This is a genomic window from Bacillus ectoiniformans (assembly GCF_016908875.1).
GTDB lineage: Bacteria > Bacillota > Bacilli > Bacillales > Domibacillaceae > Bacillus_BX > Bacillus_BX ectoiniformans.
Genome location: NZ_JAFBES010000005.1, coordinates 173014 through 230684, shown reverse-complemented (window position 1 = coordinate 230684; position 57671 = coordinate 173014). Strand labels below are relative to the sequence as shown.

Below are 57671 nucleotides of genomic sequence, written 5' to 3'. Positions count from 1 at the left end.
TAGACTTTCTTCTGTTTCTATAGCAGTGGCTTCTTTCGTTTCGTTATTCAACGCAAGCTGCTGCTTCAGCTTTTCTGCAAGTGAGGTTTTCCTTGTTAAATCGTCTTTCCTTTCGACACCAAGCCGAAACGCATCCTCTTCCCCGCACAGAATGAGAAATTGCTTACTCCGGGTGATCGCTGTATACAGTAAATTTCTTCTCAGCATCCGGTAATAGCTTTTTACGACAGGCAATATCACAATCGGAAATTCGCTCCCCTGAGACTTATGAATCGAGCAGCAAAAGGCATGAGTGACCTGATTTAAGTCCTGTCTCGTATAGGTCACTTCATTTCCTTCATAGGAAACAATCAGCATATCCTGCTTTTCTGTATTTTCCTTTGCGTAAAAGATGGAAACAACTTCCCCGATGTCACCGTTGAACACATTCTGTTCCGGCTGATTCACCAGCTGCAGAACTTTGTCTCCAATTCGGTACTGCACATCGCCAAAAGCCAGCTGCTTTCTTGTTCCATCTGGATTAGGATTTAAGATCTCCTGAAGAATTTCATTTAACCGGTCAATTCCAGCAGGCCCTTTATACATCGGCGCAAGCACTTGGATATCTTTTGCCGTGAACCCTTTTTTAATCGCATTTTGAACGACTTTTTCCACCACTTCAGGAATTTGGTGAACCTTACATGGCAAAAACGACCGGTCTTTTTGCTGAGCGGTGAGGTTAGCCGGAAGCCTTCCGCTCTTCATGCTGTGGGCCAGATCAATAATAGAAGACCCCTCTTCCTGCCGGTATATATCCGTCAGACGCACCGTTGGAATGGTTTCTGCCGCAAGCAGATCCTTTAACACTTGACCAGGCCCGACAGACGGCAGCTGATCTTCATCTCCGACAACTACGACTTGGATGTTGTCCGGAAGAGCTTTAAACAGCTGATGGGCAAGCCACGTGTCGACCATTGACATTTCATCTATAATCAATAGTTTTCCTTCGACTTCTTTGCCTTCATCGCTTTCCATGCTTTCTTGGCTAAACCCGAGAAGCCGGTGGATGGTGACGGCAGGCAAACCTGTTGATTCTGACATCCGCTTCGCTGCCCGGCCGGTAGGTGCTGCCAGCTTGATAGGGAACGGCTCTTCTTTTTTATACGCATTCACATCCAAAGAGCAGCCATGCAGTTCGGCAAACAATTCTACAATTCCTTTGATCACCGTTGTCTTTCCTGTTCCGGGACCGCCTGTCAGAATCATCATTGGAGACATTAAAGCTTTCTGGATGCCTTCCTTTTGAGAAGGTGCGTATTGCACACCTGTCCGCTCTTCCAGTTCGCCAAGCGCAAGCAAGAATTCCGATTCCGGGAACTGATCTTCATATTCTGTCTGCGCCAATAAGCGTTCAATATTTTTAACAAGACCCTTTTCTGAATAATAAAGGGAAGGCAAAAACACTCGCTGATCTTCTCCGATTACTTTCTTCTCCTGCTCCAAAGCAATCAATTGATCGGCAATGCATTCAAAGTCAATTCGTTCCTTGCCGCCCTTCTCTAAGAGTTCTTTCACTTGCTTCAGTAAAAGTTCAGCTTCTAGGTAGCAGTGGCCTTCTTGCAAACATTGCTGTTCGACAGTGAAAAGTATACCTGCCTTTATCCGGTCCGGGTGCTGGCCGGAAAGTCCGACTTGAGCGCCAAGTTCATCCGCGCGGCCAAAACCAATTCCCTCGACATCTTCTACGAGTTTATAAGGATTCTTTTGGATGATTTCAATCGCCTGATCTTGGTAAGCTTGATAGATCTTCATCGATAGCTGGGGCCCAAAACCATATTGATTCAAAGCGACCATGACTTGTTCGAGCCCTTGATGTTCCATCAGCGTGTCATATAAGCTCTGTGCTTTCTCTTTCGGAAGCCTTGGCACTTCATCTAATAAAGACGGGTTTTCGATAATCTTTGCAATCGCTCGTTCACCAAGTGTCTCCACAATCGTTTCAGCTGTTTTTTTTCCGATTCCTTTAAAGAGATCACTTGATAGATAGGTGATGACTCCCTGTTTCGTTTGCGGAACTTCTTTTTGTGCATGTTTCGCATGAAATTGACGGCCAAATTTCGGATGATCCTTAAACTGTCCGTAAAATGTATAGACCTCTTGATCTTGAATTTGCGGGAAATAACCTGTGACGACAGCTTCCTTTTCAGGGTAATCATCATTCGTCTCGGTCACGCGAATTCGAAGAACCGTATACAGGTTGCTGTCATTGCGAAAAACAGTGACGAGATGCCGACCTTTTATATATTTTTCCCCATCAGCAAATAATTCCATTGTCCCCTGTTCCATGAAGCTCCCTCTCCTAACTAGCCTTCCGTTCTATTGTTCCTCGCGGCTTTTTTCCATCATTTTCTTTCCGTAGCCAGCCAGCATATGGTCAGGCTGAATCTCTAGGGCACGATTAAACATGTCAAGCGCGCGATCCGCATCCTCAAGATGCCCAGCATAAGCAACGCCCAAATTATACAATGCATCTGTATGCGCTGGATCTTCTTCAATTACTCTTTCAAGCTGTGAAATAGCCTCGTCATATGCTTCTGCTTTAGCTAAAGCTAAGCCAAACTGAAATCTGGCTTCGGTATCTTGTTCGTTTAATTCCGTTGCCCGCTGCAGGTAAGGCAGAGCAAATGTATACTGATCGAGCTGAATGAGCGTCATACCAAGCATAAAGAAAGCATCGCTCTCCTCTAAGCCTTTTTGTATCGCCTGCTCAAACTGCTTAACCGCCTCTTCTAGGTGATTTTGATTATAATAAGCCGTGCCTAGCGCATAATAAGCCGCTCCTGCCTCTGGATCCACTTCAATCGCTTTTTGATAAAACTTGATCGCTCTTTCATTCTCGCCCACAGATGATAATACATGGCCGAAATTAATATATGCGGTCGGGTCATTTGGAGCCGCTTCAATCTGTTCTGTAAACATCTTTAACGCTTCTTCAATTTTGCCTTCTTGCAATAACTCTATGCCTTTTAAGTTCTTGTCCATAACACACCTCTTAAGTTCATTTATATTGATAAAAAAAGTATAACATATGTAAGGAAAAAGAGCCGTGGCCATAAGCCGCCACGGCTCTCTGCAGTATCTAAATTGAATCCTTATCCGACGTACGTTAATCGTTGACCATCTTTAAATACTTCATCAATGGTACCGCCGCCAAGGCATTCTTCCCCGTCATAAAACACAACCGCTTGTCCTGGTGTAATCGCGCGAACCGGTTCACCAAAGACGACTTTCACTTTTCCGTCCTCTAATGGATACACTGTTACCGCTTGATCCTTTTGACGATAGCGGAATTTGGCCGTGCATTCAAAAGCATCCGTTCTTGGTGTGTTAGACACCCAGCTGATTTGATCGGCAGTCAATGATTCGGAGAAAAGCAGGTCATTGTGGAAGCCTTGTTCCACATATAAAACATTCTTTTCTAAGTCTTTTCCAACTACAAACCAAGGTTCCCCTGATCCGCCGATGCCAAGGCCATGGCGCTGACCGATCGTATAATACATCAGGCCGTCATGCTCGCCTTTCACTTCACCTGACATGGTTGTCATAAGTCCAGGCTGAGCCGGCAAATACCCGCTTAGGAATTCTTTAAAATTCCGTTCGCCGATAAAGCAAATACCTGTACTGTCTTTCTTCGTTGCAGTCGCAAGTCCAGCTTCCTTCGCTATTTCACGAACACGTTTTTTATCGATATTGCCAATCGGAAACATGACTTTCTCTAGTTGTTCCTGACCGAGCTGGTTCAAGAAGTAGGTTTGATCTTTATTATCATCAAGTCCGCGAAGCATTTTGACTTCTTCACCGCTTCGATCTACCTGTGCATAGTGACCCGTAGCCAAAAAATCGGCCCCGAGATTCATTGCATGCTCTAAAAAGGCTTTAAACTTGATTTCTTTATTGCACATCACGTCCGGATTCGGTGTCCGTCCCGCTTTGTATTCATCAAGGAAATAAGTAAACACCTTATCCCAATACTGTTTTTCAAAATTAACCGCATAATAAGGAATGCCGATTTGGTTGCAAACCCGGATCACATCTTCGTAGTCTTCCGTCGCTGTGCAGACACCGTTTTCGTCAGTATCGTCCCAGTTCTTCATGAAAATGCCGATCACATCGTACCCCTGCTCCTTAAGTAAAAGGGCAGCGACCGAAGAGTCCACACCGCCGGACATGCCGACCACCACACGGGTATCTTTTGGTGCTTTTTCCATACTGTTCACTCTCTTTCATTAAAAAAGGCGTCATTCCTTTTTTATTTGCCAGTTAAACGGGCTACAATGGCAGCCGTTTTTTCTCCTGCTGCATCTATTTGTTCTTTTGCATTCATTAATCCAAAGCTAAAGCGGATCGAATTGCGCAAACGATCGGATTCCTTGCCATGCATCGCAACCAGCACGTGAGAAGGCTCAATTGACCCTGCTGTACAAGCTGAGCCGCTAGAAGCAGCAATTCCTGCCAAATCTAAATTCACCAGCATCGCTTCGACATCTGTTTTTGGAAAACTTAAGTTTACCACATGGGGTAAACTGTCTTCAAGCGATCCGTTTAAACGAAACTGTATGTCATTTTGCTCAAGTGTCTGAATCAGCTGCTTTTTGAACGATTTATACCGCCCCCGCTTTTCATCCATGGTCTTCATAGCAATCTGAACAGCCCGCTCCAGTCCGGCAATCGATGGCACATTCTCCGTTCCAGCCCGGCGCTTTCTTTCCTGTTCACCGCCAAATTGGTTTGGTGAAAGCTTCACACCTTCTCTTGCATATAAAAAGCCAATTCCTTTCGGGCCGTTAATTTTATGCCCGGACACAGATAAAAGATCAATATTTAAATCATTGACATCAATTGGCACGATGCCATAGGCTTGTACTGCATCCGTGTGAAAAACTGCTTGATGGTCTTTTAAAAGTCTGCCAATTTCAGCGATCGGCTGAATAGCGCCTATCTCGTTATTACCGAACATCATCGTCACTAAAATGGTATCGTCTCTTAACGCCTGTTTCACATCATCTAAAGCGACGATTCCTTGCTCATTTACCGGCAGATAGGTTACGTCAAACCCTTGTTTCTCCAGCTGTTCACATGTATGAAGAACGGCATGATGTTCAATTTGAGATGTGATAATATGTGATCCTTTTTCTTTCATCGCTTGAACAGTGCCGAAGATGGCTAAATTATCTGCTTCGGTACCGCCGCTTGTAAAAATTATTTCATTAAATTTCGCCTGGATGCTCCGGGCAATCGTTGTTCTTGCACGGTCAACGACATGCCGGGCTTCTCTTCCGAACGAATGTATGCTCGACGGGTTGCCATAGACCTTAGACAGCTGTTCTGTCATCACTTCGATCACCTCTGGATGTACCGGTGATGTTGCCGCATGGTCTAAATAAATCCGCTCCATAGTTCCACTCCTTGATTATTAAAAAAATAAATCGCTTTTTTAGATATAAAACATATAAGCGTCAGAATCGCCGCTCTCCGTATGCTTCGCTAAATCATCAAGCGTTGTGTTCTCAAGCACATTTTTAATTGCATCACTAATGCGAATCCACAGTTCTCTTTTAGCCGGCTCTTCTTCTTCAATACCTTCTACTAGACTGATTGGGCCTTCTAGCACTCTGATAATATCGCCTGCTGTAATCGTTTCAGGCTCTTTTCCAAGCACATACCCCCCATACGCGCCGCGAATGCTGCGCACAAGACCGGAATTGCGAAGCGGAGCGATCAGCTGCTCTAAATAATGCTCTGACAAATTGTGCTCGGCAGCGATGACTCTTAAAGAAGTTGGCCCCTCTCCATGTCTTTTCGCTAACGCAATCATAATCGTTAATCCATATCTTCCTTTAGTTGAAATTCTCATATATTTACACCTCGGTTAGATTCATTTTTCCATTCATTGAATTTATTTATAATTATACCGGAAAACGTTTCGCATTGCGGCAGAGAAATCCCTACCACAGTCCCCATCAGAAAGCTGAATAAAATCGTGCCGAAATTAACGGGTCCGCCAATATACCAAGCGATGATCAGGACAATAAATTCCATTCCCCGCCTGATATTTGCTACCTTCCAGCCGGTTTTTTTCATCACAGCAAGCATAAAGCTGTCTCTCGGTCCTGCGCCAAGCTGTGCAGATAAATAAAAGGACATCCCATACGCCATGACCACAATGCCAATGACAAACATGATCAGTTTTCCGAAAGCGGTCTCCGGCGTTGTAATAATCGGCATAATTAAGTAGATGTCTACAAATACCCCGACTAAAAGCATATTTAAATACGCGCCGAATTGAGGCCATTCACGCAAGTAAACCGCTGCTGTTGCTAAGATTAAACATCCGACGAGCACTGTCCACGTTCCGACTGTTAATCCAAATTTATAATAAAGGCCCACATGCAGCGCATCCCATGGTGTCGCCCCAAGTTCTGCCCGGATGAGTAACACAATTCCGAGCGACATAAACAACAGGCCCACCGTAAAGATCACTAAACGAATCCCTATATTCCCTTTTTTCTTCATTTGCCAAAACCCCTGACCGCCTGCATATAAATATGTAATCCTATTACCCTTATCAACTTTTGCTATTATAGCATAGAACAGGAGTCAAAAAACATGACCAGCCGTATTTTGGCAGCAAGATGGAATTTTTGCATCTTGCCCCTTTCCCTATATAATAAGAGTAGATTGGAGGCATCGACATGAGTTTTGAACCTTTAGCCTATCGGATGAGACCCGCCAATATTGATGAAATTGTCGGACAAAAAGAAATTATCGGCAAACACACGAGTTTATATAAAATGATCAAAAACGGCTATGTGCCTTCCATGCTTTTATACGGGGAGCCTGGAATTGGTAAAACATCGATTGCCAACGCCATTGCAGGTACGACCAAGATCCCTTTTATCGCTTTAAACGCAACGACAGCCGGCAAAAAAGATGTAGAAGCTGTTGTGGATGAAACTCGCTTAACTGGACAAGTCATTTTGTTTTTAGACGAAATTCACCGTTTTAATAAAGCTCAGCAAGATTATCTCCTGCCTCACGTTGAACGCGGAGATATTATCTTAATCGGCGCAACAACTGAAAACCCTTATCACGATGTGAATCCCGCTATTCGGAGCCGGTGCGGACAAATTAAGCAGCTTCAGCGCTTGACGCCTGCTGACCTATTCGAACTTTTGCAAAGAGCGGTGAAAGACGAGAAAAAAGGGTTAGGGAAACTTTCCATTGAAATAACCGACAAGCAGCTTGAGACCATCGCTATAGGAGCGAACGGCGATGCTAGAAAGTCTCTCACTCTACTAGAGTCGATTGTAAAAGCTTCAAAAAATGAAGATGACCGTTATCAAATTGAAGATTCTATGATAGAAGATCTGATTGAACGAGCCGGTGTCTATGGCGATAAGAAAGGTTCTCACTTCTATAACCTTCTCTCAAGCCTGCAAAAAAGCATTAGAGGCAGTGACGTAAATGCCGCGCTTTATTATTTAGCCCACTTAATTGAAACCGGTGATTTAACGGCACTTAACCGGCGTTTGCTCGTCATTGCCTATGAAGATATCGGTTTAGCCAATACGTCGGTCGGAAACAATGTTTTATCTGCTGTAACAGCAAGCGAACGATTAGGATTACCGGAAGCCAGGATTCCTCTCTCAGTAGCTGTTGTAGAAATGTGCTTATCTTCTAAATCAAACTCAGCCTATTCAGCACTAAATCAAGCGATCGATGGTATTAAAAAAGGCAAAGTGGGTGAGATCCCGAAGCACTTAAGAGATGGTCATTATTCAGGAGCAAAAGCATTAGGCCACACCGGCTACAAATACCCGCATGATTACCCAATCGGCACGTTCGGCGGCTGGGTGAAACAAGATTACCTTCCAAAAGAGCTTTCGGGGACGGAGTACTATGTTCCAACAGAAGCTGGTGAAGAGAAACGTTTGGCAGGCATCTATAAAAAGCTGAAAGAATTTAAGGGAGAGTAATTTTGCTCTCCTTTTTTCTTATTGACACATTTTTCAAACTATTTTATATTATATATGAATACATGATCATATATATAAGGTGTGGTAAAAATGGAATACGATGTATTAATTATTGGCGGCGGGCAGGCCGGACTTGTCATGGGATATTATCTGTCACAAAGCCGTGTATCTTTTTTAATTGTAGATAAAGAGAAAGCCGTTGGGGAAACTTGGAGAAGCCGATATGACTCACTCATTCTGTTCACACCTCGAAGCTATAGCTCCTTGCCTGGCTTGAAGCTTCCAGGCCGCCAAAATGAATTTCCAACTAGAGATGACATGGTGCAGTATTTAGAAACCTATGCAACAACCTTTTCCCTCCCGATTCAGCATGAAACAGAAGTGTTGAGTCTGGTTAAAAAAGAGAAGCAATTCGAAGTGCAGACAAATAAAGGGACATTTCACGCGAAACAAGTCATTGTTGCCACCGGTCCATTCCAAAAGCCAAGCATCCCAGACATATCTAAACAAGCAGACAGTGCCATCATTCAGATGCATTCTTCACAATATAAACAGCCTGCGCAATTACAAGAAGGAGCCGTACTGGTCGTCGGTGGTGGCAATTCAGGCACACAAATTGCTGTTGAATTAGCAGAAAAGCATGACGTCTATTTATCAGTCGGACAAAAAATCCGCTTTCTGCCCATAACCATTGCTTCTAAAAGCATTTTTTGGCTGTTCGATCTGCTAGGACTTTTAAATGCAAGCCGCGAGTCATTCTTCGGCAAAAAGCTTCAGGCACAAGGTGATCCGATTTTCGGTTATGAGCTGAAGGAACAGCTGCAAAAAGGGACGATCAAGTTAAAACCAAGAACAAAAAACATTCAGAAGAATGAAGTGTTCTTTGAAGACAATCACTCAATAAAAGTCAGCAATATCATATGGGCAACCGGCTTTTTTTCAGACTATCAATGGATGGATATACCCGAACTATTCGATGAAAAAGGAAAACCGATTCATCAAAGAGGCATCACGCAGGTAGAAGGTTTGTACTTTTTAGGGCTCCCCTGGCAGCACCGGAGAGGTTCCTCTCTGCTTCTAGGTGTCGGAGAAGATGCCAAGTATTTATATCAGCATATTATGAAAAATTATTAAGGAGGCAGAATCATTATGGGACATGGACATAGCCATCATCATCACGGCCATGATCATTTTAAAGAAACAAGAGAAGGAAATAAAAGAGGGTTACTAATCGCTTTATTGATTACCGCAGGCATTATGCTGTTAGAATTCTTCGGAGGTCTATTGACCAATAGTTTAGCTTTATTATCAGATGCAGGTCATATGCTCAGCGATTCGAGTTCACTATTCTTAAGCTTGATTGCGATTTGGTTTGCATCTAAGTCCGCTTCCCCGACTAAATCATTTGGATTTTACCGTTTTGAAATCCTGGCCGCTTTATTCAATGGAGTCACTCTATTTATCATCGCTGGATTGATCATTTGGGAAGCATACGGACGCTTTTTCGACCCTCCTGCCGTTGCGAGCGGTTCAATGATCTTGATTGCATTCATAGGATTGGCTGCTAACTTAGTGAGTGCGTGGTTATTAATGAGAAAAGGCGATGTGAATGACAACGTCAATGTAAAAAGTGCGTATTTGCACATTCTAGGAGACGCTTTAGGCTCCGCCGGGGCAATCATCGCTGGAATCGTCATGATGATGACCTCCTGGTATGCAGCAGACCCTATCATTTCTGGCGTGGTCGCTCTCTTAATCTTAAAAAGCGCTTGGGCAGTTATTAAAGAGAGCCTGCACATCTTAATGGAAGGCTCACCCCATGCTGTTCACATACAAAAGGTCAAAGCAGCTTTGACCAGCATCGATGGAGTGAAAAATATACACGACTTGCATATATGGACCATTACATCTGGCTTTGATTCGTTAAGCTGCCACTTGTTAATTGAAGATGACAAAAGCAGCCAGCAAGTTCTGCAGGAAGCGATTAATCGAATCAAAGCAGAATTTCATATTGAACACACAACCATTCAAATTGAAAAATCTAAGCTTCAGCATAGTGAATGCCCAGCATGATTTAGATGATTGGACGAAAAAAAGAGTTTGCAGATTCATGTGCAAACTCTTTTTCTCTGTTTTAAGCGGCTACATCTTTTTTAGCAAACGTAAGAAATGCCAGCAAGTGAAACACGATAAAATAAACGGCTAGCACTGCCACAGAAAAGCCAATCGTCATTCCTTCTACCATGACTCGCCCTGTCTCAAACTGCAGCAGATTCGTATTGGCAAAGAGCGAATATTTTGCCCAATCGTACTTCATCGCTACCAGCATGGTTACATTCGGTCCGATAAAGAGCAGGAATAAGGAAAGGCCAATGGCCAGGGAACTGCTCTTGAATACAGTGGAGATCATGAAAGCCATTGTGGCAAGCAGCAGAACATCCACAGATTTAAATAAATAGACTTTTAATAGATACAGGAACTGGCTTTGCTCGACCACTTGACCGCCCTCAACTACCAGATGAATGTTTTCACCCGATCCTCCAAAAAGAATCGCCCCTGCTCCTGCCGATAGAATGAATAATGCACTCATCATGAACAGGCCAAACAGAAGCATAGCCATATATTTAGATAATAAAATTTTGGTCCGGGTCATCGGCCGGATCAACAGCAGCTTAATCGTTCCCCACGTGAATTCACTCGCAACCATCCCCGCTGCCACAATGATCACGAATAAGCCGATCAAGCTGATATTATCGCTGCTCGCTTCAATAAAACTCCAAATATTTTCTTTCGATTGAACAGGCAAGCCTTCCGCTAAGCGGTACTCGTTAATTTTCATCTGATCCTTGATATGGCTGCGGCTTGATTCAGATAGATCACCGCTCTTTAACTGTTCGGCATATCCGGCATTCTCCGCCGTTACTTCCTGTCTCCAGTTTCCTTGATCTTTCACTTTATTGTCTTCATGTTTCATGTAGGCCGCGAACACACCTGTCATCAGCACCAATAAGCCAATCATGACATACGTCCCCGGCCGTTTGAATATTTTCAGCCATTCGTTCTGTATTAGTTTCAACATTAGACCACCGCCCCCACTTTTTCAGTGATTTCCAAAAAGCGGTCTTCCAAAGTTTTCGTGACCCCTTTTACTTCATAAAGTTTAATCGATTCTTGCGTCAATAGCTGAATCATCTCTGGGACTTGCTCTCTTTCCATTTGTACAACTAAGGCTCGATCCACTATTTTAACCGCAAGTTCTGGCTTTGATACTTTGATGATTTTCGCTGCTGATTCCAGATCATCTACAGTAAACGAATACGTCTCTGATTGACTGTCCATCCATCCATGAACAGAATGCACGCCTACGAGTTTGCCTTTTTGGATAATGCTGATCCGGTCGCACATCATCTCCATTTCTGATAATAAATGACTGGATACAATTACCGCCATCTTTCGTTTAGCCGCAAGCTCCCGAATGTATTGACGGATCTCCCTAATTCCTGCAGGATCGAGGCCATTGGTCGGTTCATCCAATATCAATATTTTAGGGTCGTGCAGGAGTGACTGGGCAATCCCAAGCCGTTGGCGCATGCCTAGAGAATAGGTTTTGACTTTGTCATGAATTCTATCAGTCAATCCAACTAGTTCGACGGTTTCATCTATTTTCTCTTTCGTCACGCCGCCCTGCATACGGGCAAATTGCTGCAGGTTTTCATAGCCTGTTAGAAATTTGTACATTTCAGGATTCTCTACAATCGCTCCGATTTGCTGAATGGCTTTAGCGAAATCTTTTTCGATGCTATGACCGTTGATAAGAATGTCACCTTCAGACATTTTCATTAAACCAACGATCATGCGAATCGTGGTTGTTTTGCCCGCACCATTAGGCCCCAGAAACCCGAACACTTCCCCTTCATGAATGGAGAAGCTTAACGAGTCAATAATCTTTTTGCCTTTGATCACCTTCGATACATTTTTCAGTTCAACCAATGCGGTCATTTTTATCCCCCTTATAATTATTTTTCAACCACTGCAAAACGGAGATTCCATATTCTTCGCGCAAGGTTTCTACATTGCAGCTTGCCACGATCTTTCCAGCTTCTAGCATCAATGCTTCTTCCAAAATCGGTTCAATTTCTGTAATTTCATGGGTGGTAATAATCACTGTCTGTTCACCAAAATCGATATAGGATACCAGCCCTTTCACAATGGTGTCTCGCACCATCGGATCTAGGCCGATAAACGGTTCATCTAATAGCAGGACCTTGGCTTGACGGGAAAGCACGAGTAAAAGCTTCAATCTTCCCTGCTGCCCTTTCGATAGCTGAGAAATCTTTTGGGACGGATCTAAGTTTAAAAATTCAAGAAGTTCTTCCGCTTTTTGTTCAGAGAAATCAGGATACTGGGAAGCGAAGTACTGTATCATCTGTGCAATTTTAAAGCCAGGATACAGCATGCCTTCACTTGCTAAAAAGGCCACGTCTTTCGATGAATGCCTCCCTGCTTTTTCACCGTTAACGATCACTTCTCCGGAGGTCGGGAAAACGAGACCAGCCGCCATTTTCATCAGTGTCGATTTACCGCTGCCATTCGGCCCCAGAATCCCGTACACTTTCCCTTTTTCAAACGTCATCGTAACTTCGTCAAGCGCCGTCCGTTTTCCATAGTGTTTATCAACCTTTTGAAACCGAATCATACTTCGCTCCCCCTTCCTTTTAAGCATTGTTCCACCGCTTCTTTAATCTCGTCGTCATTAGCGCCAATCCCACGCATATTGGAAATGAACAGCTCAATCATCTCTCTTTGAATCTCGCGTCTAAGCTTTCTCTTCATGTCCGCCTGTTCCGTCATAAAGGTCCCCTGCCCCCTTTTTGTCTCCACTACTCCCATTCTTTCAAGCTCTGCGTATGTCCGTTGAATCGTATTCGGATTGACACCCGACTGAATCGCCATTTCCCTAACCGATGGAAGCTTCCCGCCTGGCTCAATTTCTCCGCGAACAAACTGGTGAATAATCCGGTCTGCGATTTGGCTGTATATTGGTTTGGATGTTTTAAATTCTTCTGTCATATGCTACACCTCTACTTTTCGATCAAGCATCCAGCTGGCTGCGAGAAACAAGAACGCTTGAAATACAATAGCTAAAAGCAGCGGCCACACTTGCAGCCCGCCATTTTCAATGGAAAAACTCAGGCCCGGTCCTCCGAAGCTTTGCGTACTTGCATCCCTTGCATCAACAATGTCAACCGTCCACGCAGCAAACCAATTTTGAAACAATGGCAGCTTAGTAAGCTGGCTCGCGATATAACTTACGGAAAAATAAATGGCGCCAATCAACAGCCAGCGAATCTTCTTTAATGCCGGCCGACCATTCAACGAATGATAAAATGCCCAGAAAAACAATCCCCACATCGTGAAATACAATGCCCCAATAAATATGGCGCCATTGAGAAAAAAACCTTCACTAAACGGCAGACGATTGCCGTTCATCAGCTCTTTCGGAAAAGAAATATTTGCAGAAATCAGCGCTAATACGTCCATTAATAAAAGCGAAACAAAAAATACTAGACAAGAAATGAGCAGCTTAGAAAGCAAAAGCTTCCAGCCATTCGCCGTTCCATGCAGCCAATATTGCCCTTTCTCTTCTGCCTTTAATAAAATCATTCCTGTAACCGGCAGCAAAATGGTGTGGAGGAAATACAGAAACAAGACAAACGGAAACATTACTTCCAGCACATCGTTATACATGATCAAGCTGATTCCGGCTGCATAAATAGCCAAAACCGCAGCGAGCCATCCCCACATATAGTTCTTTATTAATAAGTAATCTTTTATTAGCAGACCCTTAAACATCAAGCATCCCCTCCGCGTATTAGTGTACTATTTGAATAGTACACTAGGACATGAATACACGTCAAGGAGTTTTCCAAAATTTATCTTTCAGTGAGCGAGCAGTATATGGTCTGTAAAGATGAAGGTGAAGAAATGATCGGCGAAGGGTAATAAATGGCTGGTGACGGTTAATAAACGACATGTGAAGGCCAATAAACGGAGTGAAGGTCAATAAATGCTTGGTGTAGGTTAAAAAACCCCACGATAAGGTCATTAAACCTAAACTGAAAGATAATAACAGCACCAAAAGAGCGCAAACTTCAAGTGCATTCATCTAAAAACAAAAAAGCTTTCCTGAATCAACAGGAAAGCAAAGGTTAATATGATATTAGTCGTTTACTCGCTCTAGCTTAATGTCTTTTAATATTTCTCTCACGACATAACTGGCCATAATTAATCCGCACGTTGAAGGTACGAATGCGTTGGAAGATGGCGGCATTTTTGCTTTTCGGATCTGAGCTTCATCGTTTCCAACGACTTTTCTCACATCTTCACGAATGACAATCGGGCTTTCATCAGAGAAGACTACAGGAATGCCTTTGCGTATCCCTTCTTTACGAAGACGCGTGCGAACGACTTTGGCAATTGGGTCCGTATGCGTTTTAGAAATGTCTGTAATCTGAAAACGCGTAGGATCCATTTTATTCGCCGCACCCATACTAGAAATAATCGGGATATTTCGTGATAAACACTCTTTCATTAAATGAATCTTATATGAAATCGTATCAGACGCATCCACGACAAAATCTAACCCATAGCTAAAAAATTCTTCATACGTTTCTTCTGTATAGAACATCTTTAAAGCAATGACTTCACATTCCGGATTAATGTCGGCAATACGGGCTTTCATGACGTCAGCTTTCGGCTCGCCAACTGTTGATAATAGCGCAGGCAGCTGCCGGTTCACATTCGTAATATCGATGGTATCTTTATCAACAAGCAAAAGCCGTCCAACACCGGAACGCGCCAATGCTTCGGCAGAAAAAGAGCCAACTCCTCCGATTCCAAGCACAGCTACCGTGCTGTTTTTCAATAACTCTAACCCTTCTTTTCCAAACGCCAATTCATTGCGGGAAAATTGATGCAGCATGTATATTCACTCCATGTCTATTATTAATTAATTCCGATAGGATTTATCATACTTGAAAATCAGACACTCTTCAACATCGAAAAGCAAAATGGACTCGTTCAGGAGCTACGGGCAAATAGGCAAATAAATTAAATATCCGGAGCTGGTTACTGTCCAAGTTCCAAAGTTGCTGCCTATACGTCTGGCTGCAGTGAAAGAAAAAATTTCAGGACTCTTCCGAAACGAAAAAGGCACCCATGATTGCATCATGGTGACCCGTTCTTTTTTATCGACCGTGTGCAAACAAAGGCTGTCCTTTCTGGATGCCCTTTCAGAAGATTTAGAAGAATCCTATACGTTCAGTTGAGCTGGCTGCGCTAAAAAGCGTGGTCTATTCAGCTTGGTCTGAGTAATTACCACACGTGAAATCTTATCAATTATTTAAAAAATTATATATTTTCATCTGCAAGATATTGAATTTTATCTGTAGATAATACACGAACGCATGATTCTATATCCTCATGGTTCGGTTCGTTAGTAATCAACTCCCAAAATAACCCATCATATCCCACCCATATGTAAACAGAGGGATATTCAAAATTCAATAAGGGAAGCGCACTTCGATAACCATGGTTAGCTTCTAACCATGCTAAATGTTCTTCACTACTAAATAAATATAGGTTATTCCCAACCGCTTCTGCAAATGTTTGTTTTACAATTCTACAAAGTTCTATATCGTTATTGATTTTTAATTGATACAAACACATAAGAGGAACAGACTTCTGTTTATGTTTCGCATCATTGCTAGAAATAATTTTGTACGATATGTTATTCTCTGTTAACTCTCTCTCTAACCTCTTGCTAGATTCTATATATAAATAAACAGGAAAATTATCTCTTTTAATAATAAAGTCAAATATGCTTTCTTGGACTGCATCTAACGGGTGCCTCTCTTCACCAACTGGAAGAAGTGAATAAATTTTCACTTCGTCTTTAGAACAAAGATACTCCCTTTTCACTCCAGTTGAATAATCTTCAATCGACATTTTGTACATCGAATTTCCTCTTTTCCGGATCCAAAGCCCGTTCCATAACCTAGTCTCACACATATTTCCCCAAACATACAAAAACAGCCCCTGAATCATCAGAGGCTGCTGTTAATTTCGTTAGCAGACAAGTCCCAATTGTGCCGTCGTAAGGATCTATATGTTTTGAACCCGCTCTCCGCAGGTGGGTGCCCTGCATTAAACTTAGTAAGTCCTCTCGCAAGAGGCATGTACGCTGCTTAAAAACTCGGACTCCCGTAACATATATTGTTCGGTCAAAACAGATAGTGAATCAAACGAACACATCAGGACTCGCCTTCATTGAATTCATCTTAACATATACGTTTTTTGATTTCAACCGATAAGTTATCTAAAAATTCCAACTTTATTTTTTTGCTGTTGCGCGGATCGCTAAACTTAATTCCTCAAGCTGCGCTTCGCTGACTTCTCCAGGCGCATTTGTTAACAGGCAGCTTGCACTTGCTGTTTTAGGGAAGGCAATGGTGTCACGCAAGTTCGTGCGGCCAGTCAGCAGCATTACAATACGGTCTAGTCCTAGCGCAATTCCACCATGCGGCGGCGTGCCATATTCAAACGCTTCAAGCAAGAATCCGAATTGTTCCTTCGCTTGTTCAGGCGTAAAGCCAAGCAGTTCAAACATTTTCTCTTGAACTTCGCGCTCAAAAATACGGATGGATCCTCCGCCAAGCTCATAACCGTTCAATACGATGTCATAGGCTTGTGCATGTACTTTCGCCGGATCTTCATCGATCAATGACAATTCTTCCCGAACCGGCATCGTAAATGGATGGTGAGCCGCGTAATAGCGTTTTTCATTCTCATCATACTCAAGCAATGGCCAGTCAGTCACCCATAGGAAGTTGTACTTGTTTTCATCAATTAAGCCCAGTTCTTTTCCAAGGCGCAGACGAAGAGCACCTAGTGCATCAGCTACGACTGATTTTTTATCAGCAACGAATAATAATAGATCGCTTGTTTCCGCTTCTGCAGAAGCAATTAATTGAGCTTGTTCTTCTTCTGTAAAGAATTTGGCAATTGGTCCTTTCAATCCATCTTCTTCTACTTTCAGCCAAGCCAATCCTTTTGCTCCGTATACTGCAGTGAATTCAGTTAAGTGGTCAATATCTTTACGCGAATATGTTGTTCCTCCGCCTTTTACATTGATTAATTTCACTTGTCCGCCTGCTTCAACCGCTCCGGCAAACACTTTGAACCCAGAGTTTTGCACGATCTCAGATACATCTACAAGCTCCATGCCAAAACGTGTATCCGGTTTGTCTGAACCATAGCGGCTCATCGCTTCTTCATAAGACATTCTAGGGAAAGCTTCTGTGATGTCCACTGACTTCACATGCTTCATGACACGTTTCAGCATTTCTTCCGTCATGGACATAATGTCTTCCTGGCTCATGAAGCTCGCTTCGATGTCGATTTGTGTGAATTCCGGCTGGCGATCCGCACGAAGATCCTCATCACGGAAACAGCGGGCAATTTGATAGTAACGGTCAAAGCCTGAAACCATCAGCAGCTGCTTGAAAATTTGCGGAGATTGCGGCAACGCATAGAACTCTCCATCATGCACACGGCTTGGCACTAAATAGTCACGTGCTCCTTCTGGCGTGCTTTTCGTTAAGATTGGTGTTTCCACATCTAAAAATCCGTTTTCATCTAAATAGTCACGAATCGTCTTCGTAATGTCACTTCTCATTTTAAATGTTTCGTACATGACCGGACGGCGTAAATCTAAGTAACGGTATTTTAGACGGCTCTCTTCTGACACCTCTGTTTGGTCTTCTACCATAAATGGAGGATTTTTTGCTTCGCTTAAAATCGTTACTTCTGTCACGTGAACTTCGATTTTTCCAGTCGCGATATTTTCGTTCACTGTTCCCGGGTCACGCTCGATGACTGTTCCTTTAATGTCTAAAACATACTCATTACGGACTTTTTCTGCCACAGCTAATGCTTCTGTAGATTGTTCCGGGCTGAATACGATTTGAACGATGCCTGTCCGATCGCGGAAATCAATGAAAATTAATCCCCCAAGGTCTCTTCGGCGCTGCACCCATCCTTTTAACGTGACTTCTTCGCCTATTTGCTTTTCTGTGATCTGTCCACAGTAATATGATCTGCCAAACATTTATTTCGCCCCCATCTTTGTTTTTAATGTCTCTATGAATTGATCGAGCAGCACTTCTTCTTGTTCGCCGCTTTCCATATCCTTCACATTGATCTTGCCAGCGTTCAATTCGTCTTCTCCTAAAATAGCGACAAAACGAGCATTTAGACGGTCAGCGGATTTAAGCTGAGCCTTCATTTTTCGGTCCTGATAGTCTCTTTCTGCTCCAATACCCGCTTTTCTAAGCTGATGCAAAAGCTTGACCGTGTAATCTTTCGCCTCATCGCCAAGGGAAACGAGGTAACAGTCTAATTGCTGCTCAATCGGCAGCTGTACGCCTTCTGCTTCAATAGCCGAAAGAAGACGTTCAATACTGAAGGCAAAGCCAATGCCTGGCACGTCTGGCCCGCCCATTTGACTGACTAATCCGTTATAACGTCCGCCTCCGCATAATGTGGTGATGGCGCCGAACCCTTCTGCCTTGCTCATGACTTCAAATGCGGTGTGATTATAATAATCCAGTCCGCGGACAAGTGTAGGATCTACAGTAAATGGAATGTTTAAGTCCGTTAAATACTTCTGCACCTTTTCGAAATACGTGCGTGAGTAATCATTTAAGAAATCTAAAATCGAAGGCGCTGAACTCATTAGTTCATGCTCGCGGTCCTTTTTACAATCCAGAATGCGCAGTGGATTTTTCTTGAGCCTGCTTTGGCAATCCTGACAGAATTCACCGATTCTTGGTTCAAAGTGATTCACTAAAGCTTCGCGGTGAGCAGTACGGCTCTCTGCGTCACCCAGTGAATTGACCACTAGTTCAATCTGCTTTAAACCAGCCTCTTGGTAGATATCCATGACAAGCGCCAATACTTCTGCATCAATCGCTGGATCTTCACTGCCAATCGCTTCTACGCCAAACTGAACAAATTGGCGGAATCGGCCGGATTGCGGGCGCTCATAGCGGAACATTGGACCATTGTAAAAGAGCTTGACCGGCTGGTTCGGCTGGCCGAACATTTTATTCTCCACAAAGGAACGGACAACAGCTGCTGTTCCTTCAGGCCGAAGCGTCAGACTGCGTTCACCGCGGTCATTAAATGTATACATTTCTTTTTGTACGATATCTGTTGTATCGCCCACGCTTCGCTGAAATAATTCCGTGTGTTCAAAGATCGGTGTTCTAATTTCTTGATATTGATAGTTCTGACACACTTTTTTCGCAATCGCTTCAACATACTGCCACTTTTCAACGGTTCCTGGCAAAATATCCTGTGTGCCGCGCGGAATTTTCACTGACATATCGCATCCTCCTTATATCTTCATAAGTATGTAAACAGCTTAGGGACTCATTTTTTTGCACAAAAAAACTCTCATCCCTATAGACAAGGGACGAGAGCTGTTTATTCCCGTGGTACCACCCTAGTTAAAACTCAGATTGTGCCAAGTTTTCACTTTTCCAGTTAACGCCTGTTCACGTTCTCTCCTACTTAAATACTCTTTCAGAGAAAAACCTAAGGAGTGTTCGTTCATTAAGGCGATATGCAGAAATGCTTTCAGCCAAGGCATTTCCTCTCTTTACATACGGATCTTAACTACTTTTCTCCCTCATCGGTTGCATCTTAAGTTGTCGTTTGAAGAAAAACTAATGTTCATATTATAAGGAATTTTTACAAGTCATTCAAGTTTCTTTTTCGAACTTTTTTCACCCCTATCAATTTTCAGCCAAAATCTTCTAAGTTTTCCTCCTTTTTTCTCAATTTTTAAAAATCGAGGGAAAGAAACGTCAAACCAAGAATTTAATGCTAAAATAAGGCTGAAGTTACTTCCTGGGACAGAGTCTTCCAGGCACACTAATTAAATAGGCGGTGGGCTATGTACAAGAAAAGTATGTTTGCACTTATCATCTTTACTCTTATATTCAGTCTGATGCCTGCTGGGCTGCACGGGGCAAAGGCCGCCGGAGGAACCATTGAAATCTCCGTCAGCAATGCCAATGTTCGCAGTGAACCAAGCATGGACTCAAGTGTCGTCGGCAAAGCCAAACGAAATGAACGCTATACGATTCTTGATGAAAAATATGACTGGTACCAGATTCAATTACCTAATAACAAAAAAGGCTGGGTCGCAGGTTATCTTGTTAAAACCTCATCCTCTAACAGTCAAGTGGACAAGCGTGAGTCCAAGGCAGCAACTATTATTGCTGATCGGTTAAATGTCCGCAATCAGCCATCCCTCTCAGCAGACATTATGGGTAAGTTACATATTGGCGAGCAGGTAACGGCAACAGGAAATAAAGGCGACTGGGTACGAATTGATTTCCATGGCCATCACGGCTGGGTTCACGAACAGTTCATACGGCTCGGCAGCCAGAACGAGCAAGAGGTGAAAAACCAGGTCACTTCAAGGTCAGAACACGCCGTTCTATTATACAACGGCACGAATTTGCGTTCAGAACCTTCCATGGAATCATCTATTGTTGCACGTGGATCGCAAGGTGAAAGCTATCCGGTCGTAAGCCGGGAAGGGAAATGGCTGAAAGTCTCTCTGCCTGATGGGCGCGAAGCTTATTTAGCCAGCTGGATCGTCACTGTAAACGGGAAAGCAGAACAACAAAAGCCGGCTACAAACCAGTCAGCAACCGGTTTAAGGGGCAAAACTATCGTGCTTGACCCGGGACACGGCGGCATTGACCGCGGAACAACCGGTGCGAAAGGAACCTTCGAGAAATATTTAACATTGCAGACGACCCAATTGCTTTATCAAAAGCTCAAAAGATCAGGAGCAAATGTGATTTTAACTAGAAATGCAGATAGTTATTTATCTCTGCCATCAAGGGTAGCGGTTTCCTCTTTATACGAGGCAGACGCGTTTATCAGCATTCATTATGACAGTCATACTGAATCAAGCGCCAAAGGGTTTACTACCTACTATTACAATGGCAAACATAGAAAACTAGCTTCCAATGTTCATAACGAACTCGACCGCTCTCTTCCTATCTCAGATCGAGGCATTCGAACGGGTGATTACCATGTATTGCGAGAAAATAGTCAGCCCTCTATTTTGCTCGAATTGGGATACTTGAGCAACCCAAGGGAAGAAGCGACAGTGATTTCCACTCCTTATCAGGAGCTTGTGTCCAATGGAATTTATAATGGGTTAAACTCTTACTTTCAAGCACAATAAATAGAATACAAGAATAATAGTACAGCGCTTAGGCATTTCTATGAATGCTTAAGCGCTTTTATATATTCCAGATCACAAAAAAGAGCATTAAATCATGGAAGATCTAATGCTCAAATATGATTATTGTTCTAGAACTAGCGTCACTGGGCCATCGTTGATCAACGAGACATCCATCATGGCGCCAAATGTGCCTGTTTCCACTTGAACGCCTTTTTCACTCAACAGCTCATTGAAGCGGTTATAAACTTGCTCCGCCTGCTCCCCCTTCGCTGCAGCCATGAAATTCGGTCGGCGCCCTTTGCGGCAATCTCCGTATAATGTAAATTGAGAAACGGATAGGATCGATCCGCCCACATCTAATAGTGAGTGGTTCATCTTACCTGATTCATCTTCAAACACACGCAAGTGAACAATTTTTTCTGCTAAGTAGGCGGCTTCCGCTTCCCCGTCTTCATGTGTGACTCCGACCAATAGCATAAAACCTTGGCCAATTTCCCCGACGATCTCACTGTCTACTTTAACAGAAGCTTCTTTACATCTTTGCAAAACAACTTTCATATCGATTAAACACCCTTAATTTAAAATTCTTCGTACAGAATAAATATCAGGAATCTGTTTCACACGCTCGACTACTTTATGCAAGTGACTGATGTTGTGAATATAAATCGTCATATCGATTTTCGCAACTTTATTCCGGTCAGAACGTCCTGCGACCGCAGAAATATTCGTCTTTGTTTCACTGACCACTTGCAGAACTTCATTTAACAGTCCTTGGCGGTCGTAGCCGGAGATTTCAATTTCAACTGTATATTCTTTTTGCTTCGCCGCTCCGCTCTCCCATTCTACTGGAATTAAACGTGTAGACGAGTCTTCATTCGTCACGTTCGGACAGTCAGAGCGATGGACAGACACCCCTCGGCCTTTCGTAATGTAGCCGACAATGTCATCACCCGGAACCGGATTGCAGCATCTTGATAAACGAATCAGCAGATTGTCGATCCCTTTTACTTTGACACCTGAATTTTTCTTATTAATCGGTGTGGTCACCGTTTTTAATTCTTTAACAGATTCCACAGCCGCTTCCTGATCTCTCATTTTCCGCAGCTTCTCTGTTAATCTATTCACTACCTGCAAGGCGGTTATGCCGTTATAGCCCACCGCTGCATACATATCATCTTCATTGGAAAAGTTAAACTTTTCAGCGACACGGCTCACATTTTCAGATGTAAGCACTTCTTTCACTTCGAAGTCCATGTTGCGGATTTCTTTTTCAACTTGTTCGCGGCCTTTTTCCATATTTTCTTCCCGGTTTTGCTTCTTGAAAAATTGTTTAATCTTATTTTTTGCTTGGGAAGTCTGGGCCATCTTCATCCAGTCTTTGCTCGGTCCATAGGAATGCTTGGATGTTAAAATTTCAATAATATCCCCTGTTTTTAGTTCATAATCAAGGGTGACCATTTTTCCATTCACCTTGGCGCCGATGGTTTTATTGCCGATTTCCGAATGAATTCGGTAGGCAAAATCTATCGGAACTGAACCAGACGGCAGCTCGAAAACATCGCCTTTTGGAGTAAAAATAAATACCATATCCGAAAACAGATCAATTTTTAAGGACTCCATAAATTCTTCTGCATTCGCTGATTCATTCTGGAAGTCGAGGATTTCTCTAAACCACGACATTTTTTTCTCAAAAGAAGCCTTCTCGTCAATAGACCGGCCTTCTTTGTAGGCCCAGTGAGCCGCAACCCCAAATTCCGCAATGCGATGCATATCGTGAGTCCGGATTTGTACTTCTAACGGATCGCCTTTTGGGCCAATAACGGTCGTATGGAGCGATTGGTACATATTTGTTTTTGGCATCGCGATATAATCTTTAAATCGTCCGGGCATCGGCTTCCAGCATGTGTGGATGATTCCGAGCACAGCGTAGCAATCCTTAATGCTGTCGACAACGATCCGCACAGCAAGCAAATCATAAATCTCGTTAAATTGCTTATGCTGCAGCGCCATTTTACGGTAAATACTATAGATGTGCTTCGGACGTCCCGACAGTTCCGCATCAATCGATAATTCATCGAGGCGGGCCTTCACACCTCCAACCACTTCATCTAAATATTGCTCGCGCTCTTCGCGTTTCCTCTTCATTAAGTTAACAATCCGGTAATACTGCTGCGGATTTAAGTAACGCAAGGATGTATCTTCAAGCTCCCATTTAATCTTTGAAATACCAAGGCGGTGAGCTAAAGGAGCGAAAATTTCAAGTGTTTCATTGGAAATACGCCGCTGTTTTTCATGAGGTAGATGTTTAAGAGTGCGCATATTGTGAAGCCGATCCGCAAGCTTGATTAAAATGACACGGATGTCTTGGGCCATAGCAACAAACATTTTGCGGTGATTTTCCGCCTGCTGTTCTTCTTTTGACTTATATTTAATTTTCCCAAGCTTCGTTACTCCATCAACAAGCATGGTTACTTCTTTACCAAAAGCATCTGCCATATCATCAAGCGAAATATCGGTATCTTCCACCACATCATGTAAAAAACCTGCTGCGACGGTTGCCGGATCCATTTCTAAATCCGCAAGAATTCCCGCTACTTGAATCGGGTGAATAATGTACGGCTCTCCCGATTTACGATACTGCTCACTATGCGCTGCCTCCGCATAACGATAGGCTTTTCTGACAAACTCCACATGTTCCTCATTTAGGTATTGACTTGTCCGTTCAATCACTTGTTCGGCGGTTAATACTTGATCTTTCGCCATATGTTTACTCACCTTTATCATTTATAAGATTATTTAGTCCGCTTCTTTGTAAAAAAACTAATTGTTCTTATTATCGAAAAAAAACAGCTAGATGTAAAGCCATCTTGCGCATTTTATCGAGAATTTCAAAAAAAATGACGAAATTTGTCACACCAAAAAATTTCTTTCTATTTATAAAAAGATTAATTATTCATTCATTTGCTTGATTTATAAAAAAGAGAGCACTTAATAAAAGCGCTCACTTCTTAAAATTATTCATAAGACATTAACGAAACAACATCATATCCATCAAGCTTATCCATGCCATCCAAATATTTAAGCTCAATTAAAAAGGCAATTCCAGCAACGACTCCGCCTAATTGTTCAACAAGCTGAATAGTCGCCTCAATCGTGCCTCCCGTTGCTAATAGGTCATCGGTAATTAATACGCGCTGTCCTGGTTTTACTGCATCTTTATGAATGGTTAAGACATCTTTGCCGTATTCCAATCCATAATCCACTTTCACTGTTTCGCGAGGAAGTTTGCCTTCTTTACGCACAGGTGCAAAACCCACTCCTAATGAATAAGCCACAGGACAGCCGACAATAAATCCGCGTGCTTCCGGTCCAACAACTAAGTCGATTTCTTTTTCTTTCGCATACTCTACAATTTGATCCGTAGCGTAACGGAATGCATCACCATTATCCATTAGCGGCGTAATGTCTTTAAACTTAATTCCCGGCTTTGGCCAGTTTTCTACGATTTTAACATATTGCTTTAAATCCATGTGTTCTCTTCCTCCCGATTCTTCACAGGCAAATAGATATACTGACTCATCCAGTCTTTTAAATCCTGATAGGATGAATACAGCAGCTTATTTTCCAATTCGTATTGCATTTGTTTATTTTGATAGGATGGCGATTCACTTAAATCCCGCTTACCTGCAGCTGGATTTAAATGCAGAAATCCCTTATCCATTGTAACAAACTCCAGCTCAAAAAACACTTTCGACATAAAATCTACCGTTTCTCTTGACCAGCCCTTATACTTAGCGAGTTCATCACCATGTGTATTAAGGTCAAACACTTTTCGTTTATTCAAGAAAGCATAGAACCATTTAAAATGTTCTCTCGTCGGCATCGTGCTGAAGAAATGATTATCTTTCTGATGAAAATGCGCATATACTCGTTCTGGCTCACCGTTTTTCATCAGCTTCTCGATCAGTTCAGCTGATGATGGCATGTCGAGCAGCACGAGATTTTTTTGGTCAATTGAGAAGAGTTCCGCTTGTTCGCTGCTGTTTATCTGAACAACCTCCTGTTCATAATCCTGAAGCTTTAGATCATGAAGCGTTTCTTCTTTAAAAGTAATGAAAACCCGTTTGTCAGGGATCTCTTTCAGCCACTTCTGAATTTGGCGGTGTCCTCTCGCATCGAATAATTGCCAGTTATTCACCCGGACATCCTTCAGAAATATTTGCGGTTTGCTGATGTTATTCCATTCATTAATGGCCAGTTCACCGATCACAGACACTTTAGAAAAAGGAGCAATATGGTCGGCTAACGTTCCCATGCCAAAACCAATTCCATCAAGCGTAGCACCCTGTTGTTCAAGCATCAGTTTTAAATGCGTTTGATCTGAGCCGATTTTTTTCATAACCGATAGATTTGCCTCTTCTATCATGACTCGAGGCTTAGGGTTGCCCATTCCATATGGCGAGAGCTTCTGGAGCTGTTCAATCGCCTGAAGCGTCACATCCTCCACCGGTATAGCCGCGTCGAGTTCTGTAATTGGGATAAAATCATCTTCTGTCAGCTGTTCGCCCGCAAGCTGCGTCAGCCTTTCTCGCAGCAAGTCCACATTGGCTATTTCAAGCGTCATTCCAGCTGCCATCGGATGTCCTCCGAAATGAGGAAGAATATCCCGGCATGTAGATAAATTTTTAAACAAGTCAAACCCTTTAATACTTCTCGCCGACCCCTTCGCTTTTCCCGTCTCCGGGTCGAAGCTGAGCACTATAGCCGGACGATAATATTTATCTACCAGCCTTGAAGCGACAATTCCAATGACACCCGCATTCCAGCCTTCTTTTCCAATAACGATGACCGGATAATCTTCAGGCGGAAACTCGTTTTCTACCATTTCCATCGCTTCAAGAGTAATGTCATTCACAATGGTTTGACGCTCTTTATTTAATGAATCAATTTCCTTGGCCAGTTCTGCCGCTGTCTCTGCATCATCGGTCATTAACAATTCGACAGCAGGGTCAGCATCCGCCAGTCTGCCAGCAGCATTGAGACGAGGAGCAATCATAAACCCGATCGTCTCTTCATTGATCGCCGCCTTGTCTGTGCTTGTCAGTTTGCAAAGCGCGTTAATTCCAGGCCTTGATGTCTGCTTCAGCTTTTGAAGGCCAGCTTTCGCTAAACTGCGGTTCTCCCCCTTAAGCGGAACGAGGTCCGCAATCGTGCCAATCGCAGCTAAATCCAGCAAGTGTTCAGGAACATGTCCATATAGAGCATGGGCCACTTTAAACGCGACTCCGACTCCCGCTAAATAATGAAAAGGATAATGTCCGTCCGGGTGCTTCGGATGAATAATGGCTAGCGCTTCCGGAAGTTCAGGACCCGGCTCATGGTGATCGGTAATGATTAAATCCATCCCAAGCTCTTTCGCAAGTGCCGCTTCATTGACAGCTGAAATCCCGGTATCAACAGTAATAATTAATGAAAACCCGGTATCTTTTGCCCATCGGAATGCTTGTTCATTCGGGCCATATCCTTCTGTAAACCGGTTCGGAATATAAAATTCTGCATTTGCTCCCAAGTCTTTTAAGACGGTAAGCATCACAGACGTACTCGTGACACCATCTCCATCATAATCACCAAAGACTAAAATGGCTTCTTCATTCTTAATGGCTTCATGTATTCGTGAAACGGCTTGATCCATCCCAAGCATTAGGTAGGGATCATGAAATTCCTCGCCTTTTTCCATTAAAAAAGACCGTGCTGATTCTGCATCATTCAATCCACGGTTGATTAGTAAAGAGGCGAGCATTGGACTTACAGCCAGTTCTTCTGCTAGTTGATCTCGCATTTTTTCGTCGGTTTGACGAACAATCCAGCGGGTTTTTGATTTTAACATACGTTCACCCCTCAGAATTACTATTATAAAGTCTGATAGAATAATTGACAACATTCGCAGAGAAATTAACAAAAGGAGGCAAGAAAAAAGGGTGAAGCTTTTACTTCACCCTGATTCTAACAATATAAATCTTTTGCTTACTCTCCATCTGGAATCGTCCGATGCGCATCTTTCGCTGTCCCAGCTTCTGTTTGATTCCGCTGTTTTAATTCGTGCAATTCTTTTTTTAGATTTTCTATTTGGTGGATAAGCACTTTATTCTGTCTGCGTAAGCCTAGTGTTCTAAATAAGCTTAACAAGAAAGATAAAAGTGCGCCCATAAAAACAGAAAAAATAATGACAAGAACAAGCGGCCATTCTGATTGACCGAATAAATAATTGACAGTGACAGGTTCGACATTAATCACCGCAAAAATAGCAATGACAATAGCAAACAAAACACTTAGCAATAAGGTTGTTTGAGTTTTCATCTTCTCCCGCCCTTCTGATTAATCATCTTCCTCCGCCTTGAAAGGATTGATATGGACTAGCACATTCTGAACATTTGCCGCCTTCATCAGCTCTGCTTTCACCATTTTTCCGATCCGATGGCCCTCCTCAACAGTTATATGCGGATCGACAGAGATTTTTAAATCAATAATGACATAATGTCCGTGTTCTCTCGCATACAAGGTGCCGATTTTTTTTACACCAGGCACAGATAGGATGATATCGTGAAAGTGTGCCGCATCTTCTTCGTGAAGGACATGGTCAAGCGTATTGTGTATGGATTCTTTCCCGAGCTCCCAAGCCATCTTCAACACCAGCAAAGATACGAATAAACCGGCCACTGGATCTCCATAGATAAGCCAGTCCACATTCAGCTTCCCTCCAAGAATTGCCGCTCCAATCCCAATGAGCGCGGCAATGGAAGAAAAAACATCCGAACGATGCTCATAGGCATTCACTATTAAAGCATCGCTCTTTAACCTTTTTCCCAATCGGAACTTATATTGAAACATCGCTTCTTTTACAATAATTGAAAAGATGACCGCATACACCGCAATAACGTTCGGCGGCTCAATCTCATGGCCAAATGATTGAATGGACGAGATTCCAATTTCTACGCCGACCAGCGCAAGCAGCACCGCGACAATAATGGCCGCAACAGACTCTGCTTTTCCATGACCGTACGGATGATCCTCATCAGGAGGCTGCTTGGCTGCCCTAAGACCAATGAACACGGCCAATGAACCTGCCACATCCGAAGCAGAATGAGCCGCATCAGCAATCAATGCCCGGCTGTTCCCGGCAATTCCACAGACCCATTTAATAATCGCCAGGGCAATATTGCCGACAATCCCTACCATTGCGGCAAACTCTGCTTTTTTAAAACGTTCTTCCTGCTGCATCATGGCTCACTCCTAAATTTTTTCAGTAGTACCATTATAGACAATGCATGATAAAAATAAAATGAAACGGACCTTTAACGAATATTGAGGCGGATATTTTCATAAAGATAGTGTTTGGTTACATTCAGGTATTTCTTATCCCTCGTTCATTCTTTATATTCACTTAATCAGGTGTCTTTACACTCGCTCCTGTTTCTTTACATTCACTGCCGCTTTCTTTTCACTCAATCAAAAAAACCGGATCAAATTGCCCATGTCAACACGGGCATTTGATCCGGTTTAATTTAAAGTCTATCCTTCTTACACTTGCGGTTCGTCGCTCCACTCTTTTTTCTCTTTTCGAGTAAGTAAAGAGCCTTTTTTCTTCAGTTCTTTCTTCTTCCACACGAGCCATAGCTGTGCCGCGATGAAAACAGAAGAGTACGTTCCCGCAATTAACCCGACTAATAGGGCCACAGAGAAGTTGCGAATGGATTCACTGCCTAACAGCAGCAAGGCCACAACAGCAATGACAACCGTTAATACGGTATTAATCGAACGTGTAATCGTCTGGCGTAAGCTCTGGTTAACGACTTCATCCAGTTCTTCTGGCATTTTAATTTTGCGTTTCTTCGCCATGTTTTCACGGATACGGTCAAAGGTAACGATCGTATCATTAATGGAATAACCGACAATGGTCAATACCGCGGCGATAAAAGTGATATCTACTTCTAACCGCGTCAGGCTGAAGAACGCGATAATAAAGAAGGAATCGTGCAGCAAGGCCACAATGGCTGCAAGCGCCATATAGACTTCAAAGCGCAGCGTGACATAGAGGATAATCCCTATCGATGCAATCGCCAAAGCTTTCATTGCGTTTTTCGCCAGTTCTTTTCCGACAATCGGTGATACGGTGCTTACACTTGGCTCACTGCCATATTTCTTAGAAAAATGCGCTTTTAAATCGGCAATTTGATCTTTCGACAATGCTTCTTTAAAGCGGGCAACACCCATATCTTTATTGTCTCCTGACAGCACAATATCGTCTGTAGACAAGCCTACTTTCTCTAAATCTTTAGAAACCGCCTCTTCTGTCAGCGGCTGCTTGGACATCATTTCCACACGCGTACCGCTTGAGAAGTCAATGCCTAAGTTTAATCGGAAGACCGCTAATATGATCAATCCAGCCGTAATGGCAATGATCGATGCGGCAAAAAACTTGCGGTGAACCTTAACAAAATCAAATCCATCAAATTTCGTCGGCAAGTCCAGTGTGTCGTAGCCTTCTGAAATATCTTTAATCTCTTTCTTGTTCACTCCAAACAATCCTGGCTTGCCTTTCAGCCAGCCGCTTTGGACAAATAGCCCTAAGAATAGACGTGAACCCCAGATTGCTGTGATAAAACTCATGGTGATACTGATGATCAGCATCGTCGCAAATCCTTTAACTGAGCTTGTCCCGAAGAAGAACAAAACAGCTCCAGCAAGAATCGTCGTAACGTTGGCATCTAGAATCGTTAAAAATGAGTTTTTATTTCCTGCCTGGAAAGCGGCGCGAATGGTTCTGCCCACTTTAATTTCTTCTTTAATCCGTTCATACGTAATGATGTTGGCGTCCACTGCCATCCCAACCCCAAGAATAAGGGCGGCAATACCAGGAAGCGTCAGCACACCATTCATTAAATCAAAGATTAATAGAATCAAGTAAATGTAAATAGATAAGGTAATCGTTGCAATAAGACCAGGTAAACGGTAATAAAACAGCATAAACAAGAAGATAATCGCGATGCCGACAATTCCGGCAAAAATCGTTTTGTCTAATGCTTTTTCACCAAATGATGCACCCACGGATGTAGAGTAAATCTCATCCAATTTAACCGGCAATGCTCCTGCTTTAAGCAGTGACGCCAGGTTTTGTGCTTCTTCGATTTTAAAGTTTCCTTCAATGGTTACTTCATCCGTATTGAAGACTTCACTTACATTTGGTGCCGATAAGAATTTAGGATCTTTCTTTTGAATCTCTTTTTGGAAGGAATCTTTTCCCTCTTCAAAATCAAGCCAGATGACTAACTGGTTATTAGGTGCCATGCTGACAATCTTTTCAGTTACTTCTTTGAATTTCTGTTTATCTTTCAGCTTGATTGCTACATTCGGCTGACCTTGTTCGGTGAAAGACTGGGAAGCCCCTCCTTGAACGAGATCAGATCCGTCCATCATCAGTTTATCATTGACATCCCTGAATGAAAGATTAGCCTGTGTGGATAATAGCTCTCGTGCTTGGCTTTGATCTTCTACTCCAGCAAGCTGCACGCGTATGCGGTTGCCTTCTTCAATTTGAATGCTTGGCTCGCTTACACCCAATACGTTGATCCGTTTATCAAGCGCATCTGCAGTGTCTTTCACTGATTCTTCCGTGATCTTTTGCCCCGGTTTTGCTGGCTTTACTTCATATAAAACTTCGAACCCGCCTTGGAGATCGAGCCCAAGCTTTATATCTTTCACAATGTCCTTCGCCGTAAGCCCAATGCCGCTTGCAATTAATAATACAATCAGGAAAAAGGCTACGATCCGGCTGCGTTTTACCATTATGTAAGTTCCTCCTTATGGTCTAGCCGACCTGCTAAAAATGATAAATTCCTTCTTTTTTCAAAAAAAATTCTGGTAAAGGCCTACCAGAATTCCTTAACAAAACTATTATGAAGCAGAAAATTACACCTGTCAATTTTTCGGATAAAGCAATTCCTGCAGTTCTTCTTGATTCACTTCCTCCAGCCAATCAGGTGAACGAAACGCTTCTATGGTCGCATAATTCATAAAATCTCCAGGCTTCATTGAAACAATATCAGAAACCAAACTGTACATATGTACTCCTTCAACAGGCTTCTTCCATTTTTTCTTAAGCAAATAATCCCACAAAGACGCAATATCAATTGTTCCGTATTCCAATAAACGGAACTCTTCCACCTTGCTCGTTAAAGCCGGCAGCAGCTGATGAAAATACTGTTCGTAAGGGTGTTTTCCCGCCATCAATCCCCATCCCCTTTTTTATTGTATTTACTTTTAAATCAGCAGTCTTCTTACCTTCACCTGCAAAAGAAATGATTAACCTGTCATGCTTGCCCACATTTCTGGCATATATATCATTGTAAAGCAAATTATTACTTTTGAGAAGGCAGGGGGAAAGATGTCGAAGTTTTTAAAAGGCACAATGATATTAATGGCAGCCATATTTATTACAAAAATCCTCGGCTTTGTCAATCGGATGGTTGTAGCAAGGATCATAGGAGAAGAAGGCGTCGGCCTATTTATGATGGTTTTTCCAACGTTCATTTTAGTTGTCACGATCACGCAGTTCGGATTGCCTGTCGCCATTTCAAGGAGTATAGCGGCAGCCGATGCTTCTGGTGATACAGCGAAGATGAAAAGAATACTCGCCGTTTCTCTTGCCATTACCGGCGGCTTGTCACTTATCTTTACTCCCTGCCTGATATGGATGGCTCCTTATTTATCAAAAGTGTTATTTACCGATCCGCGCACATATTATCCATTAGTGGCGATTGCGCCCGTCATTCCGGTCATAGCGATTTCCTCTGTGTTAAGGGGGTATTTCCAAGGCAGGCAAAATATGAAGCCCGCCGCTGTCTCACAAATTATTGAACAGCTAGTCAGGATCTTTCTTATTTATATACTAGCCAAGAAATTTCTGCCTTACGGGGTAGAATATGCAGCAGCAGGAGCGATGGCTGCCACTGCCTTAGGAGAATTAGCCTCGCTTGTATATTTATTAATGATGTTTAAGATCAGTAAAACATTTCGCATCCGCCGGCGGTTTTTTACATCCATCCATTCCGGGAAGGAAACCTTTCGCGAATTAATGGAAGTCGCCCTGCCATCCACAGGGAGCCGAATGGTGGGTTCGCTGTCATGGTTTTTTGAACCCATTGTTGTGACACAGAGTCTGGCCATCGCAGGCATCACCGCCGCGGTTGCTACAAAGGAATACGGGATTTTAACCGGCTATGCTTTACCAGTTATGTTTTTGCCCTCCTTTGTCACTTTGGCCTTATCCACTTCTCTCGTTCCGGCGATCAGTGAGGCCTATACGAAAAAGCATTATCAAACATTAGAACATCGGGTGCAGGAAGCACTCCGCTTTTGCCTTGTGACAGGGGGACTGGCCGTACTGCTTCTTTATTTATATGCGGAACCTTTAATGTACTTTATGTATAACTCCGAAAATGGCGCCCGCTTTATCCAGCTGATGGCCCCGTTTTTCTTATTTTATTATTATCAGGGACCGCTTCAAGCTGTCCTGCAGGCGCTGAATTTAGCCAATGCGGCCATGATTAACAGTTTGATTGGAGCGGCAGTCAAGCTTGCGGTTATCTTTGCTTTCGCTTCGCAGCAGCAGTTTGGCATCTACGGGGCCGCACTCGGAATGGCTTGCGGAATCTTGCTCGTTACCCTGCTCCATCTAGCGGTCGTCTTTAAAACAATTTCAATGACGGTCGATATGCGCCAGTATGGAAAGTTCTTAGTTGTCTTGTTCTTAACTCTTATGGGCAGCCATTGGATCAATCAATCTTTCTTGTCCGGGCAGCATTCAGCTCAGTCATTAGTGGCAGGGCTAGGAATCACAGCCATCATTTATTCTGTTTTATCGATCCTGTTTGGTCTGATTACTAAATCTGATCTGACGAGGCTCCCTTTTGTGAAAGTAAAGTAAAGCATTCACTCTCAATGATTATTCTCGTCAATAAAGAAAGTGCCATTATGGAAGCTGCAAAAGGAAATAACGGAGAGATCTAAGTAGCCGCGCTCAGCTAAATTGCTCATCAGCCATTCTTCGGTTTGGCGGATTTTTTTCAAATGCTCATACTGAATGTCGCCATCAATAATGAGCGGCAGCGTAAACGAACCTTTTTCTTTCTTATCTTTCTTTAAGATCGACAGGCTCCCAGATGTTTCTAAAATGGCAAATTCTACATCATCTATATGCCGAATGTCTTTTTCTCGTAGCTGCAGGAGCAAATCATGAAAGTTATATCGCTGCCTTCTCATGGCCTGTTCATCAATTTGGCCATTATTAATAATAATTTCGGGGCGGCCGTCAATGATCTCACGAAACTTTTTACTTTTTAATGAAGCATAGGCAAATAGAATCTGAACCCCTACTAACAGAAGAATCGGAAACAAAGCTTGCATGAGCGAGGTCTCTGGCTGCTCTATGGCTACAACTGCCATTTCGCCGATCATAATGAATACAACTAAATCTAAAATACTTAACTCGCCGATCTCTCTTCGGCCCATCAGCCGGAATACTAATAAAATGACAATGTACAAAAACAGCGCACGAAATCCGATTGTCCAATAAACCATTTTTTCTCCTTTCATGGTTAAGGGATTTACATATAGTATGAGTCAGCATCTTAAAATCATGAAATAAAAACAATGGAAAATAAGGAGGATATTTTAATGAAGTCTTTCTCAAACAGCGTCATGTATGGAACAATGGCCGTATTTACTTTAGCCTTTATGTGCAGCTTGCTTTTTTCCCTTATCTTAAAATTCAGCTCTTTTAATGAATCTTCTCTCTCTATGGCCATTACTTTAGCTTCGTTTCTCTCTCTGTTTATTGGAGGGGCGATTGCCGGAAGCAAGTCTGGAAGAAAAGGCTGGATTACCGGAGGATTAACGGGGATTCTTTATAGCCTGATCCTTATACTGTACCAATTTCTCGGTTATGATTCTTTGTTTAAGTGGGAACAAATGGTTTATCACATTTGCTTCATCGTCACTGCGATGATGGGAGGCGTGCTTGGCGTGAATTTATCGAAAGGAACCAAGCAATAAATCCATCAAAAAAGGAACAGCCAGTTACCGGCTGTTCCTTTTTCGAATTAAAACGCTGACTTTTCCACTACTTCACGAACCGCTGAACGATCGTATGTAAGACGGCTGCCATCTCCGCATTTAATCACGACAGATCCTTCTTCGATCGCATCGATAAAGCCATGAAGACCGCCAATAGTTACGATCTTGTCGCCTTTTTGCAGATTATTTTGCATTTCCATTACAGCTTTCTGACGCTTTTGCTGCGGACGGATCAGCAGGAAATAAAATAAAGCAAACATCAATACTAACATCAAAATTGATTGCATTGTTTGTTTCACCCCTTTCTAAAGCAACCGGAATTAGAAGTTTTTCGCATCCGGACGATTGAAGCCGTACTTCTCAAAGAATTCTTCTCTAAAATCGCCTAAGCGGTCTTCTCGGATCGCTTCTCTTACTTGTTCCATTAATTTTATCAGAAAATGAAGGTTATGGTAAGTTGTAAGCCTAATTCCAAACGTCTCATTCGTGCGAATCAAGTGACGAATATAAGCACGGGAATAATTCCGGCAAGTATAGCAGTCACAATTTTCATCGAGCGGTCCAAAATCACGCGCAAACTTAGCATTCTTCACGACTAAGCGCCCTTCACTTGTCATCAGCGTTCCGTTTCTCGCAATACGAGTCGGAAGCACACAGTCAAACATATCGACGCCTCTCATCGCCCCGTCAATTAATGAATCTGGAGAACCAACACCCATTAAGTAACGAGGTTTATCAGAAGGTAAGTATGGAGTCGTGAAATCAAGTACACGGTTCATGACATCTTTCGGCTCACCGACAGACAGTCCGCCGATCGCATAGCCAGGAAAATCCATCGAGACTAGGTCGGCCGCACTTTGACGGCGAAGATCTTCATATTCCCCGCCTTGCACAATACCGAATAATCCTTGGTCTTCCGGACGCTTATGCGCTTGTAAGCATCTTTCCGCCCAGCGAGAAGTCCGTTCCACAGAACGCTTCATATAATCATATTCTGCAGGGTATGGCGGACATTCATCAAATGCCATCATAATATCAGACCCTAGATCGTTTTGAATCTCCATCGCTTTTTCAGGAGACAAGAACAGTTTATCTCCGTTCAAATGATTGCGGAAGTGCACGCCTTCTTCTTCAATTTTACGGAATTCACTTAAGCTGAATACTTGGAATCCGCCGGAATCGGTTAAAATCGCGCGGTCCCAGTTCATAAATTTATGAAGTCCGCCCGCTTCCTTAATAATATCGTTTCCTGGGCGCAGCCATAAATGATACGTGTTGCTTAGAATAATGTTCGCACCCATTTCTTTTACATCTTCAGGTGACATCGTTTTGACAGTAGCTAATGTTCCAACCGGCATAAATACTGGCGTTTCAAAGCTTCCATGTGGTGTGTGAACTCGTCCCAAACGAGCACCGGTTTGTTTACATGTTTTAATTAATTCATATTTAATAGCTGACAAAATCTGCAGCTCCTTCCTGTTCTCTTGCTGAATTTTACTGCAACGGTGTTAATAGATGAACATAGCGTCGCCAAAGCTGAAAAAGCGGTAGCGTTCATCTACAGCTTCCTTATATGCCTTCAGCACATTTTCTTGTCCGGCAAGTGCACTGATCAGCATAATCAATGTCGACTTCGGCAAATGGAAATTGGTGATCATCCCATCAATCGCTTGGAAAGTAAACCCCGGATAAATAAAGATATCGGTCCAGCCGCTCGCCGCTTCCATTTTCCCGCCATGATCTCGCGCAACTGTTTCAAGCGTGCGCGTGGAAGTGGTTCCGACACTAATGATGCGTCCGCCTTTTTCTTTCACTTCGTTAATTAAACGCGCGGTGCCTTCAGTCACTTGATAAAATTCAGCGTGCATATCATGTTCTTCAATGCTGTCAACTGAAACCGGACGGAATGTGCCGAGCCCTACATGCAAGGTAATGAAGGCAATATGCACACCCATTTCTCGTATTTCTTCAAGCAGCTCTTCCGTAAAGTGAAGGCCCGCTGTCGGAGCCGCAGCAGAACCGCGTTCTTTCGCGAACACCGTTTGATAACGGTCTTTTTCTTCGAGCTGTTCTTTAATATAAGGAGGCAGCGGCATTTCACCCAGTTCATCAAGCACTTCATAAAAGATGCCGTCATATGAAAACTCAAGAATCCGTCCACCGTGTTCTTTTTCACCGACACAAACCGCTTTCAGGCGGCCGTCCCCGAATTCAATCGTACTGCCGGTCTTAATTCTTTTCGCCGGTTTAACGAGCGTTTCCCATTGATCGGACGCTTCCTGTTTTAACAAGAGCACTTCAATTTTCGCGCCTGTATCAGCTTTCAAACCGTACAGTCTTGCCGGGAGCACGCGCGTATCGTTTAACACCAGACAATCGCCAGGCTTAAGATAATCTGTAATATTCTTGAACACGGAATGCGCAGTTTTGCCGCTTTCTTTATTTAATACCATTAGCCGGCTTGTCGCACGTTCTTCTAAAGGAGTCTGTGCAATCAGTTCTTCCGGCAGGTCGAAATCAAAATCTTCTACTTTCACTTTCTTCACCCTTACTTCACTATGTTATTTCCATTTGCCGATTAGATAAAAGATCAAAGATAACACGACGCTTAAAAGAATCGATGTCATAATCGGAAAATAAAACGAGGTATTGCCTTTTTTAATATAGATATCCCCGGGGAGCTTGCCAATTTTGATAAATTGCATGAGGAGTCCAACGACAAATATAATGACACCTACCATCATCAGCGTTTTGCCAATTCCGCTCATTCTGTCGGCACCTCCATCTGAAAATGCCGATAGACTAGATCACTGACAATGCGGCCTCTTGGCGTTCGCTGTAAAAACCCAATTTGCAAAAGATAAGGCTCATACACATCTTCAATCGTAACGGCCTCTTCCCCAATGCTTGCGGCAATCGTTTCAATGCCGACAGGACCTCCGCGGAATCGTTCAATGATCGCCTTCAGCAGTTTATGATCAATATGATCCAGTCCCATACGGTCGACCTGTAAAAGTTCCAATGCTTCATCAGCTATACCATGCGTGATAATACCGTCACCTCTAACTTGAGCGTAGTCTCGGACTCGCTTCAGCAGCCGGTTGGCAATTCGCGGTGTTCCCCTTGAGCGTCTGGCAATTTCTGCAGCGCCTTCAGGAGCAATTTCCGTTTGGAAAATATCCGCTGTTCGCATGACGACTTCCTTCAGCTGTTCCTCACTATAATACTCAAGCCGTGATAATACGCCGAAACGGTCGCGAAGAGGGGCGGATAATGAGCCTGCTCTAGTAGTCGCGCCAATGAGCGTAAAGGGCGGCAAGTCTAAACGGACGGACCTTGCACTTGGGCCTTTGCCGATCACGATATCGAGACAATAATCCTCCATGGCCGGATACAGCACTTCTTCAATCGAACGCGGCAGCCGGTGAATTTCGTCAATGAACAGAACATCCCCAGGTTCAAGCGCCGTCAGTACAGCTGCCAAGTCTCCTGGCCGTTCAATCGCGGGACCGGCTGTCGTTCTCAGCTGCACGCCCATTTCGTTGGCAATGACGGCGGCAAGAGTGGTTTTACCCAGACCCGGAGGACCGTATAACAGCACATGGTCGAGCGTTTCTTCACGCTGCCTGGCCGCTTCAATAAAAATTTCGAGATTATGTTTGACTTTATCCTGCCCAATATATTGCTTGAGCGTTTGCGGGCGCAGCGATTGCTCTTCGTAGACTTCTTCCATCTCTGCACTTCCAGATACAAGCCGGTCTTCCATCGCACGATCCCTCCCTTAACATCAGCCTTTCAACAACAGCTGCAGGCCTTTACGGATATATTGATCTGTTGTCATTTCTTCCTCTTTTAGCTTGTTCGTAATTTTTTTGATCTCCCTTGCCGAATAGCCAAGTGCTTCTAGTGCAAGCAAGGCTTCATCAAGCTCCGCAGTGACGGACGCTTTCTTTTCACTTTCCTCTGCATTAAATAGGTTCGGGAAATACTCAGGCACGACATCCTGCAGCTTGCCTTTTAAATCAAGAATCATTTGGCGTGCCGTCTTTTTCCCGACACCAGGAAACTTCGTAAGGAACCCTTCATCTTCCTGCTCAATCGCGGTGATCACCTGCTGGGGTTCCCCGCTCGCTAAAACAGCTAAAGCCCCCTTTGGTCCAATCCCTGACACAGAGATCAGCTTTTCAAACATCCGCTTTTCTTCAATGTAAGCGAACCCGTATAATGCCAGTATGTCTTCTCGCACATGCTGATACACATATATAGTAATGACCTGTTTTTCACTTTTTGAAAACACAAATGGATTAGGCGTCAGAATTTGATAGCCAATGCCGCCGTTTTCAATCACGACATACTCAGGACCTACAAATTCTACACTGCCTTTTATATACTCATACAAATGCTCTCTCTCCTTTAAACACTAACCTCCATTTTATCATACCATTCCTTCTGAGTGGGGAAAACAAATACAAATGCGCACTTTTTTCTGACTCATCAAACCAAATAAAAAAGGTCTTCACGGAAAACCGCAAAGACCTTTTGACTTTCATTCATCTTACTTCACAGGCTTCTTTAAGACGCCTACCATAACAGCGGTTACAATTGCACCGACAGCTACAGCAAGAAAGTATAGAAGTGGATTGCCGTTCACAATCGGGAAAACGAACAAACCGCCATGAGGAGCAGGAAGTCCAATTCCAAAGATCATCGTTAACGCGCCGGCTACCGCTGCCCCCGCTACAACAGAGGGAATCACGCGTCCCGGATCTGCTGCAGCAAATGGAATCGCTCCTTCTGTTATAAAAGAGGCTCCCATGACATAGCACGTCTTTCCCGCATCTCGTTCTTGCTGAGTAAATTTCTTCTTAAATAACGTAGTCGCAAGCGCCAACCCTAAAGGAGGCACCATTCCCCCAGCCATAATAGCAGCATGCGGTGCGAAATTTCCTGCATCAATCATAGCAATGCCGAATGTAAAGGCTGCTTTATTGATCGGACCGCCCATGTCGATCGCCATCATTCCGCCAAGGATCAGTCCAAGCAGCACCAAGTTTCCTTTGCCCATCTCTCCTAACACGCCCGTCAGCCATTCGTTTAAGGCTTTCACTGGATCCATGACGATGTAAATCATAATTAGTCCCGTTAATAAAATACCAAATAGCGGATAAAGCAGAACCGGTTTAATGCCATCGAGCGATTGTGGCAGCCCTTTGAACACCCGTTTCAATCCAAGCACCAAATATCCGGCTAAGAAACCGGCAATTAATCCGCCAAGAAAACCAGCACCGCCATTTGCCGCCATAAACCCGCCGACCATTCCCGGTGCAAAACCAGGACGATCCGCAATACTCATAGCAATAAAACCAGCAAGAACAGGAATCATTAAGGCGAAAGCATTTCCGCCGCCAATATCCATTAATACTTTCGCTAATGGATGATAGGAAGGATCATCCGGCTTATGCGCTTCGATGCCGAAAATGAAAGATAGAGCAATAAGAATTCCGCCGCCCACTACGAATGGAAGCATATTCGATACACCGCTCATTAAATGCTTATAAAACCCGCTTCGTTCTGCTGGAGCTGCTTTATCTTCTCCGCCAGCTGATCGGTCACTCTTATAAATGGGCGCGTCTTGTTTCATGGCCTGTTCGATTAATTTTTGAGGGTTTCGTATTCCTTGAGCCACCGGCACTTGAATCACATGCTTGCCGTTAAACCGCTCCATATCGACTTGTTTATCCGCAGCGACTATAATAGCGGTCGCATCAGCTATATCCTCTGCTGTCAGTCCATTTTTCACACCGCTCGAACCATTCGTTTCCACTTTAAGATTGACATCCATTTCTTTCGCTTTCGCTTTCAAAGCATCTGCCGCCATATACGTATGAGCAATGCCGGTTGGACAGGCGGTAACAGCAAGAATTTTCGCCTGATTACCTGCTGGCGCCGCCTCTTCCTCTTGCACCTCTTCACCTTCTTCTGCATCAAAAGCGGCGAGGATCTCTTCTTCGCTTTCTGCCTGATCCAATTTCGCGCGAAAATCAGGATTCATTAAAAAAGAGGATAGACTGGACAACGTTTCTAAATGGGTATTGTTCGCTCCTTCAGGGGCAGCGATCATAAAGAACAAATGACTTGGCTGACCATCAAGCGCTTCATAATCAATACCTGCTTTGGAACGGCCGAACGCTATAGCCGGCTCTTTTACGGCAGCTGTTTTGGCATGTGGAATCGCAATTCCTTCGCCGATTCCCGTTGTGCTCTGGGCTTCTCTCGCCAAGATCGCTTCTTTATATGCTTGCTCATCATCCAAGCGCCCGGCCTTGGCCAATTTGCTGACTAATTCATTAATAACCGATTCTTTGTCCGTTGACTGCAAATCAATAATCATCGTGTCTCTTTTCAACAAATCAGTAATTTTCAAGCTTATTCCCCCTGTTCTAAGATCGTCACTTGCACATCCTGAAGCAACTCTTCTACCTTTTCCTTCGTGCATAAATCATCTAAAAAAGCCGTGGCACTTCCTGCAGCTAGACTAAATAAAAAAGCTGTCTCTACCGGTGCGTTCTTGGCCAATTGACTGACAAAGCCCGCCACCATCGAATCTCCTGCCCCCACTGAGTTTTTTACTTTTCCTTTTGGAGGAACAGCATGCAGAACCGATTGAGCGTTCAAATATAAAGCGCCTTCACCTGCCATTGAAACGAGCACATGCTCAATCCCATCGGCAACCAGCCTTTTTCCAAGTTCAACCGCTTTCTCTACAGTCGTTACTTCGGTTTGAAACAGTTCTCCCAGTTCATGATGATTAGGCTTAATCACAAAAGGCTTGTAAGGCAATAATTCTTTCAGCGCCTCGCCGCTTGTGTCGAGCACTACTTTGCACCCTCTATCTTTCGCTGTTTTCATTAAAGAGGCATAGTAGTCTTTCGGAAGAGAAGGAGGAATGCTGCCTGCTAGAATTAATACATCATTCTCGTGTAACTGAGCCACTTTTTGCACCAGCTGTTCCGCTTCTCCCTCAGTAATGGCTGGACCCTCACTATTGATTTCCGTTTCTGCATCCGTTTTCATTTTTACATTGATTCGTGTCTCGTTTTGTATGGGTGAGAAATCGTGTGTAACACCTTCTTGATCCAGCGCCTCTTTGATAAAGCTTCCAGTAAAGCCGCCTGCAAAGCCAAGTGCCGTATTCTCAACGCCAAGCCGGTTTAAAACCCGCGAAACATTGATCCCCTTGCCTCCCGCATAAAAGTGCGTTTCTGAAGAACGGTTTAAGCTGCCAAGCTGGAAATCTTCTACTTTGACGATATAGTCAACAGAAGGGTTCAATGTACATGTATAAATCATGGATTCACTACCTTTATTGTTGTTTGATCTTGATAGACTGTAAGTAATTCCGAATCTACCTCGTCCGTCAATATTGTTCCTGACTTTAAGCTCGCAATATATGCGAACGTGCTTTGATTAAATTTAGAGCTGTCAGCCACAATAAATACTTCCTGAGACTGCGTAATCGCTTGTTTCTTTATAAATGCTTCTTCCGGATCTGGCGTTGTCAGCCCAGATTCATAATGAATGCCGTTGACCCCTATGAAGCATTTGTCGAAATTATATTGCTGGAGACCAAGCCATGCGCCCCGGCCAATGAACGCCTTCGTTTTTGGCTTAAGCATTCCGCCTGTCATATAAGTCTGAATCCCCCGTGATAATAATGATTCCACATTTGTTAATCCATTGGTGACAACGGTTACATCATTTGCTTTTATAAAAGGAATAATCTCTAATGTCGTGGTGCCTGCATCTAGATAAATGCAGTCGCCATCTTGGATCAGACTTGCCGCGTATTTGGCAATTCTTTTTTTCTCATTTAAAAACCGAGCCGATTTTTCCATCATACTTAGCTCATTTCGCTTTTGAGAAACAGAGGCAGCACCGCCATGCACTCGTTTTAATTTTTTTTCTAATTCAAGCTGGCTTAAATCCCGTCTGATCGTTGACTCAGACGAATTAGTCGCTTCAGCTATCTCTTGAATTTTGACAATTTCTTTTTCTTTCAACAGCTGCAAAATAATTAAATGTCTTTCCTCTGTGAGCATCGACTTCATCTCCTCAAGAAAGTAAAAATTTCTTACTATCATCATAATGGATAAAACCATCAATTTCAATCATTTTCTTTCATAAACAATCAAAAACAATCAATCTCAATCACTCAAACTGAAAGCTATTCTATGAAAAGAATAGACTTTTCTCTTTTCAACCCTTACCATTTATTAATGAAAGAATCGAACAAAAAAGGAATAGAGGATCAACGATGGATAAAAACAAATTTCGTTTTGGCATATTAATCAGCATTGTCGCCGTTTCAGGGTTCAGCCAGGGGATGCTGCTGCCTTTAATCGCAATTATTTTGGAAAAGGATGGCGTCTCCTCCTCTTTAAATGGATTAAATGCCACTGCCTTATATATAGGGATTTTATTAATTTCACCGTTTATGGAAGCTCCGCTTAGAAAACATGGCTACAAACCCGTGATTATCTTTGGGGGAGGGCTCGTGATCCTCTCTTTAGCTTTGTTTCCTTTATGGAAATCATTTTGGTTTTGGTTTGCATTAAGACTTTTGATTGGAATTGGCGATCACGCCCTGCATTTCGGCACCCAGACATGGATCACCACAGCGTCACCAGAACATCGGCGCGGGAGAAATATTTCACTTTACGGATTGTTTTTTGGGGTAGGTTTTGCAGCGGGACCGCTAATGGCTCCTTTAGTCAACATTCATGAAACACTGCCTTTCTTCGTCTCTTCTGTTTTGTGTCTCATCTGCTGGGGATTTTTATTCTTACTGAAAAACGATTTCCCTGAGCAATCGATTGAGATCCATTCGATGAAAGAAACAGCGAAACGGTTTCGCAGTGCCTGGAAATACGGTTGGATAGCTTTTCTCCCGCCGCTAGGCTACGGGTTTTTAGAATCATCTTTAAATGGCAGTTTTCCTGTTTACGGGCTAAGGATTGGGCTCGATGTTGTAAATGTTTCTTTATTGCTCACTTCATTTGCGGTCGGAGGAATTATTTCGCAGCTGCCACTTGGCATTCTGAGTGACAGATATGGGAGAAGGAAAATTCTTACGTCTATTTTATTGATTGGGGGCTTGTCGTTTGGTGCTGCAAGCTTCCTTGAAACATCGGTCTTGGCCCTAACCGTATGCTTATTTATCGCCGGCATGTCAGTCGGGTCCACCTTTTCTTTAGGGATCAGCTTTATGACGGATCTCTTGCCGAAGAACCTCCTGCCTACAGGCAATCTCCTGTGCGGAATTGCGTTTAGCATCGGAAGTTTAGCAGGTCCTTATTTCGGGGGATTATTTATTGAGTTTTTTACTGGTATCAGTTTCTTTTTTATCATCAGTGTTTTATTGCTTCTGTTATTTGCGGCCTTTCTGTCGTTTAGAGAACAGAAAGAAGCAAGTGACGAGCCTGTTTATGATTTTTCAAAGAATTAAGCCACTATTAGGGAAGTTGCTGATAAACTAGCGGAAGTCGCTGATAATTTTGTAAAGTTGCTGATAAACCAGCGGAAGTTGCTGATAAATTTTAAAAGTTGCCGATATGTGTGCGAAAGTTGCTGATATCCGATAAATGGAGATGTTTTCCCATCAAGAAAAAAGCTGTTCAGCGCTGAACAGCTTTTTCTCGTTTCATTTTTTCTCAAAAATCATATAGTGTTCATTCATGTCTACCAACTGCCAGTCTTTATATTTGGCCCAAAAGTCTTCCATCGCCCAAATGGTTTCATAACGGACTGTTTCTGCCTTTTCGCCGCTCGGATTCCATTCACGCAAAACAACTTTTGTGGAGTGAGGCTGATCTGTCAACTCTTCACCCACTGCCCGCTCATTCGAATCAAATGAACAGGCTGAAAGTCCAAATAGTAGCATGATCAGCATACAGGAGCGAATCACACATCTCATCCCCTTTTTATTCCCATCTTATCCAAAAGGAGATGAAGCTAATCTTTCATACTACAGCAGCAAGAAACCTCCAGCTGCTCCAGTCAGCACAATCACCCAAGGAGGAAGCTTCCAGAATACTAACATACTAAACAGAACTGCTCCAAACGCAAAGTCCTTCGGTGAGCCGATAGAACTCTCCCAAATCGGCGTGTAGAATGCAGCGATCAGAATACCGACAACCGCGGCGTTCACTCCCTGCAACGCTCCATTAAACGTTGGATTGCGACGCAGAGAGTCCCAAAACGGCAGCGTGCCCAAGATCAATAGAAAGGCCGGCAGGAAAATAGCGGCTGTCGCCAGCAATCCGCCTGTCCATCCGCCCATCACTGCTCCTAAATAAGCGGCAAATGTAAACAATGGTCCCGGTACAGCCTGCGTGGCTCCATATCCTGCCAAGAAATCTTCTTTCGTAATCCAGCCGGACGGGACAAATTCCTGTTCAAGCAGCGGAAGTACTACATGCCCGCCGCCGAAGACTAATGAACCCGACCGATAGAAACTGTCAAATAAAGCAATCCAATCATAAGCTGTCACTTCTCTTAAAATGGGAAGAGCAATGAGAAGGCCGAAGAACAGCGCCAAACAAATTCCCGCAAATCGTTTTGACAGCTGCACAGACAGCGCCGAGTCTTCAGTCTTTTTTTCTTGTTTAAAGTAAATAAATCCAAAGATAGCCGCAGCAAGAATTAATCCGACCTGAACCCAAGTGGACGGCCATATCAGCATCGCCACCAGCACGGCGAGGGCAATCGCCTTTTTCGTTAAATCTGGCGTCAGCTTTTGAGCCATGCCCATTATTGCATGAGCGACAACTGCCACTGCAACGATTTTCAATCCGTGTATCCAGCCAGCGTCTTTCACATCAATCCCCTGCAAAAGAATAGCAAATAGGATTAAAGCAATCACTGATGGCATGGTAAATCCAAGAAAGGAAACAATCCCTCCTATCCAGCCGGCACGCATGACACCAATGCCGATACCGACCTGAGAACTCGCTGGCCCCGGCAGAAACTGGCACAGCGCCACTAAATCAGCGTAGCTTTTTTCATCCATCCATTTTCTGCGGCGGATATATTCCTCGTGAAAGTATCCGAGATGAGCAATGGGACCTCCAAAAGAGCTTAATCCAAGTCTCGTTGACACCATAAATAATTCCATCAGCAGCTTTAGCCTGCTCATTGGTTGATTCATTCTTCCACTCCTTATTCCTTGATTTCGCGAAATAATTCATATGCTTTTTCCCTTGCTTCTTGCAGCACATGATTCCCTTTTTCAGTCGTTTGATAATATTTGCGGATCTTTCCGTCCACTTTTTTCTTCTCCATCAAAAGAAGGCCATCTTTCTCCATCTGATGAAAAATGGGATAGAGCGTTCCGGCACTCATAGAGTATCCGTGCTCCTTTAACTCCTCAAGCATCCATAATCCATACACGGGATGCTCCTTCGCATGGTGAAGAATATGTATTTGGATAAACCCTAAAAATAGCTTTCTGAGCACCTTATCTTCCATATCTTCCCTCCAATATCGAAAATCGTTATTGAAAACCGATAATGAAAAAATAACAAAAAAATCCCCTCTTTGTAAAGGGGGAATAGTCACATGGATCGCATTTCCATTTTAAACATTCACTCTGGACTCTGCCGAATCTGTTTTTTCTAAGATATGAACATCACGCTTTGCCATTTCCTCGATATATTCCTTGCCCGGCACAATTTGTTCCGGTGCAAACACCCCTTTCTTTTTGAGGGTACCATTTCCAATCATTTGTGCGACCACAGAGATCGTATTGGCTGTTGCTCTGGCCATGGCCGTTACGTTTGTCAGACGGTTTTTAAATGTGCACATCTCATATTCATATGTTTTTGTCTGGCCATTCTTTTGGCCTTCAACGATCACTCTCAATAACACCGCATCCTCTTTATCTTTCAAGTCAACAATAGGGGCCAACGCTTTCAGTAAAACGTCTCGCGGTTTGATCTTTTGTCCTTTTATTTCTACTTCATAATCATTGCGGGTTAAATTTAAATCAACAAGCAATTTAAACTTTTCGGCATGGCCTGGGTAACGAATGGTTTTATATTCAAGAGTGGTGAGGTGAGGGTAAGTTAGTGATAGAGTAGACGTTCCGCCAGCGGTATGAAAGGCTTCGAGTGGACCAAACTTTTCGAAATAGATGGGTTCAACTTCTGATAAAGATGGAATGGTTTGTTTAATGCCATTACGAATAATGAAGGAAGGATCCGTGTAATGATCGAACACACCTTCCATGGAGAAGACGTGATTATAGGCTAAAGGCGGCTCCGGACGCAGCGGAATTCCCCCAACATACAGCTTAAGCGATTCGATGCGATCAAGCTTGCTTGCCCCGTACCCTGATAAAATATTAATCATTCCCGGCGCAACACCGAGGTCAGGAATAATAGTGACACCAGCTTGCTTCGCTTGTTGATGCAGCGCAAGCACCTTGTCTGTCATATGACCAATATGGCCTCCAAGGTCCAGTGAACTGACACCAGCTTCAATCGCTGTTTTCGCGACGATTTCATTAAATGAATAAAAAAGAGCGTTAATGACAACATCGTGCTGCCTCATCAGATAGGCCAGCTGTTCTTTATTGGAGGCATCCAGAAAACAAGCTTTCAATTTCTTCGAGTCTAACTGCCGGCATACTTGCTCAGCTGCTGCCAAATTGACATCGGCCAGCGTGACTTGTTGAACGCCTTTGCTGCCCACTAAATCCCTAGCGGCTTCTTTTCCCATCAACCCTGCCCCGAGGACTGCAACCTTCATGACTCTTCCTCCCCCTTACGCGTCCTATTTTTGAAAGCATTTATATAACCCTTCCTGCTTTGGAACAGCTGGCGGATAAGCCTTGAAGAGTCCTCAATGCCTATCCGCCCTCCCTTACTCCATATCTATTTGAGCCCTTTGCAATTTCCCGCTAAAATCAATGTACACACTTTTCCATTCGGTAAAGACATCAAGCGCGGCAACACCTGAATCACGATGGCCATTTCCTGTTCCTTTCGACCCGCCAAATGGCAAGTGGATCTCAGCACCTGTCGTCCCGGCATTCACATACACGATGCCAGTGTCTAGATCTCTTTGGGCAGCAAATACTTTATTGACGTCTCTTGTATAAATGGAGCTTGATAATCCATAGACGACCCCGTTATTGACCTTGATCGCTTCTTCAAAACTTTTGACTGGGATAATGGAAGTCACAGGACCAAAGATTTCTTCTTGAGCAATTCTCATTCCAGGATCAACATTCGTAAAGAGAGTCGGCGCATAATAATGGCCTGATGCGAGTTCTTCTTCATTCTTTATCATTCCACCTGCAAGAAGCGTGGCTCCTTCTTTCTTTCCTATCTGAACATATTCGTGTATTCGCTCAAGGCTAGCTGCATTAATAACGGGCCCTACCTTCACTTTCGGATCTAACCCATTGCCAAGTGTCAGCTTCTTCATTTCCGCAAGCAGCTTTTCTTCCAATTCCTGTTTAACTTCTTCATGAACAATGACCCGGCTGCAAGCTGTGCACCTTTGTCCGCTCGTGCCAAATGCACTCCAAAGAATGCCTTCTACTGCTAAATCCAGATCGGCGTCATCCATGACAATCACGGCATTTTTCCCACCCATCTCGAGAGACACCCTTTTTAATAGCCTACCGCAGCTTTCAGCAATTCTCCTTCCGACTTCATTGGAGCCCGTAAAGGAGATGACCTGGATGTCTGGATGTTCGACCATAGCTGTTCCGACAGCAGATCCTTCACCTACTACTAAATTCATCACGCCTTTTGGAAGCCCGGCTTCTTCAAAAATCTTAACTAGCTCCATCGCCATCAGCGGTGTCTCAGTGGCTGGCTTCCAAATGACTGCATTCCCAGCGACGATTGCCGGAAACGACTTCCACGTCGCAATGGCGATCGGAAAATTCCACGGAGTGATGATCCCAACTATCCCGATAGGCGCGCGTATACTCATGGCAAACTTGTTTTTTAATTCAGACGGTGTCGTGTCTCCAAACAATCGTCTGCCCTCACCTGCCATATAAAAAGCCATGTCGATCCCTTCTTGTACTTCTCCCCGGGCTTCATCAATGACTTTTCCCATTTCAGACGTCAATATTTGAGCCAACTCTTCTTTTCTTTCCTTCATAATTGCCCCGACGCGATACAGCACTTCTGCCCGCTGCGGGGCCGGAACTAGCCGCCATTGTTCCTGCGCTCTTTTCGCGGCTTCAACAGCTAGGTCGACATCCTCCTTTTTAGAAAGCAATACATCCCCAAGGATCGTTCCGTCAGCAGGATTGATAATGGAAGTAAATTGTTCCGATTGGGAACTGACCCAGCTACCATCAATATAATTTACTACTTTCGCTCCACTCACTACTGCTTTAGCCATATTTTCCTCTCCTCCTGCACTGTTATTTTTTGCGTTCATCGACCATCCTCAAGGTATTTTCTGCCTCAACTCTTCAATTGTGTTAGAGACTGAAATGTCTTCCCTGTCCGTCATGATTTCAATAACGGTCGGACAATCGCTTCTTAAAGCAGATTGAAGCTCACAGATCAATTCCTTTTGACTCGTTACTCTCACACCGTTCGCTCCCATCGCTTTTGCAAGAGAAGCAAACGAAACAAGACCTAATTCCGTTCCGATCACTCTTTTTGGGTAGTGAATTTCCTGATGCATCCGGATCGTGCCATACATCTGATTATTAAACACTAGACTGATCACAGGCACCTGGTACCTAACGGCCGTTTCTAGTTCTTGAACGGTCATCATCATGCCGCCATCCCCAGATAAAGAGACAACAGCAAGGTCAGGGTAAGCAAATTTTGCTCCAATAGCCGCCGGCAAACCATAGCCCATCGCTCCAGAAGTCGGGCCGATATAGGTCTTCTTCTCTTTGAACTGATAATATGTGTGCAGCCACCCAGCGAAATTCCCTGCATCATTGGTCAGAATCGCATTTTCAGGCAGCACCTCTTGCAGCAGCATCATCACACACTCGTTCGTCAGCTTCTCCTCGTGTTTTGCTGATAGCAAGGATGAAGTCCTTTCATAAACCTTGCGCCGTTTGGCCGTCCAGCTAATCCAGCGGGCATCACTTTCGATTGCCATACAGGCAAGAAGCGCTTGTTTCGCGTCAGCAATGATACCAACATCCGGGACGGCTGATTTTCCTAATACTGATGGTTCAATTTCTACATGAATCAATATTTGATCTTTCGTCGGCAAACTGTAATCTTGGGTTGTGACTTCTGAGAGCCTCGTGCCAATGGCCAAAATGACATCCGCTTCTTGTACAGTTTGAATGACTTCTTTGTTTGTGCCGAGACCTAGATGCCCCACATAGAGAGGATGATGGTTCGGAAACACGTCATGCCTTCTGAACGCCGCAATGACAGACAGTGAGTATTTTTCTGAAAACGCTTTCAATTCATGCTCTGCGTTAGCTGACTTCACGCCGCCTCCGGCAATAATTAACGGTCGTTTAGCTTTTTTGAGAATAGATTCAATTTGTTTCACTTCATCCCTAGATGGTGCAGGGGCAGGTTTTTGACTCCGAGGCGAAAACCTCATTTCCGCCGTCTGTTTCAGTACATCTTCAGGAAGAGAAATAACCACCGGGCCTGGCCTCCCTGTTCTGGCCATCCGAAAAGCGCGCTGCACCAGTTCCGGCACTCGTTCAGCATCTCTTATCTCCACGGTCCATTTCGCAATTGGTCCAAAAAACTGTTCAAGGTCGACTTCCTGGAATCCTTCACGTCCACGAAATTGACGATGAACCTGCCCTAAAAAAACAACCATAGGTGTGGAATCTTGATAAGCTGTATGAACGCCAATCGCTACATTGGCAGCCCCGACTCCCCTTGTAGCCAGCACGACACCTGGTATCGATGTTGCTTTAGCGAATCCTTCGGCCATAAAAGCCGCTCCGCCTTCATGCCTGGCTGAAACCAGCTGCATCGTCTCTTCTTCATAGATCGCATCCATGAGCGGCAGATAGCTTTCACCAGGAACACAAAATACTTTTGTCACTCCTTCTAGCTTCAAACATGAAACAATCGCAACCGCACTTGACATGATCTTCACAGCCGGCTGTTTTTTCAGCTGTTCCTCCATCAAGCTCCCCTCGCTTCGGCCAATTTTAGAGATTTTTTTAGACCTTTTATTTACGTAAAACAGACAGTCAAATTTCAGTTCATTCATAAAACATGTGTTAATTTAAGTATAATTTAGCCGATTAATATTTTCAATATTCTAAAAATAATTCCGTCTATTGCTTTACACCCCACACTATATCTTTATGTTCAAAAGCTGACATTTAGCATGATAATTGTTAATAAGTCTAATCATAATGAAAGAAGCCCGCATCCAATGCAGGCCTCATCCATTAACGGCTATATGTCGCTCCCGGCAAGTCAATCGGTCCTCCGTCACGAAGGTCGTTGTCTAGGCTCCTGAGCGTGCTGAACGTCCCCATATCTGTGGCAATCGTCACTTTACGTCCTTTGGTTAAAGGAGCTACCGCTTCTCTAACTTGACGAACGCTTTCTTTTTCATTAGCCGAATCTTTTAGCAGAACAGCGATGTTCACTTCATCACCATTAACAAATGTCCGGACATCCTTCACCTGGTTGACTCTGGCTGCACGTGATAAAATTTTTTCCACTAGCTTTCCGTTGTAATTAGTGTAATACGAACTTTTGACTTTGGCTGGATTTAACTTTAAATTACCATGATAATTATTGTCCGCTTTTTTGTGTTCATTATCGCGCTCAAAAAAGTTTCGGTCTTCTTTCGCTAGCGGAACGGATGGGTTCTTTGGCGTTCCATCTTTGCCCTGATGAAGATATTCATCTTTTTCCCGGCGGAGATTGACCTTTTCTGCTCCAAGCGAATGGTCATACCATTCAGTTACAGGACCATCCAAGTTGTCATTTTTATCTCCATGCCCAGCATTCGAATAAAAACCACCCGGTTCATATCCATTATTTTCTTGACCGTATCCCCCTTGGTTCATTGTTCCGCATCCTTGCAAGCATACCGCAAGAAATGGAAGGATACATATCGTTTTCATGGTTTTTCGCATTCTTGCACCCCCACCCCACCAAATTAGGCTGATTATTTGCCCAATCTTAGTGTGTGGGATGAAATAACTGTCTATTCTGCATCCGGTCCAAAAACTGCTGGCACTTTTCCTTTATTTCTCCAAATCTGTGGCTAACTTGATGAAAAACGCTTCTCTATAAGGGTATTGCTCCACAAGTAACGGATAAATTTGTTTCAGCAGATGCTGCTTTTCCTTCCCATCCGAAAGCAAGAAGCGCTTGCATTCACGATAAATATCCGTCGGAAACAATAAATGCTTTAGAAAATCATCATTAAACTGATAATCAGATAAAGCCGGGTGTCCCCAAATTTCGTCAAGCTCCCAGTCCACAAGCGGAAGCACTCGGTTGATCCATTGCATATAATCATACATAGCAGGAGCTTTTGCAGCCAGATCAAAGTCGATTAAATATAGCTTCTGATCTTTGCTTCTAAAGAAATTATGTGAAGCCACATCGCCATGAATAATGGCTGTAGTTGAATGCTCTTGTTCTATTGACAGCAACTTCTTCAAACTGTATTGCCCCATTTCTTCATAGCGAGCTAATAATTGTGCCGGGAAGAAGGATGATAAATTAGACAGAGAACGCTGAAAGTATTGAAAGCGATGCTGCCAGCGTGCCAGTTGTTTATATTCCGGAAATTGATCTTTTTCCTGCTGGGGAAATGCATGGGTTCGCTGATGAAAAAGATGCAGGAGATTTAGTGCTTCTTTTCGTTCTTCTAAAGTCAGGAAGCTAAAAGTATGCGGACTGGAATGAACAAACGGCATAAGGGCATAATAATCATTCCCATCTTTAATCGGAGAAGATGGATGAAAGGGCAAGACGTGTATAAAGCCGCTTTTGAGTAAAGCGGACACTAAATTGATTTGTTTCTTTACTTGCTGTTCCGATGAATATTTCTTTAAAAACCAGCGGCCTTCTTCAGTTTGCAGCATCCATTTTCCCTGTTTAATTTCAATAACAAACTTCACCGGCGTTCCTATTGCTTGCTGCAAAGAAAAGAGGAGACGATAAGAAAGCACGTCTCCTGGATTGAAATTATTCTTCATCTTCTCGCCAGCCAGGTCCTTGACAGCCTGGCATTTGTCCCATTTGATATGGATTCATCATTTGCTGCTGCATCATCTGTGCTGGCATCATGTGCGGCTGCATCATTTGTTGTGGCATCATCTGCTGTTGCATTGGCTGCTGCATCATTTGTTGCGGCATCATCTGCTGCTGGCCAGACCAGTCGCCAAAGCCTCCTTGCGGGAAATAACTCCCCATCACTTGGTCATCCTCTGGCGATTCCATCTCAAACCCCATTCCTGGCATTGGCTGCTGCATCATTTGACCTGGCATGCCGCCGAAACCAAAGCCCGCACCCGGCATAATTGGCGTAACCGGAACACATTGGTCTTGCTGCGGGAATCCTTGTGGCATCATCATCCCTTGTGGCATTCCTGCTTGCGGCATCATCGCACCTTGAACCATTTGATCATCGGACATCATATCCTGCCCATCCATCATTGGCATATTGTATTCAGGCGACTCCATCATCTGCGCTCCAGCCACTCCTGGCATTTGCTGCTGCATCATCTGATGTGGCATTCCCATTGGCATTTGCTGCTGCATCATTTGCTGTGGCATTCCCATCGGCATTGGCTGCTGCATCATCTGATGCGGCATTCCCATCGGCATTTGTTGCGGCATCATTTGCTGCGGCATTCCCATCGGCATTTGCCATGGCTGATGTGGCATTGGTGATCCGCACCCGCATGGATGATGAGGCATTGGCATTTTCGGACCGCATCCACATGGATGGTGATGCATTGGACTCATATACATATATGGATTCATTTCTTGAGTACATCCTCCTTGTTGTATAGGTACATACATAATTTTTGGCATAACCGGCTGTGCTTTTGGCGCTGGCGCCTTTGGCTGTGGCGGTGGTGGTGGCGGTGCCGCTGGACTTTCCATTTTCACCGGCTCTTCTTTTACTTTTTCTTTCTCTGTCAAACCCGGAAACAGATTAGCTGGCTTTTCAGGCATTTTAGGCTGCTCTTTTTTAGGCATTGGCTTCTCTTTAGCAATTGGTTTGACTTTCTCTTTTTCTTTAGGCGGAGATGGCTGCACCGTCTTTTGTACTTGATCCATGTTGAATTGAAAATATTGATTCATTTCAAACTCCGGGATCATTTGCGGTACAGGGGGCATCGTAAACGCCGGTGCCTGTGCTGGCGGCGGTGCTTCCATAGACGGTGACTCTTCTTCAATTACTGGAAATACAGAAGGCTTTTGATTTGTAAATGGGTGCTCATCTTTGGCAGCTGGCATCTCTTTCTTCTGCTCCTTGACGGGAATAGCATTTTTTACCGTTTCTTTTTTTGCCCCTCCAGCCTTCGTTGGAACCGTAATTTTCATTCCTGGCATGATAAGATCCGGATTGGACAGCTGCGCATTCATTTTCTTCAAATCTTCAAAGTTCACTCCGTATTTTTTAGCAATCGTCCAAAGGGTATCTCCTTTTTGAACAATATGGATCTTCATCTTCTCCCTCCTTAGGCATCAGTCTATACAGTGTATGTGTTTGATGCGGATTTGCTATTATACTTACAAAGAAATTTATGTTTTAAGAAAGTGAAATATGAATACCTAAGTGAATCCTTTGTCATGAAGCTAATAAAAACACATAAAAAACCGCCTCCAGCCATCATATATTTGATGACTAGAGACGGTTTAATGGCGGTGTATCGCTCACCTACTCTTTATTCGCTTTCAACAATATTATCGCATTAGCATCCGATCTAGAGCCAGAAGCGCTTCCTGTGACGTGTCAGGGTTTACTTGAATTTGGTTTACCTTGCTGCCGTCCACGATATTTTCAAGCGACCATAATAAATGAGGAAGATCGATTCGATTCATGGTGAGACAAGGACACATATTGGGATTCAATGAGATGATGTCCTTATCCTTATGGCGCTGAATCAGCCGGTTGACTAAATTCATCTCTGTTCCGATGGCCCAAGAACTGCCTGGTGCAGCTTGCTCGATTTGATCAATGATATATTTCGTTGATCCATTATCATCCGATAGAGCCACAACCTCCCGTCTGCATTCTGGATGAACAATAATCTTCATATCAGGATAAGTACGGCGCACGTCTTCAATGTTTTTCACGGTGAAATTCTCATGCACCGAACAGTGGCCCTTCCACAAAATTACCTTCACTCGGTCGATAGGGCCTTCGAATTCAAGTGTATGTTGAATCGGATCCCACACAGCCATGTCTTCTAAAGGAATACCTAAATCATGCGCTGTATTGCGGCCCAAGTGCTGGTCAGGCAAAAAGAGGATTCGTTCCTTCTGCGTGAAACTCCATTTGACCATGTTATGCGCATTGGAAGAAGTGACAGTTGCCCCGCCATTTCTGCCGACAAACGCCTTAATCGCGGCCGTCGAATTCACGTAGGTCAAAGGCAAAATCGTATCTCCAAACAAACGCTGCAACTCTTCCCAGGCTCTTTCAGTTTGATGAATATTTGCCATATCGGCCATTGAACAGCCTGCTCTCATGTCTGGCAGGATCACCATTTGATCCTCTGATGTTAAGATATCTGCGGTTTCCGCCATAAAATGTACCCCACAAAAGACAATATGCTTCGCCTTTTTATTCTGAGCGGACACTTGGGCAAGCTGAAGGGAGTCCCCAACCGCATCGGCAAACTGAATCACTTCATCTTTTTGATAGTGGTGTCCGGGAATAAACAATTCCTCCCCAAGCATATCTTTAATTTCGATCACTCGCCGTTCCATTTCTTCCTTTGACATATTCCGGTAGTGATCAGGAAGAGTAATGGCTGGCTGTTTAAGCACGTCCAAGATTGACATAGGTTGAATCCTCCTTGCTAAAAAAATCTGAACTAGCTTTTGCGCTAATATCTAATGATCGGACAGAATGAGTGAGCGCACCGAGCGAAATCCACTCAACCCCGCTTTTTGCATATTCTTCAAGATTATCAAGGTGAATGCCTCCAGATGCTTCTGTGGCAATATGGGCAGGCACTAGATGAATCCACTCTTTAATTTCTGCCGGTGTTCGGTTATCAAACATAATGATATCCGCTCCCGCTTCAATGGCTTCGATCAGCTGTTCTTTCGTTTCAATTTCTACTTCCACTTTCACTGTATGGCCTGAACGGGCTTTTGCTTGATCGACCGCTTGCTTAATCCCCCCTGCAAATGCAATATGATTATCCTTCAGCATAATCGCATCATACAGCCCGCGGCGATGATTATAGCCGCCGCCCATTCGCACCGCGTATTTTTCGAGCATTCGAAGTCCTGGCGTTGTTTTTCGTGTATCACAAATTTTCGCTTTCGTGCCAACTGTCTTAGCCTGCGCCTCTGCTGCTGCAGTGGCGATTCCGGACATCCTCTGAATGATATTTAAAATGACCCGCTCTCCCTGCAACAGTCCTCGCATCGTGCCAGAGACTTCTGCAATCACTTTGCCTCTTTCTACCTTCTCTCCGTCGGCCACCTTCATATGAACAGTTGACTTAGGATCAATGATGGCAAATCCCACTTCGATCACTTCTCTTCCGCAAAAAACTCCGGATTCTTTAACGATAAGAGTCATTGACCCTAATTCGTCTGAAGAGAATACGGCTTCACTGCTTACATCCCCATCTCCGATATCTTCCATAAAAAACTCCTTAAGCATGGACTCTAGCTTGATTCCATTCATAGAAACTCCTCCTGATCTGTGTCGCATGGATGGTTTGAATAATTTGCTTTCCGCTCCAGTTTCTATCTTCTTCCGAGTAATCTGAGCGAATATGAGCGCCCCGGCTTTCTGTCCGCAGCCATGCAGCCCGGCTGATTAAATAACTGTTTATCTGCATAAACAATCGCTCTGCTTCGTCAGCAGATAAATCATCGATTCCTTTTTGCATAAAGTCTTTCATATCTAAGGCTTCAAGCATCTGCAGATGATGTTTCAAAGCAGAACCTGTTCGGATCATGCCTGCAGCGGCCATCGTGCTCTGCTGCAGCACCTCTTTTGAAAGCAGGGATGAAGTCTTGCCATTGATTTGTTCTTCATATTTAAACAGCGGCTGGTCCTCTAAAGGAACAACAACCGGACTGTGATTAATAAAGTGTGCAGTGCGTTTCCCATACACTAACCCTTCAAGCAGCGAGTTGCTTGCTAAACGGTTCGCTCCATGAACACCTGTACACGCGGTTTCACCTATGGCATATAATCCTTTGACCTTTGTTCTTCCGTATGTATCCACGACGATGCCTCCCATTAAAAAGTGGCTGCCGGGTGCGACAGGAAGGAGCCCTTCTTCAATCGACAGACCATTTCGGCGGCACAGAGCAGTGATCGTTGGATATTTCTCCTTAAAACGGCGGATCTTTCGAATATCAATATACACTTCCTCGCCGCGGGCTCTTGCTTTATAAATTTCATAAGCGGTAATATGCCGGGGAGCTAAATCCTTTAATGGATGAACGCCTTCCATGAGGCGCTTGCCTGCTTCATTGACAAGCACACCCCCATCGCCGCGAACCGCTTCTGACACAAGGCCTTTTGTCTCTCCCTGACTGAATAGAAGCGTCGGGTGAAACTGCATGAATTCCATGTCCGCAACTTCTGCTCCCGCTCGAAAGGCCATAGCAATCCCGTCTCCAATGAGTGTCTGCTGATTAGATGTAAACGGATAGAGCGCCCCTGCGCCACCTGTTGCCATCACGATATGCTGCGCGAAATAGTTCTTACATGTTCCATCTTTTCCGATTGTCTTGACGCCGCAGCAAGCGGATCGGTCAGAAGACAAAATAATTTCTGCTGCCATTTCATGTTCAATAATTTCCACATTTTCAGGAAGCGACTTCAATAAATGTTCAACGGTATGTCGTCCTGTTGCGTCTCCCCCGGCATGCACAATACGTTTCGCCCCATGCGCACCTTCTAACCCAAGGGAAATTTCACCGTTAGCAGACTTATCAGCCGGAAAGCCTTCGCTTAGCAATTCTTTTACTGCAAGCGCGCCTTCT

Annotated in this window: 52 protein-coding genes, 1 other RNA gene and 1 other annotated feature (2 of these 54 only partly in view); of the genes, 7 read left to right on the top strand and 46 right to left on the bottom strand. The window is 43.8% G+C overall.

Annotation, left to right across the window (positions count from 1 at the left end; genetic code table 11):
* The 6 genes from recD2 to JOC78_RS09600 form a co-directional block, all read right to left on the bottom strand.
* Positions 1–2325, bottom strand: partial view of an SF1B family DNA helicase RecD2 gene (gene recD2 / locus JOC78_RS09625; RefSeq protein ID WP_204554607.1) — the 5' portion only. Its footprint begins 78 nt before the window's first position; only the first 2325 of its 2403 coding nucleotides appear in the window; its start codon is at positions 2323–2325; the stop codon falls past the left edge of the window.
* A gap of 30 nt (positions 2326–2355) precedes the next feature.
* Complete coding sequence (locus JOC78_RS09620; protein ID WP_204554605.1) at positions 2356–3021, bottom strand: tetratricopeptide repeat protein; 666 nt, start codon at positions 3019–3021, stop codon at positions 2356–2358.
* A gap of 110 nt (positions 3022–3131) precedes the next feature.
* Complete coding sequence (mnmA, locus tag JOC78_RS09615) at positions 3132–4247, bottom strand: tRNA 2-thiouridine(34) synthase MnmA (RefSeq protein WP_204554603.1); 1116 nt, start codon at positions 4245–4247, stop codon at positions 3132–3134.
* 41 nt (positions 4248–4288) lie between these two features.
* Complete coding sequence (locus JOC78_RS09610) at positions 4289–5434, bottom strand: cysteine desulfurase family protein (protein ID WP_204554601.1); 1146 nt, start codon at positions 5432–5434, stop codon at positions 4289–4291.
* Positions 5435–5473: 39 nt separating this feature from the next.
* Complete coding sequence (gene cymR, locus JOC78_RS09605; protein WP_204554599.1) at positions 5474–5893, bottom strand: cysteine metabolism transcriptional regulator CymR; 420 nt, start codon at positions 5891–5893, stop codon at positions 5474–5476.
* Positions 5890–6552 carry a YczE/YyaS/YitT family protein gene (locus JOC78_RS09600; RefSeq protein ID WP_204554597.1) on the bottom strand — a complete coding sequence of 221 codons (663 nt, stop codon included), beginning with the start codon at positions 6550–6552 and terminating at the stop codon, positions 5890–5892. The genes cymR and JOC78_RS09600 overlap by 4 nt, the downstream gene beginning before the upstream one ends.
* Positions 6553–6731: 179 nt before the next feature.
* Between JOC78_RS09600 and JOC78_RS09595 the strand changes: the two genes are divergently transcribed.
* The 3 genes from JOC78_RS09595 to JOC78_RS09585 all read left to right on the top strand — a co-directional run bounded on the left by JOC78_RS09595 (position 6732) and on the right by JOC78_RS09585 (position 10088).
* The gene (locus JOC78_RS09595; RefSeq protein ID WP_204554589.1) at positions 6732–8015 is read left to right on the top strand and encodes a replication-associated recombination protein A; all 1284 of its coding nucleotides are present in this window, start codon (positions 6732–6734) and stop codon (positions 8013–8015) included.
* 90 nt (positions 8016–8105) lie between these two features.
* On the top strand, positions 8106–9149 hold the full coding sequence (locus JOC78_RS09590) for a flavin-containing monooxygenase (protein ID WP_204554587.1): 1044 nt from the start codon (positions 8106–8108) through the stop codon (positions 9147–9149).
* A gap of 15 nt (positions 9150–9164) precedes the next feature.
* Positions 9165–10088 carry a cation diffusion facilitator family transporter gene (locus JOC78_RS09585; protein WP_204554585.1) on the top strand — a complete coding sequence of 308 codons (924 nt, stop codon included), beginning with the start codon at positions 9165–9167 and terminating at the stop codon, positions 10086–10088.
* A 61-nt stretch (positions 10089–10149) separates the two neighbouring features.
* Here JOC78_RS09585 and JOC78_RS09580 read toward each other — a convergent pair whose 3' ends face one another.
* From JOC78_RS09580 to hisS, 10 genes are all read right to left on the bottom strand, one after another.
* Positions 10150–11094, bottom strand: coding sequence for an ABC transporter permease (locus JOC78_RS09580; protein ID WP_204554583.1), 945 nt, complete (start codon positions 11092–11094; stop codon positions 10150–10152).
* Positions 11094–12014, bottom strand: coding sequence for an ABC transporter ATP-binding protein (locus tag JOC78_RS09575; protein ID WP_204554581.1), 921 nt, complete (start codon positions 12012–12014; stop codon positions 11094–11096). The genes JOC78_RS09580 and JOC78_RS09575 overlap by 1 nt, the downstream gene beginning before the upstream one ends.
* Positions 11998–12711 (bottom strand): ABC transporter ATP-binding protein, encoded by a 714-nt coding sequence (locus tag JOC78_RS09570; RefSeq protein WP_204554579.1) that lies wholly within the window; start codon positions 12709–12711, stop codon positions 11998–12000. Before JOC78_RS09570 ends, JOC78_RS09575 begins: the two co-directional genes overlap by 17 nt.
* A complete protein-coding gene (locus tag JOC78_RS09565; RefSeq protein ID WP_204554577.1) occupies positions 12708–13085 on the bottom strand; it encodes a GntR family transcriptional regulator in 378 nt (125 codons plus the stop codon). Before JOC78_RS09565 ends, JOC78_RS09570 begins: the two co-directional genes overlap by 4 nt.
* A 3-nt stretch (positions 13086–13088) precedes the next feature.
* Complete coding sequence (locus JOC78_RS09560) at positions 13089–13868, bottom strand: hypothetical protein (protein WP_204554575.1); 780 nt, start codon at positions 13866–13868, stop codon at positions 13089–13091.
* A 367-nt stretch (positions 13869–14235) separates the two neighbouring features.
* Positions 14236–14997, bottom strand: a complete 762-nt coding sequence (locus JOC78_RS09555; RefSeq protein ID WP_204554573.1) for a tRNA threonylcarbamoyladenosine dehydratase — start codon at positions 14995–14997, stop codon at positions 14236–14238.
* Positions 14998–15425: 428 nt separating this feature from the next.
* Positions 15426–16031 carry a hypothetical protein gene (locus JOC78_RS09550; RefSeq protein WP_204554571.1) on the bottom strand — a complete coding sequence of 202 codons (606 nt, stop codon included), beginning with the start codon at positions 16029–16031 and terminating at the stop codon, positions 15426–15428.
* Positions 16032–16149: 118 nt separating this feature from the next.
* A non-coding RNA gene (ssrS, locus tag JOC78_RS09545) (6S RNA) lies at positions 16150–16337 on the bottom strand.
* A 70-nt stretch (positions 16338–16407) separates the two neighbouring features.
* Positions 16408–18183 carry an aspartate--tRNA ligase gene (aspS, locus tag JOC78_RS09540; RefSeq protein WP_204554569.1) on the bottom strand — a complete coding sequence of 592 codons (1776 nt, stop codon included), beginning with the start codon at positions 18181–18183 and terminating at the stop codon, positions 16408–16410.
* Complete coding sequence (gene hisS / locus JOC78_RS09535; protein ID WP_204554567.1) at positions 18184–19461, bottom strand: histidine--tRNA ligase; 1278 nt, start codon at positions 19459–19461, stop codon at positions 18184–18186.
* An 83-nt stretch (positions 19462–19544) separates the two neighbouring features.
* Positions 19545–19780, bottom strand: a binding site (T-box leader).
* Between the two features lie 254 nt (positions 19781–20034).
* On the opposite strand from hisS, the gene JOC78_RS09530 reads away from it, so the two are divergent.
* Positions 20035–21345, top strand: a complete 1311-nt coding sequence (locus JOC78_RS09530) for an N-acetylmuramoyl-L-alanine amidase family protein (RefSeq protein ID WP_204554565.1) — start codon at positions 20035–20037, stop codon at positions 21343–21345.
* Positions 21346–21465: 120 nt separating this feature from the next.
* Here JOC78_RS09530 and dtd read toward each other — a convergent pair whose 3' ends face one another.
* The 8 genes from dtd to JOC78_RS09490 all read right to left on the bottom strand — a co-directional run bounded on the left by dtd (position 21466) and on the right by JOC78_RS09490 (position 31629).
* Positions 21466–21903: a D-aminoacyl-tRNA deacylase gene (dtd, locus tag JOC78_RS09525; RefSeq protein WP_204554563.1), complete on the bottom strand. Its 438-nt coding sequence runs from the start codon at positions 21901–21903 to the stop codon at positions 21466–21468.
* Positions 21904–21918: 15 nt separating this feature from the next.
* Positions 21919–24108, bottom strand: a complete 2190-nt coding sequence (locus JOC78_RS09520) for a RelA/SpoT family protein (RefSeq protein ID WP_204554561.1) — start codon at positions 24106–24108, stop codon at positions 21919–21921.
* A gap of 251 nt (positions 24109–24359) precedes the next feature.
* Positions 24360–24875 carry an adenine phosphoribosyltransferase gene (locus JOC78_RS09515; protein WP_204554559.1) on the bottom strand — a complete coding sequence of 172 codons (516 nt, stop codon included), beginning with the start codon at positions 24873–24875 and terminating at the stop codon, positions 24360–24362.
* The gene (gene recJ / locus JOC78_RS09510; RefSeq protein WP_204554557.1) at positions 24866–27232 is read right to left on the bottom strand and encodes a single-stranded-DNA-specific exonuclease RecJ; all 2367 of its coding nucleotides are present in this window, start codon (positions 27230–27232) and stop codon (positions 24866–24868) included. The genes JOC78_RS09515 and recJ overlap by 10 nt, the downstream gene beginning before the upstream one ends.
* Before the next feature lie 137 nt (positions 27233–27369).
* On the bottom strand, positions 27370–27702 hold the full coding sequence (locus tag JOC78_RS09505; protein ID WP_204554555.1) for a LapA family protein: 333 nt from the start codon (positions 27700–27702) through the stop codon (positions 27370–27372).
* A gap of 18 nt (positions 27703–27720) precedes the next feature.
* On the bottom strand, positions 27721–28623 hold the full coding sequence (locus JOC78_RS09500; RefSeq protein WP_204554553.1) for a cation diffusion facilitator family transporter: 903 nt from the start codon (positions 28621–28623) through the stop codon (positions 27721–27723).
* A 300-nt stretch (positions 28624–28923) separates the two neighbouring features.
* Entirely contained in the window at positions 28924–31188 is a 2265-nt protein-coding gene (gene secDF / locus JOC78_RS09495) for a protein translocase subunit SecDF (RefSeq protein ID WP_204554551.1), read from the bottom strand.
* A 132-nt stretch (positions 31189–31320) separates the two neighbouring features.
* On the bottom strand, positions 31321–31629 hold the full coding sequence (locus JOC78_RS09490; RefSeq protein ID WP_204554549.1) for a post-transcriptional regulator: 309 nt from the start codon (positions 31627–31629) through the stop codon (positions 31321–31323).
* Positions 31630–31786: 157 nt separating this feature from the next.
* Between JOC78_RS09490 and spoVB the strand changes: the two genes are divergently transcribed.
* The gene (spoVB, locus tag JOC78_RS09485; RefSeq protein ID WP_204554547.1) at positions 31787–33328 is read left to right on the top strand and encodes a stage V sporulation protein B; all 1542 of its coding nucleotides are present in this window, start codon (positions 31787–31789) and stop codon (positions 33326–33328) included.
* Between the two features lie 11 nt (positions 33329–33339).
* Here spoVB and JOC78_RS09480 read toward each other — a convergent pair whose 3' ends face one another.
* Positions 33340–33981, bottom strand: coding sequence for a DUF421 domain-containing protein (locus tag JOC78_RS09480; protein WP_204554545.1), 642 nt, complete (start codon positions 33979–33981; stop codon positions 33340–33342).
* Positions 33982–34077: 96 nt separating this feature from the next.
* Between JOC78_RS09480 and JOC78_RS09475 the strand changes: the two genes are divergently transcribed.
* Positions 34078–34455 (top strand): TIGR04086 family membrane protein, encoded by a 378-nt coding sequence (locus JOC78_RS09475; protein WP_204554543.1) that lies wholly within the window; start codon positions 34078–34080, stop codon positions 34453–34455.
* A gap of 47 nt (positions 34456–34502) precedes the next feature.
* Here JOC78_RS09475 and yajC read toward each other — a convergent pair whose 3' ends face one another.
* The 9 genes from yajC to JOC78_RS09430 form a co-directional block, all read right to left on the bottom strand.
* Positions 34503–34763, bottom strand: a complete 261-nt coding sequence (yajC, locus tag JOC78_RS09470) for a preprotein translocase subunit YajC (protein WP_204554541.1) — start codon at positions 34761–34763, stop codon at positions 34503–34505.
* Between the two features lie 33 nt (positions 34764–34796).
* The gene (gene tgt, locus JOC78_RS09465) at positions 34797–35936 is read right to left on the bottom strand and encodes a tRNA guanosine(34) transglycosylase Tgt (RefSeq protein WP_204554539.1); all 1140 of its coding nucleotides are present in this window, start codon (positions 35934–35936) and stop codon (positions 34797–34799) included.
* Positions 35937–35984: 48 nt separating this feature from the next.
* Positions 35985–37013, bottom strand: a complete 1029-nt coding sequence (queA, locus tag JOC78_RS09460; RefSeq protein WP_204554537.1) for a tRNA preQ1(34) S-adenosylmethionine ribosyltransferase-isomerase QueA — start codon at positions 37011–37013, stop codon at positions 35985–35987.
* Positions 37014–37037: 24 nt separating this feature from the next.
* Positions 37038–37244, bottom strand: a complete 207-nt coding sequence (locus JOC78_RS09455) for a DUF2905 domain-containing protein (RefSeq protein WP_204554534.1) — start codon at positions 37242–37244, stop codon at positions 37038–37040.
* Positions 37241–38242: a Holliday junction branch migration DNA helicase RuvB gene (gene ruvB / locus JOC78_RS09450; protein ID WP_204554532.1), complete on the bottom strand. Its 1002-nt coding sequence runs from the start codon at positions 38240–38242 to the stop codon at positions 37241–37243. Before ruvB ends, JOC78_RS09455 begins: the two co-directional genes overlap by 4 nt.
* A gap of 21 nt (positions 38243–38263) precedes the next feature.
* On the bottom strand, positions 38264–38875 hold the full coding sequence (gene ruvA, locus JOC78_RS09445) for a Holliday junction branch migration protein RuvA (RefSeq protein ID WP_204554517.1): 612 nt from the start codon (positions 38873–38875) through the stop codon (positions 38264–38266).
* Positions 38876–39031: 156 nt separating this feature from the next.
* Positions 39032–40900: a PTS fructose transporter subunit IIABC gene (locus JOC78_RS09440; RefSeq protein WP_204554515.1), complete on the bottom strand. Its 1869-nt coding sequence runs from the start codon at positions 40898–40900 to the stop codon at positions 39032–39034.
* 2 nt (positions 40901–40902) lie between these two features.
* Positions 40903–41826 carry a 1-phosphofructokinase gene (gene pfkB, locus JOC78_RS09435; RefSeq protein ID WP_204554513.1) on the bottom strand — a complete coding sequence of 308 codons (924 nt, stop codon included), beginning with the start codon at positions 41824–41826 and terminating at the stop codon, positions 40903–40905.
* Complete coding sequence (locus JOC78_RS09430) at positions 41823–42575, bottom strand: DeoR/GlpR family DNA-binding transcription regulator (RefSeq protein ID WP_204554511.1); 753 nt, start codon at positions 42573–42575, stop codon at positions 41823–41825. The genes pfkB and JOC78_RS09430 overlap by 4 nt, the downstream gene beginning before the upstream one ends.
* Positions 42576–42790: 215 nt before the next feature.
* Here JOC78_RS09430 and JOC78_RS09425 point away from each other — a divergent pair, with 215 nt between their 5' ends.
* Complete coding sequence (locus tag JOC78_RS09425) at positions 42791–43981, top strand: MFS transporter (RefSeq protein ID WP_204554509.1); 1191 nt, start codon at positions 42791–42793, stop codon at positions 43979–43981.
* Positions 43982–44176: 195 nt separating this feature from the next.
* Here the strand turns inward: JOC78_RS09425 and JOC78_RS17625 are convergent, their stop codons facing one another.
* The 12 genes from JOC78_RS17625 to nadB form a co-directional block, all read right to left on the bottom strand.
* Positions 44177–44440 carry a BofC N-terminal domain-containing protein gene (locus tag JOC78_RS17625; protein ID WP_338023193.1) on the bottom strand — a complete coding sequence of 88 codons (264 nt, stop codon included), beginning with the start codon at positions 44438–44440 and terminating at the stop codon, positions 44177–44179.
* Between the two features lie 60 nt (positions 44441–44500).
* Complete coding sequence (locus JOC78_RS09415; protein WP_204554505.1) at positions 44501–45682, bottom strand: chromate transporter; 1182 nt, start codon at positions 45680–45682, stop codon at positions 44501–44503.
* A gap of 11 nt (positions 45683–45693) precedes the next feature.
* On the bottom strand, positions 45694–46002 hold the full coding sequence (locus JOC78_RS09410; protein ID WP_204554503.1) for a PadR family transcriptional regulator: 309 nt from the start codon (positions 46000–46002) through the stop codon (positions 45694–45696).
* 108 nt (positions 46003–46110) lie between these two features.
* Positions 46111–47283 carry a saccharopine dehydrogenase family protein gene (locus tag JOC78_RS09405; protein ID WP_204554501.1) on the bottom strand — a complete coding sequence of 391 codons (1173 nt, stop codon included), beginning with the start codon at positions 47281–47283 and terminating at the stop codon, positions 46111–46113.
* Positions 47284–47397: 114 nt separating this feature from the next.
* On the bottom strand, positions 47398–48900 hold the full coding sequence (locus JOC78_RS09400; RefSeq protein ID WP_204554498.1) for an aldehyde dehydrogenase family protein: 1503 nt from the start codon (positions 48898–48900) through the stop codon (positions 47398–47400).
* Positions 48901–48948: 48 nt separating this feature from the next.
* Positions 48949–50628, bottom strand: coding sequence for a thiamine pyrophosphate-dependent enzyme (locus JOC78_RS09395; protein WP_239587093.1), 1680 nt, complete (start codon positions 50626–50628; stop codon positions 48949–48951).
* A gap of 271 nt (positions 50629–50899) precedes the next feature.
* Positions 50900–51598, bottom strand: a complete 699-nt coding sequence (locus JOC78_RS09390; protein ID WP_204554496.1) for a YhcN/YlaJ family sporulation lipoprotein — start codon at positions 51596–51598, stop codon at positions 50900–50902.
* A 111-nt stretch (positions 51599–51709) separates the two neighbouring features.
* A complete protein-coding gene (locus JOC78_RS09385) occupies positions 51710–52672 on the bottom strand; it encodes an aminoglycoside phosphotransferase family protein (protein WP_204554494.1) in 963 nt (320 codons plus the stop codon).
* Entirely contained in the window at positions 52662–54155 is a 1494-nt protein-coding gene (gene safA, locus JOC78_RS09380) for a SafA/ExsA family spore coat assembly protein (RefSeq protein ID WP_204554493.1), read from the bottom strand. Before safA ends, JOC78_RS09385 begins: the two co-directional genes overlap by 11 nt.
* Before the next feature lie 237 nt (positions 54156–54392).
* Entirely contained in the window at positions 54393–55496 is a 1104-nt protein-coding gene (nadA, locus tag JOC78_RS09375) for a quinolinate synthase NadA (protein WP_204554491.1), read from the bottom strand.
* Positions 55474–56355, bottom strand: a complete 882-nt coding sequence (gene nadC / locus JOC78_RS09370) for a carboxylating nicotinate-nucleotide diphosphorylase (RefSeq protein WP_204554489.1) — start codon at positions 56353–56355, stop codon at positions 55474–55476. The genes nadA and nadC overlap by 23 nt, the downstream gene beginning before the upstream one ends.
* Positions 56324–57671, bottom strand: the 3' portion of a protein-coding gene (gene nadB, locus JOC78_RS09365) for an L-aspartate oxidase (protein WP_204554487.1). Its footprint extends 251 nt past the window's final position; only the last 1348 of its 1599 coding nucleotides appear in the window; the start codon falls outside the window, past its right edge — the gene reads right to left on this strand; its stop codon occupies positions 56324–56326. Before nadB ends, nadC begins: the two co-directional genes overlap by 32 nt.

What these genes read in the sequence shown, in the direction of transcription:
- JOC78_RS09475 (WP_204554543.1), top strand. Translation starts at nt 34,078, where the DNA reads ATGAAGTCTTTCTCAAACAGCGTCATGTATGGAACAATGGCCGTATTT.
- JOC78_RS09620 (WP_204554605.1), bottom strand. Translation starts at nt 3,021, where the DNA reads ATGGACAAGAACTTAAAAGGCATAGAGTTATTGCAAGAAGGCAAAATT.
- aspS (WP_204554569.1), bottom strand. Translation starts at nt 18,183, where the DNA reads ATGTTTGGCAGATCATATTACTGTGGACAGATCACAGAAAAGCAAATA.
- JOC78_RS09575 (WP_204554581.1), bottom strand. Translation starts at nt 12,014, where the DNA reads ATGACCGCATTGGTTGAACTGAAAAATGTATCGAAGGTGATCAAAGGC.
- recJ (WP_204554557.1), bottom strand. Translation starts at nt 27,232, where the DNA reads ATGTTAAAATCAAAAACCCGCTGGATTGTTCGTCAAACCGACGAAAAA.
- mnmA (WP_204554603.1), bottom strand. Translation starts at nt 4,247, where the DNA reads ATGGAAAAAGCACCAAAAGATACCCGTGTGGTGGTCGGCATGTCCGGC.
- JOC78_RS09505 (WP_204554555.1), bottom strand. Translation starts at nt 27,702, where the DNA reads ATGAAAACTCAAACAACCTTATTGCTAAGTGTTTTGTTTGCTATTGTC.
- dtd (WP_204554563.1), bottom strand. Translation starts at nt 21,903, where the DNA reads ATGAAAGTTGTTTTGCAAAGATGTAAAGAAGCTTCTGTTAAAGTAGAC.
- hisS (WP_204554567.1), bottom strand. Translation starts at nt 19,461, where the DNA reads ATGTCAGTGAAAATTCCGCGCGGCACACAGGATATTTTGCCAGGAACC.
- JOC78_RS09560 (WP_204554575.1), bottom strand. Translation starts at nt 13,868, where the DNA reads ATGTTTAAGGGTCTGCTAATAAAAGATTACTTATTAATAAAGAACTAT.
- JOC78_RS09530 (WP_204554565.1), top strand. Translation starts at nt 20,035, where the DNA reads ATGTACAAGAAAAGTATGTTTGCACTTATCATCTTTACTCTTATATTC.
- JOC78_RS09405 (WP_204554501.1), bottom strand. Translation starts at nt 47,283, where the DNA reads ATGAAGGTTGCAGTCCTCGGGGCAGGGTTGATGGGAAAAGAAGCCGCT.
- JOC78_RS09520 (WP_204554561.1), bottom strand. Translation starts at nt 24,108, where the DNA reads ATGGCGAAAGATCAAGTATTAACCGCCGAACAAGTGATTGAACGGACA.
- safA (WP_204554493.1), bottom strand. Translation starts at nt 54,155, where the DNA reads ATGAAGATCCATATTGTTCAAAAAGGAGATACCCTTTGGACGATTGCT.
- pfkB (WP_204554513.1), bottom strand. Translation starts at nt 41,826, where the DNA reads ATGATTTATACATGTACATTGAACCCTTCTGTTGACTATATCGTCAAA.
- JOC78_RS09515 (WP_204554559.1), bottom strand. Translation starts at nt 24,875, where the DNA reads ATGGATTTAAAGCAATATGTTAAAATCGTAGAAAACTGGCCAAAGCCG.
- JOC78_RS09555 (WP_204554573.1), bottom strand. Translation starts at nt 14,997, where the DNA reads ATGCTGCATCAATTTTCCCGCAATGAATTGGCGTTTGGAAAAGAAGGG.
- secDF (WP_204554551.1), bottom strand. Translation starts at nt 31,188, where the DNA reads ATGGTAAAACGCAGCCGGATCGTAGCCTTTTTCCTGATTGTATTATTA.
- nadA (WP_204554491.1), bottom strand. Translation starts at nt 55,496, where the DNA reads ATGTCAATCTTGGACGTGCTTAAACAGCCAGCCATTACTCTTCCTGAT.
- JOC78_RS09585 (WP_204554585.1), top strand. Translation starts at nt 9,165, where the DNA reads ATGGGACATGGACATAGCCATCATCATCACGGCCATGATCATTTTAAA.
- JOC78_RS09425 (WP_204554509.1), top strand. Translation starts at nt 42,791, where the DNA reads ATGGATAAAAACAAATTTCGTTTTGGCATATTAATCAGCATTGTCGCC.
- JOC78_RS09570 (WP_204554579.1), bottom strand. Translation starts at nt 12,711, where the DNA reads ATGATTCGGTTTCAAAAGGTTGATAAACACTATGGAAAACGGACGGCG.
- yajC (WP_204554541.1), bottom strand. Translation starts at nt 34,763, where the DNA reads ATGCAATCAATTTTGATGTTAGTATTGATGTTTGCTTTATTTTATTTC.
- JOC78_RS09390 (WP_204554496.1), bottom strand. Translation starts at nt 51,598, where the DNA reads ATGCGAAAAACCATGAAAACGATATGTATCCTTCCATTTCTTGCGGTA.
- JOC78_RS09550 (WP_204554571.1), bottom strand. Translation starts at nt 16,031, where the DNA reads ATGTACAAAATGTCGATTGAAGATTATTCAACTGGAGTGAAAAGGGAG.
- JOC78_RS09600 (WP_204554597.1), bottom strand. Translation starts at nt 6,552, where the DNA reads ATGAAGAAAAAAGGGAATATAGGGATTCGTTTAGTGATCTTTACGGTG.
- JOC78_RS09415 (WP_204554505.1), bottom strand. Translation starts at nt 45,682, where the DNA reads ATGAATCAACCAATGAGCAGGCTAAAGCTGCTGATGGAATTATTTATG.
- JOC78_RS09430 (WP_204554511.1), bottom strand. Translation starts at nt 42,575, where the DNA reads ATGCTCACAGAGGAAAGACATTTAATTATTTTGCAGCTGTTGAAAGAA.
- JOC78_RS09610 (WP_204554601.1), bottom strand. Translation starts at nt 5,434, where the DNA reads ATGGAGCGGATTTATTTAGACCATGCGGCAACATCACCGGTACATCCA.
- JOC78_RS09410 (WP_204554503.1), bottom strand. Translation starts at nt 46,002, where the DNA reads ATGGAAGATAAGGTGCTCAGAAAGCTATTTTTAGGGTTTATCCAAATA.
- nadC (WP_204554489.1), bottom strand. Translation starts at nt 56,355, where the DNA reads ATGAATGGAATCAAGCTAGAGTCCATGCTTAAGGAGTTTTTTATGGAA.
- JOC78_RS09395 (WP_239587093.1), bottom strand. Translation starts at nt 50,628, where the DNA reads ATGGAGGAACAGCTGAAAAAACAGCCGGCTGTGAAGATCATGTCAAGT.
- JOC78_RS09595 (WP_204554589.1), top strand. Translation starts at nt 6,732, where the DNA reads ATGAGTTTTGAACCTTTAGCCTATCGGATGAGACCCGCCAATATTGAT.
- JOC78_RS09480 (WP_204554545.1), bottom strand. Translation starts at nt 33,981, where the DNA reads ATGGTTTATTGGACAATCGGATTTCGTGCGCTGTTTTTGTACATTGTC.
- JOC78_RS09500 (WP_204554553.1), bottom strand. Translation starts at nt 28,623, where the DNA reads ATGCAGCAGGAAGAACGTTTTAAAAAAGCAGAGTTTGCCGCAATGGTA.
- JOC78_RS09590 (WP_204554587.1), top strand. Translation starts at nt 8,106, where the DNA reads ATGGAATACGATGTATTAATTATTGGCGGCGGGCAGGCCGGACTTGTC.
- JOC78_RS09565 (WP_204554577.1), bottom strand. Translation starts at nt 13,085, where the DNA reads ATGACAGAAGAATTTAAAACATCCAAACCAATATACAGCCAAATCGCA.
- JOC78_RS09455 (WP_204554534.1), bottom strand. Translation starts at nt 37,244, where the DNA reads ATGAGCGGAATTGGCAAAACGCTGATGATGGTAGGTGTCATTATATTT.
- JOC78_RS09385 (WP_204554494.1), bottom strand. Translation starts at nt 52,672, where the DNA reads ATGAAGAATAATTTCAATCCAGGAGACGTGCTTTCTTATCGTCTCCTC.
- JOC78_RS09400 (WP_204554498.1), bottom strand. Translation starts at nt 48,900, where the DNA reads ATGGCTAAAGCAGTAGTGAGTGGAGCGAAAGTAGTAAATTATATTGAT.
- ruvB (WP_204554532.1), bottom strand. Translation starts at nt 38,242, where the DNA reads ATGGAAGACCGGCTTGTATCTGGAAGTGCAGAGATGGAAGAAGTCTAC.
- cymR (WP_204554599.1), bottom strand. Translation starts at nt 5,893, where the DNA reads ATGAGAATTTCAACTAAAGGAAGATATGGATTAACGATTATGATTGCG.
- JOC78_RS09580 (WP_204554583.1), bottom strand. Translation starts at nt 11,094, where the DNA reads ATGTTGAAACTAATACAGAACGAATGGCTGAAAATATTCAAACGGCCG.
- spoVB (WP_204554547.1), top strand. Translation starts at nt 31,787, where the DNA reads ATGTCGAAGTTTTTAAAAGGCACAATGATATTAATGGCAGCCATATTT.
- JOC78_RS09490 (WP_204554549.1), bottom strand. Translation starts at nt 31,629, where the DNA reads ATGGCGGGAAAACACCCTTACGAACAGTATTTTCATCAGCTGCTGCCG.